At 70.5% G+C, this 56,296-nt stretch carries 54 protein-coding genes and 1 pseudogene (1 of these 55 cut by a window edge); 29 read left to right on the top strand and 26 right to left on the bottom strand.

The annotated features are described in order from the left end of the window. The 4 genes from ACFRU2_RS39435 to ACFRU2_RS39420 form a co-directional block, all read left to right on the top strand. Positions 1 to 495, top strand: partial view of a hypothetical protein gene (locus ACFRU2_RS39435; protein WP_382981131.1) — the 3' portion only. 195 nt of this gene lie to the left of the window's left edge; only the last 495 of its 690 coding nucleotides appear in the window; its start codon lies beyond the left edge, outside the window; the stop codon is at positions 493 to 495. A gap of 64 nt (positions 496 to 559) precedes the next feature. Further along, positions 560 to 1,357: a DsbA family protein gene (locus tag ACFRU2_RS39430; protein ID WP_382981129.1), complete on the top strand. Its 798-nt coding sequence runs from the start codon at positions 560 to 562 to the stop codon at positions 1,355 to 1,357. Between the two features lie 111 nt (positions 1,358 to 1,468). Then, entirely contained in the window at positions 1,469 to 3,148 is a 1,680-nt protein-coding gene (locus ACFRU2_RS39425) for an alkaline phosphatase D family protein (RefSeq protein ID WP_382981128.1), read from the top strand. A gap of 223 nt (positions 3,149 to 3,371) precedes the next feature. Further along, the gene (locus tag ACFRU2_RS39420; protein WP_382981148.1) at positions 3,372 to 4,313 is read left to right on the top strand and encodes a zinc metalloprotease; all 942 of its coding nucleotides are present in this window, start codon (positions 3,372 to 3,374) and stop codon (positions 4,311 to 4,313) included. 92 nt (positions 4,314 to 4,405) lie between these two features. Here ACFRU2_RS39420 and ACFRU2_RS39415 read toward each other — a convergent pair whose 3' ends face one another. Further along, positions 4,406 to 4,984, bottom strand: coding sequence for a dienelactone hydrolase family protein (locus ACFRU2_RS39415; protein WP_382981127.1), 579 nt, complete (start codon positions 4,982 to 4,984; stop codon positions 4,406 to 4,408). Between the two features lie 50 nt (positions 4,985 to 5,034). Here ACFRU2_RS39415 and ACFRU2_RS39410 point away from each other — a divergent pair, with 50 nt between their 5' ends. Beyond that, positions 5,035 to 6,084, top strand: a complete 1,050-nt coding sequence (locus ACFRU2_RS39410) for a mechanosensitive ion channel family protein (protein WP_382981126.1) — start codon at positions 5,035 to 5,037, stop codon at positions 6,082 to 6,084. Positions 6,085 to 6,217: 133 nt separating this feature from the next. Here ACFRU2_RS39410 and ACFRU2_RS39405 read toward each other — a convergent pair whose 3' ends face one another. From ACFRU2_RS39405 to ACFRU2_RS39395, 3 genes are all read right to left on the bottom strand, one after another. Further along, the gene (locus ACFRU2_RS39405) at positions 6,218 to 7,624 is read right to left on the bottom strand and encodes a sensor histidine kinase (protein WP_382981125.1); all 1,407 of its coding nucleotides are present in this window, start codon (positions 7,622 to 7,624) and stop codon (positions 6,218 to 6,220) included. Beyond that, positions 7,621 to 8,307: a response regulator transcription factor gene (locus ACFRU2_RS39400; protein ID WP_382981123.1), complete on the bottom strand. Its 687-nt coding sequence runs from the start codon at positions 8,305 to 8,307 to the stop codon at positions 7,621 to 7,623. The genes ACFRU2_RS39405 and ACFRU2_RS39400 overlap by 4 nt, the downstream gene beginning before the upstream one ends. Before the next feature lie 202 nt (positions 8,308 to 8,509). Beyond that, positions 8,510 to 8,737 (bottom strand): hypothetical protein, encoded by a 228-nt coding sequence (locus tag ACFRU2_RS39395; RefSeq protein ID WP_382981122.1) that lies wholly within the window; start codon positions 8,735 to 8,737, stop codon positions 8,510 to 8,512. A gap of 504 nt (positions 8,738 to 9,241) precedes the next feature. On the opposite strand from ACFRU2_RS39395, the gene ACFRU2_RS39390 reads away from it, so the two are divergent. Further along, on the top strand, positions 9,242 to 10,009 hold the full coding sequence (locus tag ACFRU2_RS39390; RefSeq protein ID WP_382981120.1) for a pentapeptide repeat-containing protein: 768 nt from the start codon (positions 9,242 to 9,244) through the stop codon (positions 10,007 to 10,009). Between the two features lie 281 nt (positions 10,010 to 10,290). Here ACFRU2_RS39390 and ACFRU2_RS39385 read toward each other — a convergent pair whose 3' ends face one another. Further along, a complete protein-coding gene (locus ACFRU2_RS39385) occupies positions 10,291 to 11,340 on the bottom strand; it encodes a DUF5677 domain-containing protein (RefSeq protein WP_382981118.1) in 1,050 nt (349 codons plus the stop codon). A gap of 735 nt (positions 11,341 to 12,075) precedes the next feature. Here ACFRU2_RS39385 and ACFRU2_RS39380 point away from each other — a divergent pair. Continuing rightward, complete coding sequence (locus ACFRU2_RS39380; protein ID WP_382981146.1) at positions 12,076 to 12,852, top strand: NUDIX domain-containing protein; 777 nt, start codon at positions 12,076 to 12,078, stop codon at positions 12,850 to 12,852. On the opposite strand, the gene ACFRU2_RS39375 is transcribed toward ACFRU2_RS39380, so the two are convergent. Continuing rightward, positions 12,836 to 13,966, bottom strand: a complete 1,131-nt coding sequence (locus tag ACFRU2_RS39375) for an XRE family transcriptional regulator (RefSeq protein ID WP_382981116.1) — start codon at positions 13,964 to 13,966, stop codon at positions 12,836 to 12,838. The genes ACFRU2_RS39380 and ACFRU2_RS39375 overlap by 17 nt on opposite strands. A 624-nt stretch (positions 13,967 to 14,590) precedes the next feature. Here ACFRU2_RS39375 and ACFRU2_RS39370 point away from each other — a divergent pair. From ACFRU2_RS39370 to ACFRU2_RS39270, 21 genes and pseudogenes are all read left to right on the top strand, one after another. Continuing rightward, positions 14,591 to 14,860, top strand: a complete 270-nt coding sequence (locus ACFRU2_RS39370; protein ID WP_382981115.1) for a DUF6284 family protein — start codon at positions 14,591 to 14,593, stop codon at positions 14,858 to 14,860. Further along, entirely contained in the window at positions 14,857 to 15,129 is a 273-nt protein-coding gene (locus ACFRU2_RS39365; RefSeq protein WP_382981113.1) for a hypothetical protein, read from the top strand. Before ACFRU2_RS39370 ends, ACFRU2_RS39365 begins: the two co-directional genes overlap by 4 nt. Before the next feature lie 56 nt (positions 15,130 to 15,185). Then, complete coding sequence (locus tag ACFRU2_RS39360) at positions 15,186 to 16,190, top strand: hypothetical protein (RefSeq protein ID WP_382981144.1); 1,005 nt, start codon at positions 15,186 to 15,188, stop codon at positions 16,188 to 16,190. Then, positions 16,187 to 16,510 (top strand): annotated as a pseudogene (locus tag ACFRU2_RS39355) (RRQRL motif-containing zinc-binding protein); the annotation flags it as partial. The gene ACFRU2_RS39360 and the pseudogene ACFRU2_RS39355, both read left to right, overlap by 4 nt. Before the next feature lie 82 nt (positions 16,511 to 16,592). Further along, positions 16,593 to 17,213 (top strand): hypothetical protein, encoded by a 621-nt coding sequence (locus ACFRU2_RS39350; protein ID WP_382981112.1) that lies wholly within the window; start codon positions 16,593 to 16,595, stop codon positions 17,211 to 17,213. A gap of 1 nt (position 17,214) precedes the next feature. After that, positions 17,215 to 17,430: a hypothetical protein gene (locus ACFRU2_RS39345; protein ID WP_382981111.1), complete on the top strand. Its 216-nt coding sequence runs from the start codon at positions 17,215 to 17,217 to the stop codon at positions 17,428 to 17,430. 688 nt (positions 17,431 to 18,118) lie between these two features. Continuing rightward, on the top strand, positions 18,119 to 18,589 hold the full coding sequence (locus ACFRU2_RS39340; protein WP_382981110.1) for a hypothetical protein: 471 nt from the start codon (positions 18,119 to 18,121) through the stop codon (positions 18,587 to 18,589). A gap of 8 nt (positions 18,590 to 18,597) precedes the next feature. Then, positions 18,598 to 18,990: a hypothetical protein gene (locus tag ACFRU2_RS39335; protein WP_382981109.1), complete on the top strand. Its 393-nt coding sequence runs from the start codon at positions 18,598 to 18,600 to the stop codon at positions 18,988 to 18,990. A gap of 24 nt (positions 18,991 to 19,014) precedes the next feature. Then, on the top strand, positions 19,015 to 19,236 hold the full coding sequence (locus ACFRU2_RS39330) for a hypothetical protein (RefSeq protein WP_382981108.1): 222 nt from the start codon (positions 19,015 to 19,017) through the stop codon (positions 19,234 to 19,236). 37 nt (positions 19,237 to 19,273) lie between these two features. Beyond that, positions 19,274 to 21,436 carry a hypothetical protein gene (locus tag ACFRU2_RS39325; RefSeq protein WP_382981107.1) on the top strand — a complete coding sequence of 721 codons (2,163 nt, stop codon included), beginning with the start codon at positions 19,274 to 19,276 and terminating at the stop codon, positions 21,434 to 21,436. Further along, positions 21,433 to 21,891 (top strand): hypothetical protein, encoded by a 459-nt coding sequence (locus ACFRU2_RS39320; protein WP_382981106.1) that lies wholly within the window; start codon positions 21,433 to 21,435, stop codon positions 21,889 to 21,891. Before ACFRU2_RS39325 ends, ACFRU2_RS39320 begins: the two co-directional genes overlap by 4 nt. 130 nt (positions 21,892 to 22,021) lie before the next feature. Then, the gene (locus tag ACFRU2_RS39315; RefSeq protein WP_382981105.1) at positions 22,022 to 22,357 is read left to right on the top strand and encodes a hypothetical protein; all 336 of its coding nucleotides are present in this window, start codon (positions 22,022 to 22,024) and stop codon (positions 22,355 to 22,357) included. A 17-nt stretch (positions 22,358 to 22,374) separates the two neighbouring features. Continuing rightward, positions 22,375 to 22,530, top strand: a complete 156-nt coding sequence (locus ACFRU2_RS39310; RefSeq protein WP_382981104.1) for a hypothetical protein — start codon at positions 22,375 to 22,377, stop codon at positions 22,528 to 22,530. Positions 22,531 to 22,578: 48 nt separating this feature from the next. Then, positions 22,579 to 22,734, top strand: a complete 156-nt coding sequence (locus ACFRU2_RS39305; RefSeq protein ID WP_382981103.1) for a hypothetical protein — start codon at positions 22,579 to 22,581, stop codon at positions 22,732 to 22,734. 78 nt (positions 22,735 to 22,812) lie between these two features. Beyond that, positions 22,813 to 23,739 carry a bifunctional DNA primase/polymerase gene (locus tag ACFRU2_RS39300; RefSeq protein WP_382981102.1) on the top strand — a complete coding sequence of 309 codons (927 nt, stop codon included), beginning with the start codon at positions 22,813 to 22,815 and terminating at the stop codon, positions 23,737 to 23,739. Next, the gene (locus tag ACFRU2_RS39295; RefSeq protein WP_382981101.1) at positions 23,736 to 24,092 is read left to right on the top strand and encodes a hypothetical protein; all 357 of its coding nucleotides are present in this window, start codon (positions 23,736 to 23,738) and stop codon (positions 24,090 to 24,092) included. The genes ACFRU2_RS39300 and ACFRU2_RS39295 overlap by 4 nt, the downstream gene beginning before the upstream one ends. Continuing rightward, on the top strand, positions 24,089 to 25,630 hold the full coding sequence (locus ACFRU2_RS39290) for a YfjI family protein (protein ID WP_382981100.1): 1,542 nt from the start codon (positions 24,089 to 24,091) through the stop codon (positions 25,628 to 25,630). Before ACFRU2_RS39295 ends, ACFRU2_RS39290 begins: the two co-directional genes overlap by 4 nt. 341 nt (positions 25,631 to 25,971) lie before the next feature. After that, entirely contained in the window at positions 25,972 to 26,169 is a 198-nt protein-coding gene (locus ACFRU2_RS39285) for an excisionase family DNA-binding protein (protein WP_382981143.1), read from the top strand. Between the two features lie 71 nt (positions 26,170 to 26,240). Further along, the gene (gene xerC, locus ACFRU2_RS39280; protein WP_382981099.1) at positions 26,241 to 27,425 is read left to right on the top strand and encodes a tyrosine recombinase XerC; all 1,185 of its coding nucleotides are present in this window, start codon (positions 26,241 to 26,243) and stop codon (positions 27,423 to 27,425) included. Between the two features lie 146 nt (positions 27,426 to 27,571). After that, on the top strand, positions 27,572 to 28,798 hold the full coding sequence (locus ACFRU2_RS39275) for a glycosyltransferase (protein WP_382981098.1): 1,227 nt from the start codon (positions 27,572 to 27,574) through the stop codon (positions 28,796 to 28,798). Continuing rightward, complete coding sequence (locus ACFRU2_RS39270; RefSeq protein WP_382981097.1) at positions 28,795 to 29,853, top strand: SDR family NAD(P)-dependent oxidoreductase; 1,059 nt, start codon at positions 28,795 to 28,797, stop codon at positions 29,851 to 29,853. Before ACFRU2_RS39275 ends, ACFRU2_RS39270 begins: the two co-directional genes overlap by 4 nt. 16 nt (positions 29,854 to 29,869) lie before the next feature. Here ACFRU2_RS39270 and ACFRU2_RS39265 read toward each other — a convergent pair whose 3' ends face one another. The 6 genes from ACFRU2_RS39265 to ACFRU2_RS39240 form a co-directional block, all read right to left on the bottom strand. Then, positions 29,870 to 30,475 carry a hypothetical protein gene (locus tag ACFRU2_RS39265; RefSeq protein WP_382981096.1) on the bottom strand — a complete coding sequence of 202 codons (606 nt, stop codon included), beginning with the start codon at positions 30,473 to 30,475 and terminating at the stop codon, positions 29,870 to 29,872. A gap of 150 nt (positions 30,476 to 30,625) precedes the next feature. Beyond that, a complete protein-coding gene (locus ACFRU2_RS39260) occupies positions 30,626 to 32,218 on the bottom strand; it encodes a Na+/H+ antiporter (RefSeq protein WP_274552343.1) in 1,593 nt (530 codons plus the stop codon). Between the two features lie 192 nt (positions 32,219 to 32,410). Then, positions 32,411 to 32,896 (bottom strand): GNAT family N-acetyltransferase, encoded by a 486-nt coding sequence (locus ACFRU2_RS39255; RefSeq protein ID WP_382981095.1) that lies wholly within the window; start codon positions 32,894 to 32,896, stop codon positions 32,411 to 32,413. Further along, positions 32,893 to 33,834 (bottom strand): RluA family pseudouridine synthase, encoded by a 942-nt coding sequence (locus ACFRU2_RS39250; RefSeq protein WP_382981094.1) that lies wholly within the window; start codon positions 33,832 to 33,834, stop codon positions 32,893 to 32,895. The genes ACFRU2_RS39255 and ACFRU2_RS39250 overlap by 4 nt, the downstream gene beginning before the upstream one ends. A gap of 51 nt (positions 33,835 to 33,885) precedes the next feature. Then, positions 33,886 to 34,449, bottom strand: a complete 564-nt coding sequence (gene lspA, locus ACFRU2_RS39245; RefSeq protein ID WP_382981093.1) for a signal peptidase II — start codon at positions 34,447 to 34,449, stop codon at positions 33,886 to 33,888. A gap of 230 nt (positions 34,450 to 34,679) precedes the next feature. Beyond that, the gene (locus ACFRU2_RS39240; RefSeq protein WP_382981092.1) at positions 34,680 to 35,444 is read right to left on the bottom strand and encodes a TraR/DksA family transcriptional regulator; all 765 of its coding nucleotides are present in this window, start codon (positions 35,442 to 35,444) and stop codon (positions 34,680 to 34,682) included. 588 nt (positions 35,445 to 36,032) lie between these two features. Between ACFRU2_RS39240 and ileS the strand changes: the two genes are divergently transcribed. Further along, positions 36,033 to 39,179, top strand: coding sequence for an isoleucine--tRNA ligase (gene ileS, locus ACFRU2_RS39235; protein WP_382981091.1), 3,147 nt, complete (start codon positions 36,033 to 36,035; stop codon positions 39,177 to 39,179). 395 nt (positions 39,180 to 39,574) lie between these two features. Here the strand turns inward: ileS and ACFRU2_RS39230 are convergent, their stop codons facing one another. The 14 genes from ACFRU2_RS39230 to ACFRU2_RS39165 form a co-directional block, all read right to left on the bottom strand. Next, positions 39,575 to 40,816: a DivIVA domain-containing protein gene (locus ACFRU2_RS39230; protein WP_382981090.1), complete on the bottom strand. Its 1,242-nt coding sequence runs from the start codon at positions 40,814 to 40,816 to the stop codon at positions 39,575 to 39,577. Between the two features lie 82 nt (positions 40,817 to 40,898). Then, positions 40,899 to 41,195, bottom strand: a complete 297-nt coding sequence (locus tag ACFRU2_RS39225) for a YggT family protein (protein WP_112450285.1) — start codon at positions 41,193 to 41,195, stop codon at positions 40,899 to 40,901. Positions 41,196 to 41,255: 60 nt separating this feature from the next. Continuing rightward, positions 41,256 to 41,867, bottom strand: a complete 612-nt coding sequence (locus ACFRU2_RS39220; protein ID WP_250743758.1) for a cell division protein SepF — start codon at positions 41,865 to 41,867, stop codon at positions 41,256 to 41,258. Positions 41,868 to 42,018: 151 nt separating this feature from the next. Continuing rightward, the gene (locus ACFRU2_RS39215; protein WP_382981089.1) at positions 42,019 to 42,738 is read right to left on the bottom strand and encodes a YggS family pyridoxal phosphate-dependent enzyme; all 720 of its coding nucleotides are present in this window, start codon (positions 42,736 to 42,738) and stop codon (positions 42,019 to 42,021) included. Between the two features lie 3 nt (positions 42,739 to 42,741). Next, positions 42,742 to 43,476 carry a peptidoglycan editing factor PgeF gene (gene pgeF, locus ACFRU2_RS39210; RefSeq protein ID WP_382981088.1) on the bottom strand — a complete coding sequence of 245 codons (735 nt, stop codon included), beginning with the start codon at positions 43,474 to 43,476 and terminating at the stop codon, positions 42,742 to 42,744. Beyond that, positions 43,473 to 44,672 (bottom strand): cell division protein FtsZ, encoded by a 1,200-nt coding sequence (ftsZ, locus tag ACFRU2_RS39205; protein WP_243330151.1) that lies wholly within the window; start codon positions 44,670 to 44,672, stop codon positions 43,473 to 43,475. Before ftsZ ends, pgeF begins: the two co-directional genes overlap by 4 nt. 280 nt (positions 44,673 to 44,952) lie before the next feature. Further along, positions 44,953 to 45,828, bottom strand: coding sequence for a cell division protein FtsQ/DivIB (locus tag ACFRU2_RS39200; RefSeq protein WP_382981087.1), 876 nt, complete (start codon positions 45,826 to 45,828; stop codon positions 44,953 to 44,955). 31 nt (positions 45,829 to 45,859) lie between these two features. Beyond that, on the bottom strand, positions 45,860 to 46,954 hold the full coding sequence (gene murG, locus ACFRU2_RS39195) for an undecaprenyldiphospho-muramoylpentapeptide beta-N-acetylglucosaminyltransferase (protein WP_382981086.1): 1,095 nt from the start codon (positions 46,952 to 46,954) through the stop codon (positions 45,860 to 45,862). A 6-nt stretch (positions 46,955 to 46,960) separates the two neighbouring features. After that, entirely contained in the window at positions 46,961 to 48,394 is a 1,434-nt protein-coding gene (gene ftsW / locus ACFRU2_RS39190) for a putative lipid II flippase FtsW (RefSeq protein WP_382981085.1), read from the bottom strand. Positions 48,395 to 48,471: 77 nt separating this feature from the next. Then, positions 48,472 to 49,899 (bottom strand): UDP-N-acetylmuramoyl-L-alanine--D-glutamate ligase, encoded by a 1,428-nt coding sequence (gene murD / locus ACFRU2_RS39185; protein WP_382981084.1) that lies wholly within the window; start codon positions 49,897 to 49,899, stop codon positions 48,472 to 48,474. Further along, on the bottom strand, positions 49,881 to 50,951 hold the full coding sequence (gene mraY / locus ACFRU2_RS39180) for a phospho-N-acetylmuramoyl-pentapeptide-transferase (protein WP_382981083.1): 1,071 nt from the start codon (positions 50,949 to 50,951) through the stop codon (positions 49,881 to 49,883). The genes murD and mraY overlap by 19 nt, the downstream gene beginning before the upstream one ends. Then, complete coding sequence (gene murF, locus ACFRU2_RS39175; RefSeq protein ID WP_382981082.1) at positions 50,948 to 52,366, bottom strand: UDP-N-acetylmuramoyl-tripeptide--D-alanyl-D-alanine ligase; 1,419 nt, start codon at positions 52,364 to 52,366, stop codon at positions 50,948 to 50,950. Before murF ends, mraY begins: the two co-directional genes overlap by 4 nt. Beyond that, positions 52,363 to 54,081 carry a UDP-N-acetylmuramoyl-L-alanyl-D-glutamate--2,6-diaminopimelate ligase gene (locus ACFRU2_RS39170; RefSeq protein ID WP_382981081.1) on the bottom strand — a complete coding sequence of 573 codons (1,719 nt, stop codon included), beginning with the start codon at positions 54,079 to 54,081 and terminating at the stop codon, positions 52,363 to 52,365. The genes murF and ACFRU2_RS39170 overlap by 4 nt, the downstream gene beginning before the upstream one ends. Positions 54,082 to 54,127: 46 nt before the next feature. After that, positions 54,128 to 56,137 carry a peptidoglycan D,D-transpeptidase FtsI family protein gene (locus ACFRU2_RS39165; RefSeq protein WP_382981080.1) on the bottom strand — a complete coding sequence of 670 codons (2,010 nt, stop codon included), beginning with the start codon at positions 56,135 to 56,137 and terminating at the stop codon, positions 54,128 to 54,130. Positions 56,138 to 56,296: the final 159 nt, after the last annotated feature.

Raw genomic sequence — 56,296 nt, 5'->3', positions numbered from 1 at the left:
GCCGGGCTGCTCGTCCCGCTGGAGCTGGCCGCCGACACCGTCCTGACCTCCGGCCAGCACCTCTGCTACGGCCCCGCGGGCGGTCCCGTCTCGGGTCCGCTGCGCGCCATCGGGCTCGCCGACTTCTGCGGCGGCAGCCCGGTGGGCGGGGCACTGGCCGAGGTGGGCGGACCCGCCGACCCGGCCGCGCTGCTGGCCGCACCCGGACCGTGGGCCCCCTGGCTGCTGCTGGGCGCGCACGTATCGGTCGGACTGCTCGCCTCCCTGTGGCTGCACCGCGGGGAGCGGGCGCTCGGCCGGCTGCTGGGCGCGGCGTCCGCGTTCGCCTTCCGGCCGCTGCGGATGGCCTCGGCCCGCGCGGCGCGGGCCCTCGCTCCGGTGCGCCGCTCCCCGCTCGCGGTGCTGCGGAGCACGGTGGCCCGTACCCGCTTCCCCGTGCACTCCGTGGGACGGCGGGGACCTCCTCGCGCACGCGGCGCGTTCGCTCGCGCCTGACGTACGAGGACAGTCCCCCCTTCCAGCCGGCTCCACCGCGGAGCCACACCCCACGGAGAGAACGATGAGCGCACGCAACAGCCAGGCGAACAAGGCGGCGGCCCGCGAGAAGCTGCGCATCGAGCGCGAGCAGCAGGCCAAGAAGGCCAAGGTCCGCCGGCAGGTGTTCGTGGCGGGCGGCGTCGTGGCCGCCCTCGCCCTGGCCGGGGGCGTCGGTTACGCCGTCGTCCAGTCCAACCAGCCGAGCGCCTGGGAGAAGGCCGCCGACGCGCCCCTGGTCGCGCCGAAGAACACCTCGGGCGAGAACGGCACGACGGTGGTCATCGGAAAGGCCGACGCCAAGAAGACCCTGGAACTGTACGAGGACGCACGCTGCCCGGTCTGCGCCAGCTTCGAGCAGGCGGTCGGCCCGCAGCTCAAGGCGGACCTCGACGCCGGCAAGTACAAGATCCAGTACGTCGGCGCCACCTTCCTGGACAACGGCTTCCCCGGCAGCGGTTCGAAGAACGCCCTGAGCGCGCTGGGCGCGGCCCTCAACGTCAGCCCCGAGGCGTTCCTGGAGTACAAGACGGCCCTCTACTCCGCGGCGAACCACCCGGAGGAGAAGGACGACAAGTTCGCCAAGGACGCCTACCTGCTGACGGTCGCGGACCAGGTTCCGACGCTCAAGGGCAACGCCGAGTTCAAGAAGGCGGTCGAGGACGGCACCTACGACCGGTGGGCGCTGGAGATGTCCAAGACCTTCGACAAGAGCGGCGTGAAGGGCACTCCGACGCTGAAGATGAACGGCAACAAGATCGACCCGCTGCCGCAGACGCCCGAGGCGTTCACCGCGGCGATCGACAAGGCCATCGCCGGCTGACCCTCCCCCTCTCGCAGCACCCCGACGGACGGGCGAACTCCCAGAGTTCGCCCGTCCGTTGCTTTCACGGGTCTGGTCCGGAGCCAATACCCGTCGGTAATATGATCATCCGTGACCAGTCAACTCTCCCCTTCCGCCCCGGAATCGGCGACCGTGCCGACTCCCCGCCGCCGTACGGTCGTCCTGGCCGCGGCGGCCACGGCGGCACTCGTCCCGATCGCCGCGCTGGGCGCCGAAGCAGCCCACGCCGCCACCGGCGAAGACGTCCCCTCCTTCCTGCACGGCGTCGCCTCGGGCGACCCGCTCCCCGACGGGGTCCTGCTGTGGACCCGCGTCACCCCGACCGCCGATGCCCTGCCGGGCTCCGGCGCGGGCCCCGCCGTCGCGGTGGGCTGGGAGGTCGCCGAGGACAAGGCCTTCTCCCGGATCGTCGCGAGCGGCACCGTCACCGCGAGCGCCGCCTCCGACCACACCGTCAAGGCCGATGTACGGGGCCTGCGGCCGCAGACGGCCTACTGGTACCGGTTCACGGCCGGCGCCACCGTCTCCCCGGCCGGGCGCACCCGCACCACCCCGGCCGCCACCACCGCGCCCGCCGGGGTCCGCTTCGGCGTGGTCTCCTGCGCCAACTGGGAGTCCGGCTACTTCTCCGCGTACCGCCACCTGGCCGCGCGGGCCGATCTGGACGCCGTACTGCACCTGGGCGACTACATCTACGAGTACAAGAGCGGCGGCTACCCCGAGGCGAAGTACGTCGTACGGCAGCACGAGCCGCTGCACGAGATCCTCACCCTGGCCGACTACCGCACCCGGCACGGGAAGTACAAGACCGACCCCGACCTGCAGGCCCTGCACCAGGCCCACCCGGTCATCGCGATCTGGGACGACCACGAGATCGCCAACGACACCTGGTCCGGAGGTGCCGAGAACCACGACCCCGCCACCGAGGGCTCCTTCGCGGCCCGCGCGGCCGCCGCCCGGCAGGCGTACTTCGAGTGGATGCCGGTCCGCACCTCCACCGAGGGCACCGTCTACCGCCGGCTGCAGTTCGGCACCCTCGCCGACCTGCACCTGCTGGACCTGCGGACCTTCCGTTCGCAGCAGGCGGGCATCGGCAGCGGGGCAGTGGACGATCCGGCGCGCACCATCACCGGGCGCGGCCAGCTGGACTGGCTGAAGGCCGGACTGGCCGGCTCGCAGGCCACCTGGAAGCTGGTGGGCACCTCGGTGATGATCTCGCCGGTGGCCTTCGGCTCACTGCCGGCGCACCTGCTGGGGCCCCTCACCGAGCTGCTCGGCCTGCCCGCGGGCGGCCTCGCGATCAACGTGGACCAGTGGGACGGGTACACGGACGACCGCCGGGAGCTGCTGGGTCACCTGACGGACCGTTCCGTCCGCAACACCGTCTTCCTGACCGGTGACATCCACATGGCCTGGGCGAACGACGTCCCGGTGACGGCGGCCACCTACCCGTGGTCGCGGTCCGCGGGCGTGGAGTTCGTGGTGACGTCGGTGACCTCCGACAACATCGACGACCTGCTGCACGTGCCGGCCGACACGGTCTCGCTGATCGCGGAAACAGCCATCAAGGCCGCCAACCGACACGTGAAGTGGCTGGACATGGACGCCCACGGCTACGGCGTGCTGGACGTGACGGCCGAGCGTTCCCAGATGGACTACTACGTGGTCTCGGACAAGCGGCGCCAGGACGCCACGGCCGCCTGGGCGCGCTCGTACCGCACGCTGAACGGGACGCAGAAGGTCGAGCGGGCGGACCAGCCGGTGCGCTGACACTCCGCCAGATTTTCCCGTCCGGAGGGGCGCTTGGCGTAGACCAGGCGCCCCTTCGTCATCAGAAGCAACAAATCTTTTACGTAGACCACTTGACCTGTTTATGACATGCGCACGTAAGATTCCCGCCAGCTGAGGAGATCCCTCCCGCTCAACCCCCCACTCGCGAGGAGCACACGTGCGCGCTCTTGCCCGCATATCCCCCCTTCTTCGCCGCCGCCTGATGGGTGCCGCCGTACTCACGGGCACCCTGGCCTTCACCCCGCTCGCCGCCCCCACCACGGTCGCGGCCGCCAAGACCGGCGCCGAGGTGTGCGCCGAGGACGCGTCCGGCGCTGCGGCCAACGCCCGTGTGGCGCGCCCGAAGGACCAGCACGCGGCCGAGCCGAACGAGGTCACCGAGGCGCAGTCCAAGTCCATGGACTCCGACCTCAAGGCGAAGCTGGACAAGATCTCGAAGGAGCCGCGCAGCCTGCGCGTCGCCGAGGCAGTCACGAGCATCCCCGTGTACTTCCACGTCATCCACTCCGGCACCACCGGAAAGCTGACGTCCACCGACATCAGCAAGCAGCTGGCGGTCCTCAACGCGGCCTACGCCGGCCAGGGCACCGGAAACGTCGACACCACCTACCAGTTCACCCTGGCGGGCACCGACTACACGGACAACGCGAGCTGGTACAACCTGGCTTCCGGCTCCACGGCCGAGAAGACCATGAAGAACACCCTGCGCAAGGGGGGTGCGAACGCCCTCAACTTCTACACCGCCAACCTCTCCGGCGGGCTGCTGGGCTGGGCCACCTTCCCCAGCTCCTACGCCTCCCAGCCGAAGATGGACGGCGTGGTCGTCCTCGACACCTCGCTGCCGGGCGGCTCCGCCGCCAACTACAACGAGGGCGACACCGCGACCCACGAGGTCGGCCACTGGATGGGCCTGTACCACACCTTCCAGGGCGGCTGTAACGGCTCGGGCGACTCCGTTTCGGACACCCCGGCCGAGAAGAGCGCGGCCTTCGAGTGCCCGACCGGTCGTGACACCTGCACCAGCAAGGCGGGCGTCGACCCGATCCACAACTTCATGGACTACACGTACGACTCGTGCATGTACCAGTTCACCGCGGGCCAGGTGACCCGCATGAAGAGCATGTGGACGGCGTACCGCGCCTGACGCCTGCCGGCGTCCTGACGCACGCATGACGAAGGGGCCCCGCGAGCGGGGCCCCTTCTTCGCGCTCTACTCGCCCTGCCTGCTCGCCCTACCTACTCGCTCTGCAGACCGTCGAGGAAGGCGAGGGCGACCGCCCAGGCCTGCTCCGCGGCCTCGGCGTCGTAGTCGTCCAGCCCCGGGTCGGTGAACAGGTGCCCGGCCCCCGGATAGCCGTGGACCTCCACGTCCGCCCCGGCCTTGCGCATCCGCAGGTACCAGGCCGTCAGCCAGTCGTGCGGCTCGAAGGGGTCCGGATCGGCGATGTGCAGCTGCACCGGCAGCTCGTCGACGTAGGCACCCTCCTCCAGGTCGGCCGTCCCGTGCAGGAGCAGCAGCCCGCGCGCCTTCTCGTCGGCGAGCGCCAGGTGCTGTGCGATCGAGCCGCCGAAGGAGAAGCCGGCGTAGACCAGGCCCTGGTCGGAGTAGGGAGCCGAGGCCAGTACCGCCCGCTTGAGCAGCTCGTCACGGCCGATCTCGTCCCGGTGGGCCATGCCCTCCTCGACGGTCTCGAAGGTGCGTCCTTCGAAGAGGTCCGGCACCTGGACCTGGTGCCCGGCCGCGCGCAGCCGGTCGGCCGCCTCCCGCACGGCGGGCCGCAGCCCGTAGGTCGAATGGAAAAGCATGATGTTCATGCCCCCATCGTGCCAGTTTCGAGCGACCCCCTCCGGTTACGTTGACCTGCATGGACACGGACTCCCTCCTGCGCCCGATCGCGGCCGTCGCCGGCACCCTGGCCGTCACCCTGCTCGCGGGCTGGCTGCTGGACCGGCTGCTCCGCCGCGCCGACGCCCGGCACAGCGAAACCCCGCTGTGGGGACTGCTGCGCCGCTGCCGCCCGCCCTTCCTGGTGGTCCTGGCCGCCTCCCTGCTGCAGGCGGTGCGCCGGCGCGCGGACGGCCCCGGGCACGTGCTGACCCTGATCCTGATCGCCGCGGCCGCGTGGCTGCTGATCCGCATCACGACGGCGATCGTGGACTCCACGTACGCCCGCTACGCGGCCGACGCCTCCGACCAGGCCAGGGTCCGCCGGGTCCGCACCCAGGTCACGCTGATCCAGCGGGTGGTCACGGCGGTGGTGATCGTGGTGGCCCTCGGCGCGATGCTCCTCACCTTCCCCGAGATGCGGACGGTCGGCACCTCGATGCTGGCCTCGGCGGGCGTACTCGGCATCGTGGCGGGCATCGCGGCGCAGGCCGCCCTCGGCAACCTCTTCGCCGGACTCCAGATCGCCTTCGGCGACACCGTCCGGATCGGCGACACGGTGGTGGTGGACAAGGAGTGGGGCACGGTCGAGGAGATCACCCTCACCTACCTCACCGTCCGCACCTGGGACGAGCGCCGGATCACGATGCCGGTCGCGTACTTCACGAGCAAGCCCTACGAGAACTGGTCGCGCGGTGGCGCGCAGATGACGGGCACCGTGTTCTGGCACCTGGACCACAGCGCCCCGGTGGACCTGATGCGCGAACAGCTCCAGCAGATCCTGAAAACCATCCCGGAATGGGACGGCCGCACCGGCTCCCTGGCCGTCACGGACACCACCCCGCACACCATCCTGGTCCGCGCGGTGGTCACGGCGAAGGACGGCGACGCCGTCTGGACCGTCCGCTGCGCGGTCCGCGAACGCCTGATCACCTGGCTACGCACCCACCACCCGTACGCCCTCCCCCACATCGCCACGACCGAGGCGCCCCTCCCACCGGCACCACGACCCAGCCCGTCCGGCGTTTGAGGACCGGGGTCTGGGGCGGAGCCCCAGGGGGGTCCGGGCGCAGCCCGGGGAACGGTGGAAGGGCGGGTAGGGGACTCCGCCCCGCAGGGCAGCGCCCCGCAGGGCAGCGCCCCGCAGGGCAGCCCCCACCCACTCAGCCCCGGGCTGCGAAGGTCAGCCGGAACAGCGCACCCCCGCCCGGGGCGGCTTCGGCCACCAGCTCCGCCTCGTGCGCCCGCGCAATCTGCCGAGCCATCGCCAGCCCCAGCCCAGACCCCGGCAGGGCCCGCGCCGCCCCCGCCCGGTAGAACCGGTCGAAGACGTACGGCAGATCCCCCTCCGCGATCCCCGGCCCGTGATCCCGTACGGTCACCTCCGCCCCACCGTCACCGTCCCCCCGCACCACCAGGCCGACCTCCACCTCCGCCCCCGCCGGGCTGAACTTCGCCGCGTTGTCCAGCAGGTTCCCCAGCAGCCGGCTGAGCCGCGCCGGCACCCCCGCCACCACCACGGCCTCCTCCGGCGACGGCCCCCGCACCCGGAACGCCACCCCGGGCCAGTGCGCCCGCGCGGCCCCGACGCAGTACTCCACCAGCGGAGCCAGCCGCACCTGTTCCACCAGCAGCTGCGGTTCCTCGTCGCGGGCCAGCTCGATCAGGTCGTTGACCAGCCCGGTCACCTCCCGCAGCTGCCGCCCGAGCGCCAGCGAGGCCCGTTCCCGCTGCTCCGCCGTCAGCCGGTCCCCGCGCGCGAGCAGCTCCGCGTTGGTCCGCAGCGCCGTCAGCGGGGTCCGCAGCTCGTGCGAGGCGTCCGCGACGAGCCTGCGCTGGGCGGTGACGGACTGTTCCAGCTCTCCCAGCATGGTGTTGAAGCTCCCCGCCAGCCGGGTGACCTCGTCCTCGCGGCCGCGCCCCGGGGGCGGCAGTTCGATCCGGTGCCTCGGGTCCCTGGTGGCGGCGATCCGTTCGGCGGTGGCGGTGAGCCGGGTGACGGGCGCCAGCCCGGTCCGCGCCACCCAGTAGCCGAGCAGCGCGGCCGTCAGCACGCCCACCGCCGCGGTCAGCGCCAGCCACCACGCGGCCTGCGCGATGCCGTCCTGCACGGTGTCCGCCCGCAGCGCGACCTGAAGGGCCCGGCCCTTGCCGTAGTCGGTGGTCAGCATCCGCGCCGGATGCCCGGCGTGCACGATGGCGGTGTAGTACGGGGCCCGCGTGCCGGCGGCCACCTCCCGCGCGGCCGGGTCCACCGGCAGCAGGTACGGCGCACGGGGGTCGCGCCCCGGATCCGCCGGCACCACCTCGGCGCAGGCGGGCGCCGCCCGGAACCGGCACTCCCCGGACAGGGTCCCGGGCCCGGAGTCCGGGTTGCGCTGGGCGGCGAGGCGGGCGGACTGGGTCAGGCTGAGGTCGAGCTGCCGGTACAGCGCCCCGCGCACGACGAGGAAGGCCGCCGCGCACACGCCGAGCGCGACGAGGGCCACCGCCGCCGTGACGGCGAGCGCCAGCCGGGTCCGCAGCGGCCGCCTGCGCCTCCACCGTGCTCCGAGCCGCCGCCCGCTCACGCGGCGTCCAGCCGGTAGCCGACCCCGTGCACGGTGTGCACGAGCCGGGGCTCGCCGCCGGCCTCCAGCTTGCGGCGCAGGTAGCCGACGTAGACGGCCAGGGAGTTGGAGTCCGGCCCGAAGTCCCGGCCCCACACCAGTTCCAGGACGAGCTCGCGCGGCAGCACCTGCCCGGGGTGGCGCAGGAGCAGTTCGAGCAGCGCCGACTCGGTGCGGCTGAACTCCAGCGGCCGCTCCCCGCGCCGCCCGGTGCGGGTGGCGGGGTCGAGCACGAGGTCCCCGTACCCGAGGAGCGCCCGTCCCCCGGCCGGATCGTCGGGGGCGGCCCGCCGCAGGAGGGCCCGTACCCGGGCCACTAGCTCGTCGAGCGCGAACGGTTTGACCAGGTAGTCGTCGGCGCCCGCCTCCAGCCCGTCGACGCGGTCGCTCACCGCGTCCAGGGCCGTGAGGACGAGCACGGGCGTACGGTCGCCCACCGCGCGCAGTTGCCGGCACACGGCGAGCCCGTCCATCACCGGCATCATCACGTCGAGGACCACCGCGTCCGGCTGCCAGAGGGCCACCTCGGACAGCGCGGCCAGCCCGTCGGCCGCACCGCGCACCTCGTACCCCTCGACGGCGAGCCCGTCCTCGACGGCGGCCCGCACCTCGGGCTCGTCGTCCACCACCAGAATCCGCTGCATACGGCAAAGCCTCCCAAATGCTCCGGGAGTACCTCTTAGAACCTTCTTAAGTCGGAGACAAGAGCCGCCTCAGGAACCGGCGCCGCGCACCCCGCGCATCCCAAGGGTTCTGGCTCCCCACCGTCCATGACAGTCCAGGCAGATCCGGGTTGTGCTGCCTGGGGTGGCTCCCTGATTGGCTCCCCAGGGCCGCCCCTTGCCCTCAGGCGTCGGGGCGCTTCCAGACTTCGGGGCCGCCGCCCTGCCAGGTGATCGGCCCGTCCTCGCTCAGGTCCACGTCCTCTAGGCCGGCGCGGCGCAGAAACTCGGCAACGTCCTTCGGCGTCTGCGCACGACCGAGGTCCACGTCCACGCCGAGCGCATGAACGGTGACCTTCCGGCCCCCCTTCGGGGACACCGGATGCACGATGATTTCCGTCTGGTCCGACACGCCCCTAGCGTGCCGTGTCAGCGCCAGTGCGGCACGCCGAGCGCACGGTCCGGCCGACGGCGCGTCCGGGGATCCACACCCAGAGGCGGCCGGTGCGGGCGACTGTGGCCGCTGGTGGAGCAGGCAATCCACCCACGGCTCCGGAGGCCCCGTGCATCTCTTACTTTTTCGCAGGCCAAGTACCAAAAGCCGACTTGCCGTGTCCCACAGTCCACAGATGGGCCGTGAGCGCTGCAGCCTGGCCTGCAGGTGGTGACATCTACTCCGTAGGCTCCGGCAGCATCCTCTGCCGACAGTCACAACGTCGTCGCAGGTTCGCTGGTCGCTGTTCTCCGGTCTTGCCCATTTCGTTGCCGCCCAGCGGCGTAATGTCAGCAGTCGCCTTTTGCCTTCCTCCGAGAAGCGCACAGACCGTTGAAGGGCCACCCGCCTGCGGGTCGCAACTACCCCCATTCAGCCCAATTAGATTGGACCAGACGCAAGGTTTCGTGCGTCCCTGGGGGCATGGAGAATGCCGGAAGCCAGAGAGATAATGATGGGCGGTCGGTTTGGGAAATCATCGGCCCCATCATCGGCGGGATTGCCGCATCTGGGATCGGTCTATTTTCGGCAGTGATCCCACTTCAGCATGACATCGAAGAATTGAGCGAGACCCGCAGCAAGAACATTGCCGACAGAATGAATGACGCGGTGGACCACCTTGGCTCTGACGCCCAGGATGTGCGCCTCGGGGGCATCCATGCGTTGCGGCAAATCGCAGAGGAGGCACCGGAAGAACAGCCGGACATTGTGAACCTTCTCGTCGCTTTCATTCGAGTGCACGCGCCGATCCCAAAGACTCCTCGCAACCCGCTAAATCCGCCCGATCCCGATGTTTCTGGCGCACTCTCGGTTATTGCCGGTCGCAATGTCGCCGCAGACGATGGAAAAGTAGTGGAGATTGAACTATCTCAGACGGATCTCATGAATTTGACCCTATTCAAGGGAACCGACTTGAGAAAGGCGAAGTTTGATAATTCGAACCTTTCTCACATGTATCTCTGGGCAAACCTGTCGGGTGTTCGCTTCAGAGGTGCGAATCTACATTACGCCGACATGAAGAAAAGCGAGAATCTCACTGTGGAGCAGATCGTCGAGGCGTGTCCGACCAGCCAGACCCTCCTCCCGCCGAACCTGGCCGAGAGTGAAGAGATTCAGGAACGAGTTCGAGCTGTGAAAGAAAATAGAATTACTGAATGCGCTAAATGGCAAGCCTCTCGACCCGTCAGCTAGGCGTGGGGTCTTCCTCCAGCCCGCCATTCACTGCTGCACCTAGAACGCACCCGCGGCAACGGCACCCACGGCGCCGGCCGCATCGTCTGACGATGTCCTTCTGTAACGTAGCTCTAGCCAGACCGGTCAGCGACGGTCATACCGGCCGCTTCAAGGCCTCGCCGAGTCGTTGACGATCAGGTGTGGTTGCTGTGGTTGCGGTACGCCGCTGCTGTACTGCACGAGGGGGCACGAGCCACCAGGGGCGCCCCACCCGGCTAGGAGCCCCTACTGAACTCCCTCTATTTCTCGCGAATCTTGAATTCTGCGTCAGCGAATTCCTCGGACACCTTACGTCGCAGAGTGTCAAGTGATTTCACCGTAACGAGATCAACGAGGTCCGAATCACCAAATCCCTGAATGACCAACGAAGCAGTTACCTGATATAGAGAATTGATCGCCATAGAAGCCGGCTCGGCGAAACCCGCGTCGGTTTTCCCAATACGCAGGATGCGCACACCTCTAAATTCATGCACATTCAGGTCAATACCCCTGGCCCCCGAATGCACCTCGTTGCTCGCCCACTGATAATAACCCCTCATGTGGGCCATTCCCGCCCTATCCTCAAGGGCGCGGAAATTATCATTAGGGCAATACTTCTTAGCCCACCCATAATCGCGACTGAAGTCGGCACCATGCTTGATGAGCATCTCGCGATAACGCTGCTCAAGGCGATCCAGAAGGCCGTCCTCTAGGGGGATTACCTTGAGGGCGACATAGTCTTCTTGGTACTGCTTGGCATTTCGCAGCTGGGCGACGATCCCGTGATCCAAGAACCTCAGGCCCAAATCTCCATGGATAGGGTCGCCCGCACACGAGCCGATCACGCTAGCGGTCACAGCAAACTCGTGAAGCGTCCGACAGCGCGCCAAGGCTCCTTCAGGGAAGCCGCTGGCGAGTAGAGCGAGCACCTCGCCTGTCACGCGGCAAGCCTTGGCGTGAATCTCGACCAAGGCCTGAAGGCTGGCTCGCCGATTCTCATCCAAAGCACCTGTCGGCTTCTTCAGGACCTTCTCGCCCGCTTCTTTGCAACACGCCTGCGTCATGATAAATAGACTGAACGCCTTACCCCAATGACGCTTCAGCTTTCTATCGAAACCTGCACTCATCCTACGGTTGACACTGAACGCCCGCCTGTTACGGATAACCCGCTCCGCGACCTTCACTCCGAAGGTGTCGGCGAATGACTCAACGGCACCTTTGGCGAATTCGGCAACCCGCTCCTCACTGACGTCGGGATTGCCCTCCGTCTCTAGCGCGTTGATTACATACTCGGAGAAAAGATTCTCCATGCTCGAACTTCTCCGGAATGAACGAAGCAGCATCCAACCCTCCAGGACTTGCACCCATCCCAAGGTACGCGAGGCTGAAGATTCTCGGCCACCAAATAATCGAAACTGATGCCACGCGAGCGAATTCTTCCTCAGGCCGTTGCTAGAGCCACCAGCAAGTCACCCCCCAACCTCAACCCTCCACGGGCCGGCACCCGCCCATGGCGCCCCCGCATCCCGGAGCCGGAGGCCCCCGCCGGAGGCATGTCGGTGAGTAATGGCACCGCGGGCCCGTATGGGGACTGCCTCATGCCTTTGGGCCTATCCCGTCTTGCAGGGGCGGGCGTCGGCTCAGCGGGGGCGGAGCGGGCCGAAGGCAGGAGCGTCGCCCCGAGCGGAGCCGGGAAGCCCGCCCGGCGGAGCGGAGCGCAGCCGGGTGCTTGATGCAGCGGGGAAACTCTTAATCAACGCCAACCGCGAAGGCCTTCAAGACTGATCGCTTGGCGAAACTCACCTCCTCCCTCACCTGGGGCCTTTGGCTCCGTCGCCTACCCTCGGGGCTCCTGCTGGCCAGAGGTTGGCCACGACCACGATCATTTCGCATGTCCGTCACCCGCCCTGGGCACTCTCGGAGGTGCCGACCTTGCGATGCCCTCACGTCAGATCAGGAGAGAGATGAGCATGGCTGAGCCCTCCGCGATTCCCCCCGACTACGCTGGTCGTCACCAGCCGACGAATGGGGAGAGTGCTCTGAGGATGGGACCGAAGTCGACGAGGGTCTACCAGACGATCCGGTCTTGGATCGAGTCGGGCAAGTACAGCCCCGGCGAGAAACTTCCCTCCGAGCGGACCATGAGCGCTGAGCTAGAGATCGGCCGTACCGCCCTCCGCCAGGTACTCGCGCGACTGGCGAGCGAGCGGCTCATCAGGGCGTACGACCGCAGTTCGTACCGAGTCGTGGGTGGTGAAACCGTCACCACGCCGGCAGAGCTGGAGCCATGGACGATCCATGGCAGCAGGACGGTCTACGAGAACCAGTGGGTGAACCTCGACCTCGTCGACGTCGAGCCGCCCGGGGTCGAGCGGTTCGAGCACCACGTGGTGCGCCTCCACCATGTGGCGATCACGGCTGTGATCGACGAGCAGCAGCGCGTACTGATGCTGTGGCGCTATCGCTTCGTCCCGCAGCAGTGGGGCTGGGAACTTCCCGGCGGGATCGTGGACGACGGCGAAGACGCGGCGGCCACAGCGGCTCGGGAGACCGAGGAAGAGACCGGCTGGCGCCCGACGAACGTCGAGCACGTCGTGACGTACCAACCAATGATCGGCATGGTCGACTCACCGCACGAGATCTTCGTGGCACGGGGTGCGGTGAAGGTGGGCGAACCCACAGACATCGAGGAGGCCGGGACGATCGCCTGGGTACCCCTGGCGGACATCCCCACCCTCATGGCCGAAGGGAAGCTCATGGGGTCAGGAACCCTTGTCGCCCTCCTTCACGTCCTCGCGTCGCGGGCTACAGCCGCCCCGTAAGCAGCTCCACACGCCGGCGATGCCGCACGGACCCCGTGCGGTTCGCCAGCAGGCGCGCCTGCTGAAGGTTCGAGCGGGCCTCGTCGAACTCGCCGCGGGCAAGGTGCGCCTGCGTCAGGTCGCTGTGCAGACCTGCCTTGGCACGGACGAACGTAGGGTCCGTTGTCTGGAGCGATACGTAGAGGTCGTCCATGGCCGAGCTGTCGCCCAAGAGTGCCAGTACGTTTCCCCGCCAGCGCGCCAGGTGGTCAGCGTTCAGGAAGATGCTCAGCATGTCCGGGTCGCGGGCATCCGCACCTTCCGGCAGTGAGGCCGCCGCCCGGTCGAGCGCGTCCCTGGAACCGTCGTGCATGCCGGCAGCGGCGCACAGTTCAGCTTCAGCCGCGCTCAGCCATGCCCGAAGGCGTGGTGACTGCCGCTCCGCATGCGTACGCTGCGCGTCGCGAATCAGCTCCACCGCCATCTCGGGTCGGCCAGCATCACCCAGGACGTATGCCTGCTCGCCCATGGCGTGAGCCAAGTACTGGGGCGCGTCCGCATCCTGCGCGGCCCGTTTCGCCAGTTCGTAGTGCCGCCAGGCGCGCTCCACGGAACCGGCGTCCAGCGCCTGCCAAGCCGCCAATGTCGCTGCCCCGGCCAATGCCGTCGCGATGGGGCGACGCGTTCCCGGCAGGACGGCGAAGGTGAGCGCCTCCTCCATCCTCGCCAGATGTCCGCCCATCTGGTCCACCAGGCCGGATGCACCCATCTGCCGGTCCATGGTCCGCAGTAGCTCGGTCTGGTCCATGAAGGTGCTCACCATGGAGTCGCTGACGCTCCGCGCCGAGTCGATCCGACTCAACAGGTCCTCGTAGCCGTCAGCTTGCTGGGGGGCCGCGTGTGCACGCTCCCCGCCCAACTCGGCGTCCGTGACCCCGAGCAGCGGCCGGAGGATCACGGCGTATCGCTCCGTGATGGCCCGCCGGCCGTTCTCCCACTCCGACACGTAGGTCTTCAGACTCGCACTGGAGGCGACGTTCACCATGTGCTGCCGCGCGTAGCGCTCGATCTCGAAGATCAGCCGCTCCTGCGACCATCCCCGCGCCGTACGAACGTCTCGTAATCCCTTGCCCACGTGCATCGCCTCCGATGGCCGTGCCACCTGCGAGGGCTTAAGCGAATCACCGCAGATGGGAGCGGGTTAACACCCTTGAGGTTAACCCCTGTTGGCTACCGAGACCCCCCGCCTAGGCCGTTTCCTGAAGTCACACCGGAACAACACGGCAAGCCCCGAACGAACCAAGGGCTTGCATCTGGTGCGCACCAGATGCCATTCTTTTGGTGCGCACCAGATGACCCGCAAGGGTTCCAGTGCGCACCTGCCTGGACCGCCTTACACGGCGCTCAGGCGCATGTATGGCCAGGGGCCCCGCGTTGGACGGGGGGAGGGATGCCGGACAGTCGTCCGCCGAGAGGCGGCCGATCCCTTGTCAGTCCGGACGGCAGGTCTCTGCCTACCACGGGGATTGCGAGCTGTTCCTAACCGGCAGTCCGCCCCCGAAAGAGACATCGAACGATCTACCGCCGCGGCCTTGCGCTGCGGCCGGTTGCCTCCTCCGCCCGTCTACCGCTCCGGCGTTGAACGGACGGGGTCGCAGGGAGCCGACTACGTCCGCTCCACCCGCAACGCAGTGCAGCCCCCGGCGTGTCCGCGCCGGGGGCTGCTGAGTCCCGTTCCTCTGTAGAAGGAGCAAGACCCATGAAGTCCATCGCTGCACTTCAGAACCGCGTTACCCCGTGGTCGGACGGCCTGGAGCCGACCGACGCGGAACTGACGGCCGTCGAGGCTGAGATGCCCGTGATCCTGGCCGAGGTCGAGTTGCTGGATGCGCTGATCGTCCTGCTGTACCGGCCGGCGTCGGAGTTCGACGGCCGCCGGATCCGCCGGGCCCACAACCGGGTGCTGACCGCCCGTCGGGACGCGGCCAACCGCGCCGCCGGTACGCAGGTCTCGGGGGACGCGGCATGAACGAGCGCACCGAATCGACCCACGTCGACCTGCTGGACGCGATCGTGGATGCACTGGACCTGCCGCTGCCCTCGATCGCGCAGGCGGACGAGCGGCTCTACTACAGGCTGCTGGAGCGCCGGGCGCTCGCCGTGCGGATCACCCTCAGGGCGAATCGGACCGTCAGCCGGGACCCGCAGCTGGCCGCGGACGCGATCCGCATCCGGACCGCCGAAGAACCCGTCACCTACGCCCTGTACAAGGACGTGAAGGACGGGGGAGACCGGTGACCGGCCGCCCGCTGACGGGAGCCCAGAAGTTCGTCCTCGCCATCGCGTTCGCCCCGATGCTCGCCACGGGCGCGGCCGGCGGCTACGGCACCTACTCCAACATCAAGGGCGCCTACAACTCCGGCACCGCCCTCGGCGCGGTCGCCGCGGGCGAAGGTGCGACCGCTGTCCTGGCGCTCGTGTTGCTGGGGCTGACGATGCTGGGGCAGTCCTCCCCCGCGGTGGTCCGCGCCGGGCTGTGGGCGCTGCCGGCCGCCGCGTCGGTCATGTCCGCCGTCGCCGCCCCGGACGGGCCCCGCACGATCATCTACGCGATCACCCCGCTGGGCATGTCGGTCTCGGCGGAGGGGATGGCCTTCCTGGCCCGCCGGATCGTGGTTCACGTCGACGGCCGTGACGCTGAGGCGGAAGCCCGGGCGGCGACCGTGGTCCAGGCCCTGGCCTACCACCGCGCCCGCGCCGCCAACCACCCCGACGCGAAGATCCGGGAGCGGTCGGACCGGACGTCGTGGCGCCTGGCCCGAAAGGTCGGCACCACAGACGTCACGCTCGGAGCGCGGCTGCTGGACGTCCAGCGGGAGCGGATCGCCACCGGCGCGGACGTCGCCCTCGGCGACATGTTCGCGATCACCGTCACGCCCCCCGCCGGATCCGTCACGGGTGGCCGTGACGCCGTTACGGCGGCCGTGACTCCCGCCCTCCCCCCGGCACCCGAACCCGGCCTCGGGGAGGTGGCCGTCACGGGTGGGCGTGACGGGGAAGACACGCAGGTCAACGCCCCACTGACCGGTCTGGGCGGGGAGGGCGTCACGCCTGCCGTCACGCCCGTGACGCTCGACGAGGTCGCCGCCATCGCCGGAGTCTCCACCCCGCTGATCGGGGAGGCCCTGACCGACGAGCAGATCGTGGTCGTCCTGCGGTTCCTGCGCTACTCCGCCGACCCGCCGCTGTCCTACCGGCAGACCGTCACCGCGTTCCGCGAGTCCGGATTCACCGGCGGCGAAGCACGCATCCGCGGCGCCTGGGCCACCCTCATGGCCCAGGAAGAGAGCCCCCGATGACCGCCCTCCCCGTCTACACCTGGCGCCTGGCCCCCGACGGCCTGGCCACGCGAAGGCAGTTGCGGGCCGCGGGCCTTCGCCCGGGCGGACAGGACGTCGTTGCCCAGGTGGAGCGGCCCCGCTACCGGCGCGGGCCGCTCGTTGCCTTCCTCTACCGGATAGAGCTGGCCCGCCCGGTCCGGCCGATGACGCCGGCCAAGGCCGCGGCTCTGGCGAAGGCGAACGCGGCCCGCCGGACCTGCCCCACCTGCCGGGCCGATGCCGGGTACGTCATCCCGGCCTCGCTCGGCATGTGCGTCCCCTGCGCCTACTCCGATGACACGCCGCCTGAACCGCCCCCGGCTTACCGGGGACGGGCTTCACCGACCGCACCCACACAGCACTGGAAGGAGGAACCCCGCCATGCCCGGAATCGACTGGGACGAGGAGTTCACCCGCATGAACCCCGAGACCGCTGAGAAGCCCAGCACGTCGTCCAAGTTCTCCGTCAAGCTCGGCGGGGTCCGCCGCAACACCGCCGCTCTCGCCGTGTGCGGCACGATCGCCGTCCTCGCCGTGTGCGGAACGGTCGTGGCCGTCACCAGCATGCAGAGCGACCAGGCCGCCCAGGACCGTGCGCGGGCCCAGGAGAACGCCGCGAACGCCCTGGTCGAGGTCGAGGCCGACAAGCAGCGGGCCCAGACCGAAGAAGCCGCGGCCAAGACCCTCTACGAGCGGGAGATGGCCGTCTACCTGGAGTGCATGAAGGTCCGGGCGGCGGCCGTGGCCAAGGCCTCCTCCTACGACGTCTCCAGGATCGCCTCCTGCACGGCCCCGACCCTCGGCGGTGCGGCCCCCAAGAAGCAGGAGACCACCACCGAGGCCGGCGACTCCATCACCGCCAGCCCCTGGCTGTGGGTGGCGCTCGTCGGCGGCGGCGGCCTCTTCGCCTACAAGAAGCTCTCCACGCCCGCCAGTTCCTCCGGTTCCAGCGCTGCCGTCTCCGCGAACAACAAGGGATTCACCTTCGAGAAGGGTGCATGAAATGACGCTCCAGTTCTTCGCTCTCGCGCTGTTCTGCTGGGCTCTGTTCTTCACCTTCAAGAAGACCAAGGGAAAGCAGATGGCGATCTGCATCATGCTGATCGTCTCCGGGATCTTCCTGCCCTACACGCCATTCAGCGACGAGATCCGAGGCACCCTCGAATCGGTCTTCAACACGGCCAACACCACCGTCAGCAACGTCGGCACGTCACGCTAGGCGACCAGCCGCACGGTTACCGGTTACCGGTTACAGGCCCCAGACACCGCCCTCGCCCCCACCCAGGGGCCCCGAAGCGGCGTCCGCAGGGGCTGTAACCGGTAACCGGTAACCGCTCACAACTACACAGTGTCACTGAGGGAGGCTCATGGAACTCCTCATACTCCTCGCCATCACCTACCTCGTGGGCGTCGACAACACGCACGACAAATACGAGAAGGCGGGAATCAAGAAACCCTCGCCGAAGTCGAAATCCAAATGGGAGCCGACCAAGGCGCCGGACACCTTCCGAAACGCCTCCTATAACGCAGCCGCGAAAACACATTACGGACTCCTCGCGGGCGCCCACTGGGCAGGTGGCCTGCGCGACGGGTGGCGCTCCGCCTACCTGAATAAACCGAAACCTGCGCCCTCCGGTTCTTCTTCAGGCCCGGCGCCTTCGGGATCCCCCGAACCCCTGTCGGGGGCCACGATTCCGCCGAAGCCCACCACGCCCCCGACGGCTTCAGCGCCGCCGCCGAAGCCGACCTCGGCCACCGCGCCACCGCCGGAGGCGACCGCACCCCCGGCACCGCCGCCGCCGGCCACTCCTCCCACGTCCGCGCCGGGGCCGACGACCCCGCCGCCCGGCACCGTCCCCCCGCCTCCGACCGTCACGCTCCCCGACCACATCCGGAAGGACCCCGCGATGCAGCCCAACCCGCCTGTCCCGCACACCGCGACCGTCGACGACAAGGGCGTCCACGTCACCACGGCCGCCGGGAAGTCCCGCACTTACAGCAGCGGCGAGGTCATCAACCTCACCCAGGTCATCGACCTCGCCGAAGGCGCGGCCACCCTGTGCCAGTCCAGCGCGGAGGCCGCCCTGGAGCTCGTGGACGAGTCCACGGAGCTCGCGGCGGACTGCGACGTGCTGATCGCCGAGATCACGGAGAAGGGCGTCGGCGCCAACCTCATCGGCAAGTGCGAGCACCTCAAGGACCAGCTCGACCTGCAGGCCGCCGCTGCCAAGAAGTTCCACGACCAGATCCAGGGCGGCGAGGAGGCGTGCCGGACCGCGTCGCAGAACGCCGAGGTCCGCCACGGCGGCATCTTCCGCGCGGTGGCTGACTCCCCGCTGACCCAGCCCGCCGAGCGCGACTTCTACAACGCCCGATAGGAGACCGCATGTCTGTCACCGAATCCCTCAAGGATGCCGCGAACTACGCGGTGCTGCGTACCAAGCTCGCCTGGCTCACCCACCAGGTCCACGTCCACGGCGAGACCGTCACCAAGCTCGCCGCCGATGTCGACGAGACCGCGGAACAGATGCAGGACGCCTCCGAAACGATGAAGGCGCTCGCCGTCGACGATGCGACCACCGCCGAGTTCGCGGAGGCCGCCCTGACCATGACCGGCGCCAAGGAAGCGGCGGGCGAGTACAACTCCGCGGCGGACAGCGCGGCCGCGGCTGCCGACGACGCGAAGACCACCGTCGAGTCCGACCACGGAGGCATCGCCGACGCCGTGGACACCTCCTCCGTCGAGATGGCCGAAGCCGCCTTCTACGCCCAGCAGTAACTACCTGTCCGAGGAGTGTTCGAGATGACGTACTTCGAGACGACCTACACCGGTCAGATCGTCCAGGACGGTCGGGCGGCCACCTGCCCGCGTTGCCGCCACACCACGGGGCTGACGATCTGTGGCCGGGCCGGAGGCGTGGGATCGCTGCGCTGCCGGTGCGGTCGCACCTTCGCCTTCCCGGCCGGGTTCGACGCCCGCCAGCGCCTGGCCCAGGCCATCGGCGACTCCCGCCGCACCCACTGACCACCAGTCACCGGCACGCACCAAGGAGGAAGGGACCATGGGGCCGACCCGCACGCAGTTCGTCCAGTACGCGCCCGCCGCTCTCGCGGTGGCGTCCGCCACGGCCGGCCCCTGGTCCGCGCTCGCCGCCGCAGCGGCCGGGGCGGGGGCGTGGGCGGTCAGCGCCTCCGCTCCTGCTCTGCGTTCCCTGATCGCCTGCGGGTTCACCGCCACGGGCTGCGGCATCGCCGCCCACGAGATCCTGGCGTCCGGCATGAACCCGCTGTTCGCCCTTGGGTTCGCCGTCCCGGCCGGGGCGGCCGCGCTGGCCCACCACCGCAACACCGCCGGCCAGCTCCCCGTGCTCCCCGCCACGACGACCGCGACGGGGCCAAGCTCGCAGGCGCAGATCATCACCGCCTACTGGAAGGAGTTCATCTCCGGCCCCACCCAGACCGAGGGCCGCAAACTCATCCAGCCCGGCGCCGAGCTCGCGCACCTCAGCCTCGATGTCGGCGACGACCACGTCGCCTTCACCGGGATCATCACACTGCCCCAGGGCCAGCAGGTCCGGGTGAAGGCCGCCGACATCGCCTCCGTCTACCAGATCCCCGCCTCCCAGGTGGAGATGGGCGACCCCAAGCACTACGCACCCAACGCGCTGCCCGTCACCGTCCACCTCAAGAAGGCGGCCTCCGCACCGGAGATCGTGGCCGGCGTCCCGACGACTCCCGAGCAGCTGTGGGCCGCGCACGTGGCAATCCCGGAGGGGGCGATGCCCGGCACCACGCTGACCCTCACCCGGTACGACGGGCCGCTGGACTGGGAGGGGATCGCCACCCGCGACCGGCGGGCGATCGGGATGGTCAACATCCAGGACCTCGCCGGGAACCTCGATCTGGAGACGATCCAGGTCGCTCTGGCTCCGACCGACAAGCCTTCGCAGATGGGGGTGCGCGTGATGAAAGAGCACGCGCTGATGCACGGCACGATGCTCTCCTCGGTCGTGGACGAGCTGGCCATGGACTCGCGCGGATACGTTCGCCTGGGCACCTACATCGACGCCAACGCCGCCCTCGTCCCGCTCGCGCAGCCCGGATCCGGCGCCCGCCACCTCTACCTCGTCGGCGGCTCCCGCTCCGGAAAGTCCGGACTCCTGGAACAGACCCTGCTCTCCGCCCACAAGTCCCGCATCGCGGTGATCCTGGCCTCCCCGCAGGCAGGGACCATCGCCGGAGCCTCGCTGGCCGCGTACTGCGGCGACGGCCTGGACGAAGCGATGGGCGCCCTGCGGCTGGCCTACGCGATAATGCTCGACCGCGAAGCCCGCTACCGCTCCCCCGCGTTCCCCTTCACCGACCCGCTGATCCTGTTCGTCGTCGACGAAGCGCACATGCTGCTGTCGGTCTCCTCGCCGTACCACGCGGAGGCCAAAGCGATCGTCGAGCAGCTCACCCGCCGCTCCCTCAAGCGGGGCATCGGCGTAGTCCTGGCCACCCAGACCCCGCTCGCAGAAGACCTCGGCAACTCCACCGTCATCCGCTCCCAGCTCCTCATCGGCGGCGGCGCCGTGTTCCTCCGCTGCGCGAAGGGCCAGGGCTCCCTGGTCGGCGCGAACGCGGTCGAGGGCGCCGAGGGCATCGACCTGTCGAGGATCCCCTCCTCATGGCCCGGCCAGTACCAGAAGGTCGCCGACCGGGACATGACCGGACTTGCCACCGCGGCCGCCGCCGGCCCCGAGGACGGCACGTTCGGCCTCGGCTACCTCCTCACCCCCGGATCCCAGGCCGTCCAGTTCCGCTCCCTGCACCTGGACGTGGCACCCGTATCCCTCTCCGGAGACCCGACCCCTGTCGCCGTCGAGAACTGCGAAGCCTGGCGTCGCCGGGACGCGATCGCGCAGACCCCGATGGTCGACCAGCGCGGCAAGAACCTCTTCGGCAGCCTCGCCGACCTCCTCGGCGGAGCACCGCAGGGACCGCCCGCACCACAGCAGCAGGCCATCGCCGCGGGCCCCGCCGGCCCCGCGGCCTCCTCCGACGGACAGGAGCTGATCAAGCCGCGCATCCTCGAACTCCTGCGAGAGCAGTCCATCCCCATGACCGCCGAGACCATCGCCCGAAAGCTGGGCACCTCCGCGAAGCACGTCAAGCCCCGGCTGTCCGAGCTGAAGAAGCGGGACGAGATCACTAACGAGAACGGATTGTGGAGGGCAGCATGAACACGCGCACCGAGACCGCCTTCACCCACATCGACGCCGACCTGTACGCGAAGGCGTTCCAACTCCTCGACCCCGCGCCGGAACCCGCCGACCCGGCGGCCCCCGCCGTACCGGCCCCGGTCTCCCTCATCCTGGCCGCCCCGCCGGTACGCGTGACCGGCGCCGTCGAGCAGACCCTCACCGACGCCCTGGCCTTCCTCGACGACCACGGCTGGGCCAAGGGCAGGCTCATCCACCCCGAGGGCGCCCGCTGCTCCATCGGAGCCCTGCGAGCAGCGGCCGGCGCCCGCAACGACGCCTACCGGGATGCGGGGAACCTCCTCCTGGACGAAGCCCGCCAGCAGCACGGCAAGGGGTGGGAGTCGATCCCGGTCTGGAACGACTCCCACAGCGGAGCGCAGGTGCGCGGCGTGTGGGAGGCCGCCATCCAGCGCGCCCACCACATGAACATCTGAACCGGCGGCGCGCAGCAGGCCCGCCGCCACGCATCTCAGCTCAGCCCCGCGCCCCGCTCGGAACCCCTTCCGGGCGGGGCGCCGCACGTCCTGCCCCGCCTCAACTCCAACCACTGGGAGACCAACCGCCTTGCGCCGCTACCGGTACCGCTGCTCCGTCTGCCTGACCACGTCCCCGACGGCCTTCCACCTCGACGACCTCACCGCCGAGGCCGAGGGCCACCGCCAGGCCCTGCACGGCGGTCACTTCCCCGACGGGGAGCACGCCGGCGAGATAGACCGCCTCGGCCGCTGGTACACCGCCCTGGGCCCGCTCGCCACCCTGCACGCCCGCCTCAGCGACACCCTCGCCGACCTCCGCCACCCCACGGACATGGGCCGCCCCCTGTGGGCCTCCGCCACCGCTGCCCTGGTCATCGGCGGCGCCGCCGCCCTGGTCGTCACCGTCATCTCCGCGGCTCTCTGACCCGACAGGAACATCCCGTGTCGTTCTCCTTCACCAACCCCAGACCGGACCGCGAGCCCTCCTTCTCATTCACCGGCCGGGAGGAGATCGAGGAGCAGCTCCAGGCCATCACCGACCTGGCTCACGAAATCCTCCGCCTCGTCGCCGAGGTCCGCGCGCAGCTCAGCTCCTAGACACCCCACCCATCAGACCCGACCACGCCCGCCACTGAGGAGTACCCCATGACGGCCTGGAGTCCCAGCAACCCTGACTGCAACCCCGACTACGACTGCGAGCTGTGCACGCCCCTCGACGGCGGCGACCCGTACCCCTACGCGCACTGCTGCGACTGCGGAGCCGACATCAGCAGCGAACGCCCCGACTGCAACTGCCAGTAGACGCACCGAAGGCGGCCCGCTCTCGCCAAAGTCCGGGCCGCCCTCTTCCAGAACCCATCAGAACTGGAGACCCCAAGCATGACCCAACCTGCCCCCATCCGGCGAGACGGCCGGGTACAGCTGCTGGCCGAAGCCCTTAGCCTCGCCGCCCGTGGCTGGCCCGTCTTCCCGCTCCGCCCCGGATCGAAGATCCCCGCTCTCCACAAGCAGGACCTCTGCCCCCGCACCGACGCCTGCTCTGACGGACACCTGAAGTGGGAGCAGCGCGCGACCACTGACGGGGCCACGATCGTCCGCTGCTGGACGCACAAGCCGTACAACATCGGCCTGGCCACCGGCCCCGCCGGACTCATCGTCATCGACCTCGACACGCCCAAGACCAAGACCAAGAGCAGTCAGGACGCACCTGGCGGCGCGGAGACCTTCACGGCGCTCTGCGAGCGCGCCGGGCAAGCCGTCCCCACCACCTACCGCACCCGGACCCCCTCCGGCGGGGCCCACCTGTACTTCACCGCCCCGGCCGGGATCCGGCTGGGGAACACCGCGGGCAAGCTGGCTCCGTTCATCGACACCCGCGCCCACGGCGGATACGTCGTGGCCCCCGGCAGCACCACCGCGGCCGGAACCTACGAGGCCACCGACCCGTCTCCGGTCGCTGAACTACCTGCCTGGCTCCTTTCGCTGCTACAGCCTCCGGCACCGCGCCCGGCGCCTCTGCGGATGCCGGGAGCGGTTCGTGGCGGCAGTGCGGCACGCGCGGCGCTGCATGCCGAGTGCGAGGCCGTCCGTCAGGCGCCCGCGCAGCAGGCGAACAACACGCTCAACCGCAGCGCCTTCAAGGTGGGGCGCTTCGTCGCGTGGGGCGACATCCCCCGCGAGGAGGTCGAGGAGGCCTTCCAAGCGGCGGGGGAGGAGCGCGGACTGACCGTGGCCGAGTGCCGCTCCACGATCCGCTCCGCCCTCGACAGCTCCGCCCGCACGGTCCGCACCCGGCAGACGGCATGAGCGACCAACTCCCGCTCCCCTTGGAAGGCCTGCCCCCGGCCCCGACCGGGACCAGCCCCGCCAAACCGGCCCCGGCCCGGGACGGCCGTAGCGCGCTGAAGGTCGTCGCCGAAGGCGTCCCTTCATCTGTTCGCCCTGACCCGCACGCCGACGACGTACGCCGGCCGGTGGCCTGGCTCCACATCGTCGCCCCGCCCTCCTACGGCGCCAGCCCCAGCGTCCGCTCATGGTGTGAGTGCGGCCGGGACATCTTCACCGCAGGCCGCGCACGCGCCCTCGCGCTCATCGCCGATCACGAACAGCACCGCACCACCTGCCCCCGTCTCACCCAGCGAAGGGACGCCGCCGCATGACCACGCACGACCCCGAGCTGTGGCCCGAGTTCGACGAGATGACCCCGGAGGACATCGCCGGACCCGGATGGGACGAACCCGTACCCCTCAACCCACGCGGCCCGCTCCCCGCCTTCCCCGTGGACGCTCTGCCCGACTGGCTCGCGGCCATGACGGCCGGCGTCGCCGAGGAGACGCAGACGCCGGTTGACCTCGCCGGGTGCCTCGCGCTGGCAGTCATCGGCACCGCCGCCGGCGGACGCGTCACCGTGACCGTGCGCGGCCAGTGGAGCGAACCCGTCAACCTCTACACCGCCGTCGCCCTGCCGCCCGGCAACCGCAAGAGCGCCGTATTCGGCCTCATGACCAAACCCCTCCTCGCCGCCGAGCAGGCCCTCATCGACCTCACCGCACCCCAGCGGGCTGAAGCTGCAGCATCCGCCCGGATCGCGAAGGCCGCGGCCGAGAGGGCCGAGAAAATGGCCGCCAACGCCGATCCGGAGAAGCTGGCCGGCCTCACCGCCCAGGCCATCTCGCTGGCCGAGGCCGCCGAGCGGGCCGTCGTCCCGGTCGAGCCCCAGCTCGTCGCCGACGACATCACCGCCGAAAGCCTGACCAGCCTCCTCGCCCAGCAGAGCGGACGGATCTCCATCCTGTCCCCCGAAGGCGAGATCTTCGAGATCATCGCCGGACGCTACTCCGGTGTCCCCAACATGGGGATCTTCCTCAAGGGCCACGCCGGCGACATGGCCCGCGTCAACCGCCAGGCCCGGGACCCCCAGTACATCGAGAACCCCGCCATCACCATGGGCCTAGCCGTTCAGCCCGATGTCCTGGACTCCATCGGACAGATCAAGGGCGCCGACGGCCGCGGCCTGCTCGCCCGCTTCCTCTACTCCAAGCCCGAATCCCTCGTCGGCTACCGCAACCTCACCCCCGCACTCCTGAGCCCCGACACCGCCGGCACCTACGCCACAACCCTCGGGGGTCTGGCACTGACCCTCGCGGCCTGGACGGAAACCGCCACGCTCACCCTCACCCCGGAGGCCGACGCCGTCCTCCTGGCCTACCAGCGCGTTACCGAAGCCCGTCTCCGCAAGGACGGGCCCCTGGCTCCGATCGTGAACTGGGCCAGCAAGCGCGACGGCGCCGTCGCCCGCATCGCCGGCCTCCTCCACCTCGCCACCCACCCCGCAGACGCCTGGACGCGGCCCATCGCCGTCGAGACCATGGCCGCCGCCACCCGCCTCGGGGACTACTTCACCGCCCACGCCCTCGACGTCTTCAACGCCATGAAGGCCGACCCCGCCCAGGAGGCCGCCCACACCGTCCTGACCCACCTGACCGAGACCCGAACCGGGGCCTTCACCAAACGCGACCTCTTCCGCGCAATGCCCCGCAGTGACTTCCCCGCCATGGGCGACCTCGATCCCGCCCTCGACCTCCTGGAGGAACACGGCTGGATCCGCCAGCAGCCCCCGCCACCCCGCACCACACGCGGCGGCCGGCCCCCTTCCCCCCGCTACGAGACCCACCCCCGCACCACCACCACCGCCTGAAAACCCCTGAAACCTCTGACAGAACTGACAGAACCTCCCGACCATCCCCCTGACCTGCGGAAACGAGCACTTTCGGAGCTCTGACAAAACCTCCGAGAACTCTGACAGAACTCCAAAAACCTCGCCGCAAGCGAGCCGTCCGGTCTGACAGAACCTAGGTTTTCGAGGTTCTGTCAGAGTTTTCGGAGGTTTTGTCACGCGGGGAAAACCTGCCAAATCCGCAGGTCAGGGGCCATACGGCGAGGTTCTGTCAGTTCTGTCAGCGATCCAGCCCTCCGGCAGGGCTGGATTCGCCCGACTGACAACTCATGGACCGGAAGGAACGTCATCACGTGGCACTGATGGTCGTACCCGAGAGGCGGCTGCACAGCGTGGAAGAAGCCGCAGAACTCCTCAACTTCGGCCGCTCCACAGCGTTCGAGGAGATCAGACTCGGTCGCCTGCGGACGGTCCGAGTCGGCAGGCGACGGCTCGTACCCACCGAGTACGTCGACGAGTACGTCGAACTCCTCAAGCACGAGGCGCAGGCCGCCGCGTAGCAGCAACCAAGCCCATCACGGGGCCGCATCGATGCCGGTGCGGCCCCGTTCTCATGCTTGAAAGGTGCCTGATGGACAACGAGAGCACGCCGGGCCGGAAGGCGGCCAACGGCGAGGACTCGATCTACTGGGACAAGTCCAAGGGGCGCTTCATCGGGGCTGTTTCCCTGGGCTACACCCCTGCGGGGAAGCGCCACCGGCCCAAGGTGTCCGGCAAGACGAAGACCGAGGTACGGCGGAAGCTACGGGATCTCCGCAAAGAGCTGGAGCAGGGAGCCAAAGCACCCGCCCACCACACCGTGAAGCAGGCCGTGGAGACCTGGCTGGCCCAAGGGCTCAAGGGCAGGGCTCCCAAGAGCCTGGAGACCTACCGCTACCTGGCCGCGACGCACATCTACCCGTCCCTCGGCGCGGCCAAGGTGCGCTTGCTCGAGGCGGACATGCTGGACGAATGGCTTGACGAGAAGGCTGAGGTACTGGCCACCAGTTCATTGCGGCTGCTGCTTTCAGTCCTGCGGCGGTCCATTGCGCATGCGCAGAGGCGTGGCCGGGCAACGCGCAACGTGGCCGCGCTGGTCGCGGTGCCGGAGGGGCGGCCCGGTCGGCCCAGCAAGTCCCTGAACCTGGAGCAGGCAACCGCGTTGCTCAACGCCCAGGAAGGGAAGTGGATCCACGTGTACGTGGTCTTGTCGCTCCTGGTGGGGACGCGGCCGGAGGAGACGCGTCCCTTAACCTGGTCCCACGTCCACACCGCGCCGGACGACGGCAGCAAGCCGCACATCGACGTGTGGCGGTCCGTGAGAAGGACCGGGGACACGAAGACGCGGAAGAGCCGGCGGTCCCTGGCCATGCCGAAGCAGGCGGTGGAGGTGCTGGAGGGGCATCGGGATCGGCAGCAGGCCAAGTTGAAGGCCGCCGGCAAGACCTGGACTGAGCAGGACCTCGTCTTTCCGTCGAGGGTGGGCCGTGTGATGGACGCCAGCAGCGTGCGCTTCAATTTGCGTTCACTGCTGAAGGAAGCTGGATTCAGCAATCCGGGAGAATGGACGACCCGGGAGCTGAGGACGAGCTTCGTCTCCCTGCTCTCAGACCACGGGGTGCCCATCGAAGCGATCTCCCGGCTGGTTGGGCACAACGGGAGCAACACGACGGAACGCGTGTACCGCAAGCAGATCCGGCCCGTTATCACCGAAGGCGCCGAGGCGATGGACGAGATCTTCTCCCGCGGCCACGATGGCGACGCTGAAGCGCCTTAAGACCGTCCAAATATGGCTCGTGGCTCCCGGATTGGCTCCCTCGGAGCGGCACGGATGCTGTCGGGAGGCCCTGAGCTGCGGCTATCCGCTGGGGGCGCCGGATCTGCTCTTAGAACCTTCTTAGGGCGCACCGGAAGTCTGCGTCCATGACCTCCTCACCCCCTCACTCCTCCTCACGCCGGTCCTCGCTCGCGCCGCTCTCCGTCGTGATCGGCGCGGGCGGCACCGGCGGCCACATCTATCCCGGCCTCGCCCTGGCGGAGGCGCTGCGCGCCGCCGTCCCGGACGCCGTGGTCTCGTTCATCGGCACCGAACGCGGTCTGGAGACCGAGCTGATCCCGGCCGCCGGCTACCGCCTGCACACCGTGGACATGATCCCCTTCGACCCGGCGCTGGGAGCCAAGCGCTACCTCCTGCCCGCGGCGCTGCTGCGCTCGGCCGGGCAGGCGCGGGCCGTGATCCGGGCGCAGGGTGCGCACGTGGCGGTCGGCATGGGCGGCTATCCGAGCGCGCCCGCCGTGCTCGGGGCCCGGCTGGCGGGACTGCCGGCGGTCATCCACGAGTCCAACGCGGTACCGGGCCGGGCCAACCAGTTCGCGGCCCGCCTCACCCCGCACATCGCGGTGGCCTTCGACCGCAGCCGGGAGCACCTCGCGGGCGGGGCGCGGGCGCTGACCACCGGAATGCCCGTCTCCGCCGCGCTGTCGGGCCTCGCCGAACTGTCCCGCCCCGAGCGGGCGGCCCTGCGCGCGCAGGCCCGGCGGGAGCTCGGGGTGCCGGACGGGCGGCGGCTGGTGGTGTTCAACGGCGGCAGCCTGGGCGCCGTACGCCTGACCTCGGCCGCGGCCGGGCTGGCGGCCGCCTGGCAGGCGCGGGAGGACGTACAGCTGCTGATCAAGACGGGGCCGGCGGCGCTCGCGGACACGGTGGCCGGGCTGTCCGCCTCGGGCGGGCGGCGGATCGCACGGGCCGTGCCGTACCTGGACCGGATGGACCTGGTCTACGCGGCCGCCGACCTGGTGGTGTGCCGGGCGGGCTCGGCGACGGTGGCGGAGCTCGCCGCGACCGGGGTCCCCGCGGTGCTGGTCCCCTACCCGCACGCCCCGGGCGACCACCAGACCCACAACGCCCGGGTGCTGTCCGACGCGGGCGCCGGCCTGCTGCTGGCGGACGCCGAGGCCACGGCCGACCGCCTCGCGGAACTGCTCGCCCCGCTGCTGGCCGACCCGGCGCGGCTGGCGGCGATGGCCGGCGCGGCCGACCCGGGCCCGCACGCGCGGGCCGCCGAACTGCTGGCCTCGCACGTCCTGCGGGTCGCCGGCTTCCCCTCCCACTCCCCCTCTCCCTCTCCCTCTCCCCTGGAGCTCGTATGACCACGCCCACGCCCACCTCCGCGCCCACCCCCACGCTCGCCCTCACCCCGGCGCGCACCCCGGCCGACTGGAGCGGCCGCACGGTCCTGGTCACGGGCGCCGAGGGGTTCATCGGCTCCACGCTCGTCGACCTGCTGGTCGCGCGGGGCGCGAAGGTGCGCGCCTTCGTGCACTACAAGCCGTACGCGGAGAAGGGCCACCTGGCCCGGTACCTGGCCGACCCGGGCGGCCCGGTGGAGATGTGGGCCGGGGACGTCCGCGACGCGGGCCGGGTCAGCGACGCGGTGGCCGGCTGCGACACGGTCTTCCACCTGGCGGCGCTGATCGGAATCCCGTACAGCTACGCCTCGCCGGGCGCGTACGTCCAGACCAACGTCACCGGTACCGAGAACATGGCCGAGGCCTGCCGCCGCCACGGCGTGCGCCGCCTCGTCCACACCTCCACCAGCGAGGTCTACGGGACGGCCCTGACGGCCCCGATCTCCGAGAGCCACCCGCTCCAGCCGCAGTCCCCGTACTCCGCTTCGAAGATCGGCGCCGACATGATGGCGCTCTCCTTCCACCACGCGTTCGAACTGCCGGTGACGGTGGTCCGGCCGTTCAACACCTACGGCCCCCGTCAGTCGGCCCGCGCGGTCATCCCCACCATCCTCGCCCAGCTCCACTCGGGCGCCCGGGAGGTCCGCCTGGGGTCCCTGACCCCCACCCGGGACTTCACCTACGTGACCGACACCGCGGCCGGCTTCCTCGCCGTCGCGGAATGCGACCGGGCCCTGGGCGAGGTGGTCAACCTCGGCAGCGGGGAGGAGATCTCCATCGGCGACCTGGCCCGGGCCCTGATCACGGCCTCGGGCCGGGACGCGGAGGTGGTCGTCGACCCGGCCCGGCTGCGTCCCGCGGGCAGCGAGGTCCAGCGCCTGCTGTCGGACAACACCCGGGCCCGCGACTGGGCCGGCTGGAAGCCCGAGGTCTCCCTCCAGGAGGGCCTGACCCGCACCTCGGAGTGGATCGCCGCCCACCTCCACCTCTTCGCCCCGGACCGCTACCAGGTGTAGTCCGCACCGCTCCGGGTCAGGCCCGGTCCGGAAGACCGTTCCGGACCCGGTCCGCGGCCCGGGCCCGGTCCCGGAACCAGACGACCGCTCCCACCAGCACCGCGATCCCCACCCCGTACAGGGGCAGCCACAGGGTCGTCGTGGCCGCCAGGCACTCGGCGACCGCCGTACGGGCGTGGGTCTCCTGCGCGAACGCCAGGGCGGCACCGTCGCTGCCCGCAAGGGTCCCGAGCGCCGCCTCCGTCTGGAGGGCCTCGTACCTGCCCAGCAGTGCGCACTCGCTGCGGGTCCCCGGCATCGGGAACAGCCAGGCCCGGCGCTGGAGCAGGGGGGCGAGCGCGATCGCCACGCACAGGCCGACGATCAGCGCGTAGGCGACCAGGCCGCGCAGGTACGGTGAGCGGAGGTCCGGGCTCCACTGCGCCCGCCGCTGGAAGGCGAGCAGCACGGCGAGCAGCGTCACCCCGATGAAGGTGGCGAACCACTGCCACGACCCCTGGGCGAGCGCGAAGGTCAGCACGGCGGCGAGTCCGATGCCGATGACCCCGGGAGCCGGAAGGTCACCGCCCGCGGCCGCCGACTCGGGCCTGCTCGGGGTCGCTCGGGGGCCGGGATCACTCACGGGATTCACGGGATTCACGGGACTCACCGGACTCTCCTGTGGGTTGAGCCCTCAGCATCCGCCCGGGCCCTCCGCCGCCACGGGCACCATGCCGTACGGCCCCCGCGTCCCGCCCGGATGGCCCGCGCCCCGCCCCGCCCCGAGCGGCCCCTACGGGCTGCGCAGACTGCGCACGTCCAAGTGCCGCAGCACCCGGTCGACGATCTCCGGATCGGCGCCGGGTTCGCTGCGCGCGGCCAGCACCTCGTGCCGGGCGGCGGACATCATCTCCCGCTGGATGCGCTGCACGTCGCGGATCCGCTCCACCCGCTTCGCGTACGCCTCCCGCCGCTCCTCGTCCACCATGTCCGGGCTGATCCTGGCGCCCACGTCGTACGCCCGGCGGTAGAGCACCTCCACCAGGTCCTCGGGCAGGTCCTCCACCTCCTCGATCTCCTTCAGCCGCCGCTTCGCGGCCTTCGCGGCGCGGATCGCCAGCGCGCGGGCGAACTCCGCCTCCGCGTCCGAGTCGGCCTCCACGCCGAGCCGGCGGACCAGCCAGGGCAGGGTCAGCCCCTGCACCACCAGAGTGGTCATGATCACGGCGAAGGCGATGAAGACGATCTCCTGCCGGGCCGGGAAGGGATCCCCGCCGTCCGTCTCGAACGGAATGGCCAGCGCGAGCGCCACCGAGGCCACGCCCCGCATGCCCGCCCACCACATCACCACGGACTCCCGCCAGCTCAGCGGGATCTCCTCCTCGTAGTCGCGCCGCGAGTGGAGCCGTTTCGCGAGCCAGCCGGCCGGCAGCAGCCACACCAGCCGTACGCCGACCACCACGGCGACCACCACCGCCGCCCACCCGACCATCTCCCCGACCCGGCCGCTGGCCGCCCCGAACACGTTGTGCAGCTCCAGCCCGATGAGCCCGAAGGCGACACCGGTGACCAGCATGTCGACGACCTCCCAGAACGTGTGCCCGGCGAGCCGCCCCAGCACGTCGTCGGCGTCGGTCGCGTACTCGGCGAGGAACAGCGCGGTCGTCAGCACGGCCAGCACGCCGGAGCCGTAGAACTCCTCGGCCAGCACGTACGCCACGAACGGCACGAGCAGGGTCAGCCCGATCTGGAGCGTGGCATCGCCGAGCCGCCCCATGAGCCGGTTCGCGGCCCAGCCGAGCCCGAGCCCCACCGCGACGGCCACGACGGCCGACAGCACGAACTCCCCGAGCGCCCCGGGCCACGAGAAGGTGCCGCTGACGGCTGCGGCGATGGCCACGTGGTAGAGCACGATGGCGGTGACGTCGTTGAAGAGCCCCTCGCCCTCCAGGATCGACACCATGCGCCGGGGCAGCCCGAGCGACCCCGCCACGGCGGTGGCGGCGACGGGGTCGGGCGGGGCGACGAGCGCGCCGAGCGCGACGGCCGCGGCGATCGAGAGCCCCGGCACGAGGGCGTGCGCGGTGTAGGCGACGGCCACGGTGGTCACGAAGACGAGGGCGACGGCCAGCAGCAGGATGGGCCGTACGTTGGCGGCGAACTGCCGCCAGGAGGTCCGCTGCACGGATGCGTACAGCAGCGGGGGCAGCACGAGCGGCAGGATGTACTCGGGCGGGATGTCGACGTTGGGCACCACGGGCACCAGCGCGAGCACCACCCCGCCGAGCGTCATCAGCACCGGCGAGGGCAACCCCAACCGGTCCCCGAGCGGCACCGTCACCACGGCCCCGAGCAACAGCACGAACAACAGCAGGAGCTGATCCACTCCCACACCCTGCCAGCCCACCGCGCCCGCCGAGGCGGACCGAACTGCGTGTCGGGCGCAGCCAATCCAGCCGTCCGGCGTTTGAGGACCGGGGTCCGGGGCGGAGCCCCAGGGGGTCCGGGCGCAGCCCGGGGAACGGTGGAAGGGCGGGTAGGGGACGGCCCCGCAGGGCTGCATGCACCCCCGGCCGGGCTACGGCAGAGCGCGCCGCATCGCCCGGTGGGGAATCCCCGCGTCCTGGAACTCCGGCCCGTAGGCCTCGTACCCGAGCCGCTCGTAGAACCCCATCGCATGGGTCTGCGCACCGAGGTCGACGGCCGAAAGGCCCAGCCGAACCGCCTCCGCCTCGATCGCCCGCACCAGCGCAACCCCCACCCCGAGCCCGCGCGCGGACCGGGTGACGGCCAGCCGTCCGAGCGAGCCGACCTCCGCGGAGCCCGTCTTGCCCAGGGCCCGCGGCCCGTACAGCAGCCGGCCGGTGCCCAGCGGCACCCCGTCCGGCCCCTCGGCCAGCACGTGCACCGCGATCTCGTCGTACGCGTCGTACTCGATCGACTCGGGCACCGACTGCTCGACCACGAAGACCTCGGTCCGCACGGCGAAGCAGGCCTTCAGGTCCTCGTCCGTGACGACGACCCTTACGGCTACGGTGTCGGCGCCGGCCCCACCCGCGGTCACTCGCTCTCCTTGCGGATCACGTCCAGCGCGTTCTGCAGGTCCGCCGGGTAGGTGCTCGAGAACTCGACCCACTGCCCGTCCGACGGGTGCTCGAACCCGAGCCGCACCGCGTGCAGCCACTGCCGGGTGAGCCCGAGGCGCTTCGCGACGGTCGGGTCGGCGCCGTAGGTCAGGTCGCCGACGCAGGGGTGCTTGTGCGCGGCCATGTGCACGCGGATCTGGTGCGTCCGCCCGGTCTCCAGCTTGATGTCCAGCAGCGAGGCGGCGCGGAAGGCCTCGATCAGGTCGTAGTGCGTGACGGAGGGCTTGCCCTCCTGGGTCACGGCCCACTTGTAGTCGGCGCTGGGGTGCCGCCCGATCGGCGCGTCGATCGTGCCGCTCATCGGGTCGGGGTGGCCCTGCACCAGCGCGTGGTAGCGCTTGTCGACGATCCGCTCGCGGAACTGGTTCTTCAGCGAGGTGTACGCCCGCTCCGACTTCGCGACGGCCATCAGGCCGGAGGTGCCGACGTCGAGCCGGTGCACGATGCCCTGACGCTCGGAGGCACCGGAGGTGGAGATGCGGTAGCCGGCGGCGGCGAGGCCGCCGATGACGGTGGTGCCGGTCCAGCCGGGGCTGGGGTGGGCGGCGACGCCGACCGGCTTCATGATGACGACGATGTCGTCGTCGTCATGGACGATCTCCATGCCGGGGACCGGCTCGGCGACGAGCTCGACCTTCCGCGGCGGTTCGGGCATCTCGACTTCGAGCCAGGCGCCACCGTGCACACGCTCGGACTTCCCGACGACACTGCCGTCGACCAGCACCTTTCCCGCGGCCGCAAGTTCGGCCGCCTTCGTCCGGGAAAAACCGAACATACGGGCGATGGCGGCATCGACGCGCTCGCCCTCGAGGCCATCGGGAACGGGCAGGGTGCGGATCTCGGGAATCGTACTCACCTGTCGAGTATGCAGGACTCGACAGAAGACCATTCCCGCGTCAGTCCTTCGTCAGTCCTTGTGGACGGTGCCGTCCGGATCCAGACCCTTGAACGACAGCAGGACGATCAGGATCCCGCCGCACACGATCGCCGAGTCCGCGAGGTTGAAGACCGCGAAGTGGGCGGGCGCGATGAAGTCGACGACCGCTCCGCGGAAGACGCCCGGCGAGCGGAAGATCCGGTCGGTCAGATTGCCCAGCGCCCCGCCCAGCAGCAGGCCCAGCGCGATGGCCCAGGGCAGGCTGTAGAGCTTCCGCGCCAGCCGCACGATCACCACGATGACGGTGGCGGCGATGCAGGTGAAGATGATCGTGAAGGCCTCGCCGAAGCCGAAGGCGGCGCCGGGGTTGCGGATCGCGTCGAACTTCAGCAGGTCGCCGATGACCTGGATCGACGGCTGGTGCTCCAGCTTCGCGACCACCAGCATCTTGCTGCCCAGGTCGACGAGGTAGGCGAGAAGCGCCACGACGAGCAGCGCGACGATCCGCCGCCGCCCCTTGGGCGCCGCGGATTCGGCCTGGGTGCCGTCGTCCCCGACCTCCGGCGTACCGATGATGCGCTCCGCCTCTGCCACGTGAGTCCCTCGAACTAGCTCGAACCAGGTTGTCGAACGGTACTGCGCCGACCGACCCGCCGGGTACCCGGACCCTGACGAGACACGAGGGTACGTCAGGGCACCCTTCGGCCGCCGCCCCGGCCGGAGCGCTGCCGGAGCCGGGCCGCCGCCCGCCCGGGGCCCTCCGGGCCCGCCAGGGGCTGTACGGGGCCACCCGGGGCCCGTCCCGGCCCGCGCTCAGCCTCCGCTCAGTGCCGCCGCTCCTGCTTCTGCTTGCAGTCCACGCACAGCGTGGCCCGCGGGAAGGCCTGCATGCGCGCCTTGCCGATGGGCTGTCCGCAGTTCTCGCAGAGGCCGTACGTGCCCGCCTCCAGCCGCTCCAGTGCGCGCTCGGTCTGCTCCAGCATCGAGTTGGCGTTCGCGGCCAGGGCGAGCTCGGACTCCCGGGTGATGTTCTTGGTCCCGGTGTCGGCCTGGTCGTCGCCCGCGCCGTCGCCGGAGTCCCTCATCAGCCCGGAAATGGCCGCGTCGGAGGCCTGGAGCTCGGCCCGCAGCCGCAGCACCTCGCTCTCCAGCTCGGCCCGCGCCTCGGCGACCTCCTCGGGGGTCCAGGGGTCCTCGCCGGGCCGTACGGCGAGCTCGCCGGGCGCCAGGCCCGCCGCGCCCCGCGCCTTGGGCAGCCCGCTGGTCGCGGCTGCGGCCGTCTTCCTGGCCGTGCCGGTGCTCTTCTTGGCAACCACTTTCCGGGCTCCCGTCTCGTGCGCGGCCTGCGCCGCCCCCTCGGCCCCGGCCGTCTTGGCCGTGACCTTCTTCGCGGCCGTCTTCTTGACGGCGGCCGTCTTCTTGACGGCCGTCTTCTTCGCGGCCGCCTTCTTCCCGGCGGCAGCCCCTTCCACCGGTCCGGCCTCCGGATCGTGGGCCGCCACCTCCGTCACCGGCTCCTTCGCCGGCTTCTCCGCAGCCTTCCCGACAGCCTTCTTGGCAGTACTCCCGGCGGTCTTCTTCGCCACCATGGCCGCGGCCCCTTCACATACTGTGATCATTGCTCGCGAATCGTGCCGGAACGATAAATCGACTCCGGCCCCGCGGCAACGGGGCACGCGTCCATCGAGGTCAACCTGCATCCGTTGTGCCCAGCAGGGAGCCCGGTAATCCGCCCCACCCGCCCCCTCCGCACCCCGGAGCGGCCCGTCAGCCCATTCGGGTCATCCCGGACCCCGTCCACGCCCCGCCGGGGGCCCCGCGCCACGCCCCGTAAACCGGTCTGCCGAGCGGCCCCCCGGCCCGTACACTGGGCCCAGCGAGAGGCATGGATGGGGACGAGTAGCGTCGGACGCAGCCAGGAGCGACCCGGGGACGGTGAGAGCCCGGGGGCGAGCGCGATGCGAAGGATCACCCCGGAGCCGCCGGAAGAAAGCCCACCGGGATTCCCGTAGGGCGAGTAGAACCGGCTTCGCACCCCAATGAGGGGGCCGACGGACCACAGGTCCGCAGGCCAAGGAGGGTGGTACCGCGGGAGCAGCTTGTCCCTTGTTCAGGGGAGGGCGGCCCTCGTCCCTCCGGACGGAAGTGACACCCCGCCGGAGGAAGAGTTCAGCCTCATGACCACATCGCCGCAGTACCGCCCGGTACCCGCCCAGGTCGACCTGCCTGCCCTCGAGCACGCGGTCCTCGATTTCTGGCGCGAGAGCAAGACCTTCGCCAAGACCCTGGAGCAGTCCGAGGGACGCCCCGAGTGGGTCTTCTACGAGGGCCCGCCCACCGCGAACGGCATGCCCGGCGCGCACCACATCGAGGCCCGCGTCTTCAAGGACGTCTTCCCCCGCTTCCGCACCATGCGCGGCTACCACGTGGCCCGCAAGGCCGGCTGGGACTGCCACGGCCTGCCCGTCGAGCTCGCCGTCGAGAAGGAACTGGGCTTCAACGGCAAGAAGGACATCGAGGCGTACGGCATCGCCGAGTTCAACGCCAAGTGCCGCGAGTCGGTGACCCGCCACACCGACGCGTTCACCGAGCTCACGAACCGGATGGGCTACTGGGTCGACCTGGACGACGCCTACCGCACCATGGACCCCGAGTACGTCGAGTCCGTGTGGTGGTCGCTCAAGGAGATCTTCAACAAGGGCCTGCTCACCCAGGACCACCGCGTCGCCCCCTGGTGCCCCCGCTGCGGCACCGGCCTCTCGGACCACGAGCTGGCCCAGGGCTACGAGACGGTCGTCGACCCCTCGGTCTACGTCCGCTTCCCGCTGACCTCCGGCCCGCTCGCGGGCGAGGCGGCGCTGCTGGTCTGGACGACCACCCCCTGGACCCTGGTGTCCAACACCGCCGTGGCCGCGCACCCCGACGTCACGTACGTCGTCGCGACCAATGGGGAAGAGAAGCTGGTCGTCGCCCAGCCCCTCCTCGAAAAGTCCCTCGGCGAGGGCTGGGAGGCCACCGGCGAGTCCTTCACGGGCAAGGAGATGGAGCGCTGGACCTACCAGCGCCCCTTCGACCTGGTGGAGTTCCCGGCCGAGGCCCACTACGTCGTGAACGCCGAGTACGTCACGACCGAGGACGGCACCGGTCTGGTCCACCAGTCCCCCGCCTTCGGCGCCGACGACCTCGCGGTCTGCCGCGCGTACGGCCTGCCCGTCGTGAACCCGGTCCGCCCCGACGGCACCTTCGAGGAAGAGGTCCCGCTGGTCGGCGGGGTCTTCTTCAAGAAGGCCGACGAGAAGCTGACCGCCGACCTCGACGCGCGCGGCCTGCTCTTCAAGCACATCGCCTACGAGCACAGCTACCCGCACTGCTGGCGCTGCCACACCGCCCTGCTCTACTACGCACAGCCGTCCTGGTACGTCCGCACCACCGCCGTCAAGGACGCGATGCTGCGGGAGAACGAGAAGACCAACTGGTTCCCGGACTCCGTCAAGCAGGGCCGCTTCGGCGACTGGCTGAACAACAACATCGACTGGGCGCTGTCCCGCAACCGCTACTGGGGCACCCCGCTGCCCATCTGGCGCTGCGAGGAGAACCACCTGACCTGCGTGGGATCGCTCGCGGAGCTGAGCGACCTGACGGGCACGGACCAGTCGAACCTGGACCCGCACCGCCCGTACATCGACGAGGTCACCTTCCCCTGCACGGCGGAGGGCTGCACGCTCACCTCGGTCCGCGTGCCGGAGGTCATCGACGCCTGGTACGACTCGGGCTCGATGCCGTTCGCGCAGTGGGGCTACCCGCACAAGAACAAGGAGATCTTCGAGAAGCGCTACCCGGCGCAGTTCATCTCGGAGGCCATCGACCAGACGCGCGGGTGGTTCTACACGCTGATGGCGGTCGGCACCCTCGTCTTCGACAAGTCCTCCTACGAGAACGTGGTCTGCCTGGGCCACATCCTCGCCGAGGACGGCCGCAAGATGTCCAAGCACCTGGGCAACACCCTCGAGCCGATCCAGCTGATGGACACGCACGGCGCGGACGCCGTCCGCTGGTTCATGGCGGCCGGCGGCTCCCCGTGGGCGGCGCGCCGCGTCGGCCACGGAACGATCCAGGAGGTCGTCCGCAAGACGCTCCTCACGTACTGGAACACGGTCGCCTTCCAGGCCCTGTACGCCCGCACGTCGAACTGGGCCCCGTCGGCCTCCGACCCGGCGCCCGCGGACCGCACGGTCCTGGACCGCTGGCTGCTCTCGGAGCTCCACACCCTCACGACCGAGGTCACCGAGGCGATGGAGGCGTACGACACCCAGCGCGCCGGCAAGCTCCTCTCCTCCTTCGTGGACGACCTCTCGAACTGGTACGTCCGCCGCTCCCGCCGCCGCTTCTGGCAGGGCGACGCGGCCGCGCTGCGCACCCTGCACGAGGTCGTGGAGACGGTCACCCGCCTCCTGGCCCCCCTCACCCCCTTCATCACGGAGCGGGTCTGGCAGGACATGGTCGTCCCGGTCACCCCGGACGCCCCGGAGTCGGTGCACCTGACCACCTGGCCGGTCCCGGACGCCTCGGCGATCGACCCGGAGCTGTCCCGGCAGATGCTGCTGGTACGCCGCCTCGTGGAGCTGGGCCGCGCCACGCGGGCCGAGTCGGGCGTGAAGACCCGCCAGCCGCTCTCCCGCGCGCTGGTCGCCGTATCGGGCTTCGAGACCCTCTCCCCCGAGCTGCACTCGCAGATCACGGAGGAGCTGAACGTCTCCTCGCTGGCCTCCCTCTCGGAGGTCGGCGGCTCCCTGGTCGACACCACGGCCAAGGCGAACTTCCGCGCGCTGGGCAAGCGCTTCGGCAAGGGCGTGCAGGACGTGGCGAAGGCGGTGGCCGCGGCCGACGCGGCGGCGCTGTCCCTGGCCCTGCGCTCCGGCGAAGCCTCGGTGGAGGTGAACGGCGAGACCGTCGCCCTCACCCCCGAGGAGGTCATCATCACGGAGACCCCGCGCGAGGGCTGGTCGGTGGCGTCCGACTCCGGCGCGACGGTGGCCCTGGACCTGGAGATCACTCCGGAGCTGCGGCTCGCGGGCCTGGCGCGTGATGCGATCCGCCTGATCCAGGAGGCCCGGAAGAACTCCGGCCTGGACGTCGCGGACCGGATCGCCCTGCGCTGGTCCTCGTCGGACCCGGAGCTGGTGGCGGCGCTCACGGACCACGCGTCCCTCATCGCCGACGAGGTCCTGGCGACGGACTACGCGTCCGGCGACGCGGACGCCACGTACGGCGACCCCTTCACGGACGAGCCCCTCGGCCTGACCTTCCGCCTCCGCAAGGCGTAGCCCCCTCCGGCCCGTGGCCCGGCCCCCCTCCTGGGGGGGGTGCCGGGCCACAGCTGTTTCTTCTCGCCGCCCCGCCCTTTCACCGTTTCCCGGGCTCTGCCCGGACCCCGTACGTGCGCTCCGCGCCCGTGCCCTCAAACGCCGGGCGGGCTGGATTGCCCGCAGGGCAATTCCAGCCTCGCCGGCGTTTGAGGCGCGGGGTCCGGGGCGGAGCCCCAGGGGGGTCCGGGCGCAGCCCGGGGAACGGGCGAAGGGCGGGTAGGGGACCTTGCCCGCGCAGCGGCGCCTGCCCCGGCCCGCGGGCCGACGTACCGCCCGGGGACGGAAACGGGCCGGGCCCGGTGCCCCCGAAGGGGAACCGGGCCCGGCCCGAACCGTCTGCCGACGGCTACCGCTTAGTTGTCGTCCTCGTCGATCAGGAAGCCCCGCATGGGAGACGGCGCCTGCTGCATCGGCTGCGGACCAGCCGGCCGCACCGGAGCCATCGGCTGCGTCATCGCCGGGGACATCTGCTGCTGGCCACCACCGTAGGAGGGGGACATCGGCGACGGACCGCCCATCGGCGACGGGCCACCCATCGACGGACCACCCATGGAGTGCATCGCACCGGCCGGAGCCATCGACGGGGTCGGCGACGGCGGCAGCGCGGGACCGGCGGGGTTCCGCGGCGGAGCCAGCGAGTCGTCGGCCTGCGTCTCCAGCTGGCGCAGCTGCGATTCCAGGTAGGACTTCAGACGGGTGCGGTACTCACGCTCGAAGCCCCGCAGGTCCTCGACCTTGCGCTCCAGCGTGGCGCGGGCGGACTCCAGGGAGCCCATCGCGACGCGGTGCTTCTCCTGCGCGTCCCGCTCCAGCGCGTCGGCCTTGGCGCGGGCGTCCCGCTCCAGGCCCTCGGCGCGCGACCGGGCCTCGCCGACGATCTTGTTGGCCTCGGAGCGGGCCTCCGCGATCGCCTGGTCGGCGGTCTGCTGCGCGAGCGACAGGACGCGGGCGGCGCTGTCGCCACCGGGACCCTGCTGCGGAAGCTGCTGGGGCTGCTGCTGCTGGTGCATCTGCTGACCCATGGGCTGCATCTGCTGGCCCATCGGCTGCATCTGCTGACCCATCGGCTGCATCTGCTGGCCGAGCTGGTTCTGGCCGCCCATGGACTGCTGCTGCTGCATGGGGTTGCCCATCGGGCCGGGACCCTGGCCCATGCCCTGCTGCATGCCCTGCTGACCCATCTGCTGCTGCCCACCCATGGTGTGCTGCTGCATGGGGCCGCCCATCGGGCCGGGGCCCTGCGGACCGTGCCCACCGGGGCCGGCCGGAAGCTGGGGCGGGCCGCCCTGGAGCTGCGGCGGACCCATCGGGGGCTGCTGCTGCGGGGGGCCGGATATGGCCGCGGGCACGGGGGCGCCGGGGCCACGCTGGTCCTGGGGCTCGGGCTTGCGCATGCCCTGCTGCTGCTGGTTCTGCGCAGCGGCACGCGTGGCGGCCGCCAGCTTGGCCCGCAGGTCCTCGTTCTCGCGCAGCAGGCGCGTCAGTTCGGACTCGACCTCGTCGAGGAAGGCGTCGACCTCGTCCTCGTCATAGCCTTCTCGCAGGCGGACGGTCGTGAACTGCTTGTTCCGCACGTCCTCGGGAGTCAGCGGCATGTCTTCTTCACCTCTACGTAGTCGTCGGCAGTCGGCAGGACCGTATCGGGACTGTCCCCGCGCCTGCGGGGAAGCTCATCGTTCACACGCTTCTCGCAGCGGTGCTCACGAAACTGATGAGGATGTAAACGATGATCATCAGAACGAAGAAGGACAGGTCGAGTGCCACGCCCCCGAGACGCAACGGCGGGATGAGCCGCCGAAGGAGCTTGAGCGGTGGATCGGTGACAGTGTAGGTGGCCTCCAGAACGACCACCATCGCCTTGCCGGGTGTCCATGAACGTGCGAACTGGAACACGTAGTCCATGACCAGTCGGAAGATCAGCACGATGAGGAAGCACATCAGCGCGATGTAAACCACTTGCAGTGCTACGCCCATCCCGCGCTTCCCTCTCCCCTGCTTCCGCCCTGTACCCGGTCCCGTATCTGACGGATCGGTCTAGCTTTGGTTGAAGAACCCGCCCTCCGCGATGCGGGCCTTGTCCTCCGCCGTGACATCGACGTTAGCAGGAGACAGCAGGAACACCTTCTGTGTCACGCGTTCAATGCTGCCGTGCAGACCGAAGACGAGACCGGCGGCGAAGTCGACCAGACGCTTCGCGTCCGTGTCGTCCATCTCCGTGAGATTCATGATCACCGGAGTGCCCTCACGGAAGTGTTCCCCGATGGTACGGGCCTCGTTGTAGGTCCGGGGGTGCAGCGTCGTGATGCGGTACGGCTCCCGCTCGGAGACGACCTTGGGCATGATCACGGGGGCGTTCTTCTCCAGATTCGAGCGTTCGGGTGTGATGGACGCCACGGGGGCGATTCGCGCAGGACGTCCGTTTTCAACCGGCATTGGGAGGGGTTCTCTTGGTGCCGGGGGCTGGGCAACTCGTACCGGTTCGTCCGATACGGGCGTTTGATGCGAAACGGGTTGCTGTCGACGACGCTCCCGTTCCGGCTCCGGCTCGGGTTCGAACTCGTCGTCGGGGTCGTACCCCGGGTTGTCGTACCGGTCGTCCTCCACGAGGCCGAGGTAGACCGCCATCTTGCGCATCGCGCCGGCCATTCTCTGAGTCCTCCGCTCTGTGGTGGATCGCCCTGTCGCAGGTGTCTCGCCGTGTCACGAATGTCACCAACTGCCCGCGATCCACGTGGCCTGTCCGCTCATCAGCGGAAATGACCATATTTTCTGCTGTGGTCCGACTTTCTTCGCGACGTTACCCGAGCCGGGGTCTCGCGCCGAGTACCGCAGTGCCGACGCGTACATGTGTCGCACCGGCCGCAACGGCCTGTTCCAGGTCTGCGCTCATCCCGGCCGACACCATCGTGGCAGCCGGATGGTCCGCGCGCAGGCGGGATGACAATTCCACCAGCCGCTCGAAGGCCGCCTGTTCGCGTCCCGCGTAGCGCCCGGCCAGCGGAGCGACCGTCATGAGACCGCCGATGCGCAGTCCGGGAGCCGCGGCCACGAGGTCCGCCAACTCGGCGAGCTGCTCGGGCGCCGCGCCGCCGCGGGCCCCCCGTTCGCCCGACTCGGCGTCGAGGGCGATCTGCACCAGGCAGCCCAGTTCCCGTCCGGCGCCTTCCGCGGCCGCCGAGAGGGCCGTGATGAGCTTGGGGCGGTCGACGGACTGCACGAGGTGCGCGTATCCCGCCACCGAACGGACTTTGTTCGTCTGCAACTGACCGACGAAGTGCCAGGTGAGGGGCAGATCCGCACAGGCCTCGGCCTTGGGGGCCGCGTCCTGGTCCCGGTTTTCCGCCACGTGACGGACCCCCAGGTCCGCCAGCAGTCGTACGTCGCTCGCCGGGTAGGTCTTGGTGACCACGATGAGGGTCACCTCTTCCCGCTTGCGCCCGGCGGCCGCGCAGGCGGCCCCGATCCGCTCCTCCACCTGCGCGAGGTTCGCGGCGAGCTCGGACTTACGATCCGTCATTCTTCAGTCCAACCAGACATATCCGGCAAGCCGCCCGGTCATCCGGTCGCGGCGGTACGAGAAGTGGTCCCGCGACTCCAGTGTGCAGACCGGGGACCGGCCGATGTCGGCCACCCCCGCCTCCGCGAGCTGGGCGTGCACTCCGGCCACCACGTCGACGGCCGGTGTTCCCCAGCTCGTCTCGGCGTACGCGGCCGGCACCACCTCGGCGACCGCCGCCCGCATCTCGGCGGGAACCTCGTAACACCGTCCGCACACCGCCGGTCCGGTACGGGCCACCATGCGTGCGGGGTCCGCTCCGAGCGAGACCATCGCCTCGACGGCGGCGCCCACGACTCCGGCGACCAGCCCGGGCCGCCCGGCGTGGGCGGCTCCCGCGACACCGGCCACGGGGTCGGCGAGCAGGACGGGCGTGCAGTCGGCGGTGAGGACCGCGAGGGCGAGCCCCCGACGGGCGGTCACCACCGCGTCCACCGCCGGGATCTCCTCCCGGTCCGGGCCCCAGGGGCCGTCGACCACCGCCACGTCCCGGCCGTGCACCTGGTTCATCCAGACCACCCGGTCCGGCGCGATGCCCAGCGCCTTCGCCGCGGCGGTCCGGTTCGCACGAACGGCGGCCGGGTCGTCTCCGACCGCGCCGCCGAGATTGAGCTCCTCGTACGGAACGGCGCTCACCCCGCCCCACCGGTCGGTGAAGGCGAAGTGGGCGCCGCTCTCGCTGTACTGCTCCAGGGTCACTTCAAGAAGTCCGGAACGTCCAGTTCCTCGGCCGGGCTGTCCTGGTACGGCCGGGCCGTCGGGACCTGCGGGGCCGGAGCCTCGGCGACCGGGACCGGCTCGCTGCGGACCGGCTCCTCGCGCGGGGTGACCGAGCCGAGTCCGCCGAAGGCCGGGCGGGCCGGCTCGGCGGCACGGACCGGAGCCGGGGCCGGCTCCTCGCGCTTGGTGGAGGCCGCGCCGATGACGTTGTCGCGGCGGGCCGGGGGCTGTCCGCCGTCGAACCCGGCCGCGATGACGGTGACCCGTACCTCGTCGCCGAGCGCGTCGTCGATGACGGCTCCGAAGATGATGTTCGCCTCGGGGTGCGCGGCCTCGCTCACCAGCTGCGCGGCCTCGTTGATCTCGAAGAGACCGAGGTCCGAGCCGCCGGAGATGGAGAGCAGCACGCCACGGGCACCGTCGATGGACGCTTCCAGCAGCGGCGAGGAGATCGCCATCTCGGCCGCGGCCACCGCGCGGTCGTCGCCGCGGGCCGAGCCGATGCCCATCAGGGCCGAGCCCGCCTCGGACATCACGGACTTGACGTCCGCGAAGTCGAGGTTGATCAGACCCGGAGTGGTGATGAGGTCGGTGATGCCCTGGACGCCGGACAGCAGGACCTGGTCCGCCGACTTGAAGGCGTCGAGGACGCTGACCTGGCGGTCCGAGATGGACAGCAGGCGGTCGTTGGGGATGACGATGAGGGTGTCGACCTGCTCGCGGAGCTGGGCGATGCCGTCCTCGGCCTGGTTCGCGCGGCGCCGGCCCTCGAAGGTGAACGGCCGGGTGACCACACCGATCGTCAGGGCGCCCAGCGAGCGCGCGATGTTGGCGACGACGGGTGCGCCGCCCGTTCCGGTGCCGCCGCCTTCGCCGGCGGTGACGAAGACCATGTCGGCCCCCTTGAGGACCTCCTCGATCTCCTCGCGGTGGTCCTCTGCCGCCTTGCGGCCGACATCGGGGTTGGCGCCGGCGCCGAGACCCCGGGTGAGTTCCCGGCCGACGTCGAGCTTGACGTCGGCGTCGCTCATCAACAGCGCCTGGGCGTCTGTGTTGATGGCGATGAACTCGACGCCCTTGAGACCGACCTCGATCATTCGGTTGATGGCATTGACACCACCGCCGCCGACACCGATGACCTTGATGACTGCGAGGTAGTTCTGCGGTGCTGCCACGTCGAAGGCCTCTCGCCTCGAGTTACGTGTCGTTCGCCTCGCGGGCCTGCGGTGCGACGACTGATGCCGAAATTGGGACGGTCCGTACACGCCGACCCGAACCCTAACCCTGAAGTTTAGGGTTATGAGTGTGTCTGTTCCTTGGACTCTTCCGAACAGGACACTAAGTCGACAAGTAGCGCGTGTTCAACGAACACGCCGAACCTCCCGTTTTTCTTTTCACCCTATGTGATCACCCGTATCGGTGGCCAACCAGGGTGCGACGCTGTTCGACCGGACGTCAACTACCGGACACCGCGGGGGCGGTGGGGACGCTCACGTCGAATCGGTCAGCCTTGGGCGAGGCCTTCAGGAGCGCTGTCAGTGCGCGGCCCTTCGCCTCGCCCTGTTCACCGCTCCCCCAGACCACCGACCGGCCGCCGGTCAACTCCAGTACCACCGAGTCGTAGGACCGGACCTTGACCTGCACGGTCTCCTTGCGGACGGATTCCGGGAGGACGCCGGCGATCTCGACGGCCTCGCGCAGCAGCCGTTCCTCGTCGAAACGGCGGCCGCTCGGAGACTGCTGGGAGCTCAGCTCGAGGAGCGGAACGCCCGCCGGTGCTTGTCCGACCGTGTCGAATCGCACACCGGAAGCGTCCACTTCCACGAACTGCGCTTCCTTCTTGATGAGCAGAACGGGCTTGCGTTCCGTCACCTTCAACCCGATTCCGTGCGGCCAGGCCCGCACCACATCGACCGAATCGATACGGGGCAGGCGACCGCGGAGCCGGGCTTCGATCTCGTCGGTGTCCACGGACACCAGGGGCGCCCCGACCGGAACGCCCGCCGCCGCCAGCACCTGGTCCCGGGTCAGGACCTCGGTGCCGGTGGCGGTGACCTTCTCGACCCGGAGCCAGGAGGACCCGTAGAGCACCCAGGTGCAGCCGGCGGCCAGGAGCAGCGCGAGGACCACGCCGGCGACCACGAGGGGCCCCCGCCGCAGCCCTCCCGGGAGCCGCCCGCCGGGGCGCGGCCCGCGGGGTCCCCCGGGGCCGGATCCCTTGGGCGGCTTCGGCGATTTGGGGGCCTTCGGGGTCCCCAGCCGCTTGAGGGGGCCGGAGCCCTTCCCGGCGGCTCCCGGACCGCCACGCTGCGCGGTGCTCGCTCCGGCCACTCCTGTGCCTCCTGCGTCGGTGCTTCCCGCGTCAGCGGGCTCTGTTGGCTGCGATCGCCTCGTACACCATGCCGACGAGCAGCTCGTCCGCGTCCCGGCGGCCGAACTCGGCGGCGGCGCGGGACATCTCGTACAGCCGGTGCGGGTCGGCGAGCACCGGGAGGACCTGGCTCTGCACCCACTGGGGCGTCAGTTCCGCGTCGTCCACGAGCAGGCCGCCGCCGGCCTTGACCACCGGCTGGGCGTTGAGCCGCTGTTCGCCGTTGCCGATGGGCAGCGGGACGTAGGCGGCGGGCAGCCCGACGGCGGACAGTTCGGCGACGGTCATCGCGCCCGCGCGGCACAGCATCATGTCGGCGGCGGCGTACGCGAGATCCATCCGGTCCACGTACGGTACCGGCACATACGGCGGCATCCCGGGCATGTTGTCGACACGCGGCAGTTCGTTCTTCGGGCCGACCGCGTGCAGGATCTGGACCCCGGAGCGCTGGAGGGTCGGCGCGACCTGCTCGATCACCTCGTTGAGGCGGCGGGCGCCCTGCGAGCCGCCGGAGACCAGCAGCGTCGGCAGGTTGGGGTCCAGGCCGAAGGCGGCGCGCGCCTCCGGGCGGACCAGTGCCCGGTCGAGGGTGGAGATGGAGCGGCGCAGCGGGATGCCCACGTAGCGGGCGCCGCGTAGTTTGCTGTCGGGGGTGGAGACCGCGACGGCGAACGCGTACCGGGAGCCGATCTTGTTGGCCAGTCCCGGCCGGGCATTGGCCTCGTGGACGATGATCGGCACTCCGAGGCGCTTGGCCGCGAGGTAGCCGGGCAGCGCCACGTAGCCGCCGAATCCGACGACGCAGTCGGCCTTGGTGCGGATCAGGATCTCCTCCGCGGCCTTGATGGTGCCGCGCAGCCGTCCTGGGACGGTGATCAGCTCGGGCGTGGGCCTACGGGGCAACGGGACGGCCGGGATCAGTCCCAGCTCGTAGCCGCGCTCGGGCACCAGGCGGGTTTCGAGTCCGCGTTCGGTGCCGAGGGCGGTGATGCCCACGGAAGGGTCCTGCCTGCGCAGGGCGTCCGCGAGGGCCAGCGCCGGCTCGATGTGGCCGGCGGTCCCCCCACCGGCGAGTACGACATGCACCGAAATTCACCGCTCTCCGGACGGACGCTTCTTGACGCGCCGTCTCATCGACTTCCATCTCTGCCCGGTCCGCGGCCGGCCGTTCTTGGGCCTCCGCATCGCGAGCGCCGCCCGTGCCGCCGGCTCCTCCCGCGCGAAGGCGATGAGAAGTCCGACCGCGAACATGGTCGGCAGCAGGGCCGACCCGCCGTAGGAGAACAGCGGGAGCGGGACCCCGGCGATCGGCAGCAGACCGAGTACCGCACCGATGTTGATCACGGCTTGCGCCGTGATCCAGGTGGTCACGCCTCCCGCGGCAAACCGTACGAAGGGGTCCTCCGTGCGTCCGGCCACGCGGATACCCGCATAGCCTAGGGCCGCGAACAGGGCGAGCACCGACAGCGTCCCCGCCAGACCCAGTTCCTCACCGGTGATGGCGAAGATGAAGTCGGTGTGGGCCTCTGGCAGTTGCCCCCATTTTTCCACACTGGCACCCAGTCCGGAACCGAACCATCCGCCCGATGCGAGGGCGTAGATTCCGTGGACGGCCTGCCAGCACAGGCCGTTCTCGGGCAGTTCGGTCACCCCGATGCACTGGAGCCGGTCCATGCGGTGCGGGCTGGTCTTGATGAGCAGCGCGACGAGCACGCCCCCGCAGGCCAGGACCGCCGCGAACATCCGCGTCGGGGCTCCGGCCAGCCACAACAGGCCGAACAGGATGGCGCCGAGGATCATCGCGGTGCCCATGTCCCCGCCCAGCATGATGAGCCCGAGCAGCAGGAAGGTGACCGGGACCAGCGGCACCAGCAGGTGTTTCCACTGGCTCAGCAGGTCCTTGTCGCCCTTGCGCGCCAACAGGTCGGCGCCCCAGAGGATGAGGGCCAGTTTGCCGAACTCACTGGGCTGGAGCATGAACGGACCACCAAGGGAGATCCAATTCTGGTTGCCGTTGATCGACACCCCTATCCCGGGCACCTGGACCAGGACCATCAGGAAGAGCGTGCCGGTGAGCACCGGATAGGACAGGGCCCGGTGGAGCTTGACGGGCATCCGGGAGGCGATCAGCAGCAGTCCGGTGCCGATCGCGGCCGCCAGGAACTGCTTCTTGAAGAAGTACGCGTCGCCCAGGCCGAGCTGGAGCGCCTTGATCATGGAGGCCGAGTAGACCATCACCAGGCCGAGCACGGTGATGAGCAACGAGCTGCCGAAGATCAGGTAATACGCCGTGAGGGGCCGGTCCCAGGCCCGGCGCAGCTGCCGTTGCGTGCGCCGCAGCCGGGTCAGCGGCCCGCCCCCGGCGGGCCGCCCGGGACGCGCCGCGGGGCGTCCGCGGCCCAGCACTCCCCTGCCGGCCCTGGGAGCGCCGGGTTTGGCACCCTTGCCCTCTTTGGCGGACTGGGCAGCCTTGGCGGTCTTGTCGGCGGACGGCCGCCGCCCCGGCAGCACTTGCTTGGCCGGCATCTGTGATCTTCCCCTCCAACTCGTACGAGGCGAGCAGCCGGTCGGCCGGAGGGAACCTGCCCTGGATCGAGCCGGACCTAGGCCTGCTCGGCGGCCAGTTCGCGCACCGCGTCGGCGAACGCGTCCCCACGCTTGCTGTAGTTCGCGAACATGTCCATCGAGGCACAGGCAGGTGCCAGCAGAACCGTGTCCCCGGGCTCCGCGAGCCGGGCCGCTTCCCGGACCGCCGCGAGCATCGCCCCAGTGTCGGTCCGTGCGAGGTCCACGACCGGGACCTCCGGGGCGTGTCGCGCCAGTGCCTCGGCGATCAGGGCCCGGTCGGCGCCGATGAGCACGACGCCCCGCAGCCGCTTCGCGGCCTTCTGGACGAGCTCGTCGAAGGTCGCGCCCTTGGCGAGGCCGCCGGCGATCCAGACCACCGACTCGAAGGCCGCCAGGGAGGCTTCCGCGGCGTGGGTGTTGGTGGCCTTGGAGTCGTCCACGTACGTGACTCCGCCCACCTCGTCCACGTGGCTGACCCGGTGGGCGTCCGGGCGGAAGTCGCGCAGTCCGTCGCGGACGGCGCGCGGCTCCACGCCGAAGGCGCGGGCCAGGGCCGCGGCGGCGAGGGCGTTGGCGATGTTGTGCGGGGCCGGCGGGTTGACGTCCGCGACCTCGGCGAGTTCCTGGGCGTTCTTCTGCCGGTTCTCCACGAAGGCCCGGTCGACGAGGATGCCGTCGACGACGCCGAACATGGAGGGGCCAGGGGCGCCGAGGGTGAAGCCGATGGCCCGGCAGCCCTCTTCCACGTCCGCCTCGACGACCAGGTCCTCGGTGGCCTTGTCCGCCGCGTTGTAGACGCAGGCCACGGTGTTGCCCTCGTAGATCCGGCCCTTGTCGGCGGCGTACGCCTCCATCGAGCCGTGCCAGTCGAGGTGGTCCGGGGCCAGGTTCAGGACGGCCGCGGAGTGCGGGCGCACCGAGGGCGCCCAGTGCAGCTGGTAGCTGGAGAGCTCGACGGCGAGTACGTCGTACTGCTCCTCGCCGAGCACCACGTCGATGATCGGGGTGCCGATGTTGCCGACGGCCGCCGTACGGAGCCCGGCCGCCCGGAGGATCGAGGCGAGCATCTGGGTGGTGGTGGTCTTGCCGTTGGTTCCGGTGATCGCCAGCCAGGGGGCGGCGTCCGGACCGCGCAGCAGCCACGCGATCTCCACGTCGCCCACGACGTCCACGCCCGCCGCGGCCGCGGCCGCGAACAGGGGGCTGTCGGGCTTCCAGCCCGGCGAGGTGACGACCAGTTCGGTGCCCTCGGGCAGGGTCTGCGCGTCGCCCAGGCGTACGGAGATGCCCGCCGCCTCCAGCTCCGCGGCCCGTGCGCGGTGGCCCTCGCTGTCGCCGCCGTCCACGACGGTGACGACCGCGCCGAGGCCGGCCAGGGCGCGGGCGGCACTGATGCCGCTCACGCCGAGGCCGGCGACGGTGATGTTCTTGCCGTGCCAGGCGGTCACTTGTCGGCTGCCCATCCCGCGTAGAAGACGCCGAGGCCCACGATCACGCACATGCCCTGGATGATCCAGAACCGCACGACGACCAGGACTTCGGACCATCCCTTGAGTTCGAAGTGGTGCTGCAGCGGTGCCATCCGGAAGACGCGCTTGCCGGTCAGCTTGAAGGAGCCGACCTGGATGACGACCGACATGGTGATCAGGACGAACAGGCCGCCGAGGAGCGCCATCAGGAACTCCGTGCGGGAGCAGATCGCGAGGCCGGCGAGCGCGCCGCCGAGGGCCAGCGATCCGGTGTCGCCCATGAAGATCTTGGCGGGCGAGGTGTTCCACCACAGGAAGCCGAAGCAGGCGCCCATCAGGGCGGCGGCGACGACCGCGAGGTCCAGTGGGTCGCGCACCTCGAAGCAGGCGGCCGGGTTGGTCAGGGTCTGCGCGTTGGCGCACGACTCCTGGTACTGCCAGACGCCGATGAAGGTGTAGGCGCCGAAGACCATCACGGCGGCGCCGGTGGCCAGGCCGTCGAGACCGTCGGTCAGGTTCACGCCGTTGGACATCGCCAGGATCATGAACAGCGCCCAGACCACGAACAGCACCGGGCCGATCGACCAGCCGAAGTCCGTGACGAACGACAGCTTGGTGGAGGCGGGGGCGAGTCCGCGCGCGTCCTTGAACTGCAGTGCGAGCACCGCGAAGGCGATGCCGACGATCAGCTGGCCGGCCATCTTGGCCTTGGCCCGCAGACCGAGCGAACGCTGCTTGACGATCTTGATGTAGTCGTCGAGGAAGCCGACCACGCCCATGCCCGCCATCAGGAAGAGGACGAGGAGGCCGGAGAAGGTCGGCTGGCTGCCGGTGATCACCTTGGTGAGGGCGTACGCGATCAGCGTGGCCAGGATGAAGGAGATACCACCCATGGTGGGCGTGCCCTTCTTCCCGGCGTGACCGCGCGGCCCGTCGTCCCGGATGAACTGGCCGTAGCCCTTGCGGGCCAGACCCTTGATCAGCAGCGGGGTGCCGATGAGCGTGAGGAAGAGTCCGATGACTCCGGAGAACAGGATCTGCCTCATCGGCCGGCGACCTCGCCGTCGAGCAGGGCCTGGGCCACCCGCTCCAGGCCGGCTGACCTGGAAGCCTTCACCAGCACGACGTCTCCCGGGCGCAGTTCACTGCGCAACAGGTCGACCGCCGCCTGCGCGTCGGACACGAGCACCGACTCCTCACCCCACGAACCCTCGTTATATGCGCCCAGTTGCAGCCAGGAGGCTTCCCTGCCCCCGACCGCGACCAGCTTGCTCACGTTGAGCCGGACGACAAGCCGTCCGACCGCGTCGTGCTCGGCGAGCGCGTCGTCCCCGAGCTCGGCCATCGGGCCGAGCACCGCCCACGTGCGCCCCCCGTTCGCCTTGCCGGCACCGCCCATCGCGGCGAGTGCGCGCAGTGCGGCCCGCATGGACTCGGGGTTTGCGTTGTAGGCGTCGTTGACGATCGTCACGCCGTCCGCCCGCTCGGTGACCTCCATCCGCCACCGGGACAGGCTGCCCGCCCCGGAGAGCGCGGTGGCGATCTCCTCGACGGACATGCCCAGTACGTGGGCGACGGCGGCCGCGGCGAGCGCGTTCGACACGTGGTGCTCACCGTACAGCCGCAAGGTCACGTCGCTGCACCCGGTCGGTGTTCGCAATGTGAAGGAAGGCTGTCCTCTGTCCGTCATCCGGACTTCGGTGGCCCTGATGTCGGCGTCCTCGGCCTCGCCGAAGAACACCGTACGGGCCTTCGTGCGCCCGGCCATGGCACGTACCAGCAGGTCATCGGCGTTGAGGACGGCGATGCCGCCTTCCGCCTCGGACGGCAGGGCCTCGACGAGCTCGCCCTTGGCCTGCGCGATCTGCTCCCGGCCGCCGAACTCCCCGATGTGCGCGGTGCCGACGTTGAGGACCAGGCCGATGCGCGGGGGCGTCAGTCCGGTGAGGTAGGCGATGTGGCCGATGCCGCGGGCACCCATCTCCAGGACCAGGTGCTGCGTGTCCTCGGTGACCCGCAGCGTCGTGATCGGCAGGCCGATCTCGTTGTTGAGGTTCCCCGGGGTCCACACGGTCGGCGCGTGGTGCTGCAGGACCTGGGCGATCAGGTCCTTGGTGGAGGTCTTGCCTGCGGAGCCGGTGAGGGCCACGACGTCGGTGCCCAGCCGTTCGACGACGGAACGGGCGAGCGCGCCGAGGGCGGCCACCACGTCGGGGACGACGATGGCCGGGACGCCGACGGGCCGGGTCGCGAGGACGGCCACCGCGCCGGAGGCCAGGGCGCGTTCGGCGTAGTCGTGGCCGTCCACCCGCTCCCCGACGAAGGCGGCGAACAGGCTGCCTGCCTGGACCTCGCGGGAGTCGTAGACCACGGGACCGGTGACCGTGACGGACGGATCCGGTATGTCGTGGGGTTGCCCGCCGGTGATGTCGGCGATCTCGGCGAGGGAAAGGGCGATCACTGGTTCACCTCGGCCTGTCGGGAACGCTGGCGTGCTTGGGTCTCGATGGCCGCGCGCAGGACCGCCCGGTCGTCGAAGGGGCGTACGACGCCCGCGGTGTCCTGGCCCTGCTCGTGGCCCTTGCCGGCCACCAGCACGGTGTCTCCCGCCTCGGCGCGCGCGACGGCGGTGGCGATGGCCGCCGCCCGGTCGGCGTCGACGAGGACGGCGCCCCGCTCGGCGGGCGGTACGGACACGGCGCCCCGGAACATCGCGGCGAGGATCGCGAGGGGGTCCTCGGAGCGCGGGTTGTCGGAGGTCAGTACGGCGGTGTCGGCGAACCGGGCGGCCGCGGCGCCCATCGGGGCCCGCTTGGTGGTGTCGCGGTCGCCGCCGCAGCCGATGACCACGTGCAGCTTGCCGGTGGTGACCTCGCGCAGGGCCCGCAGGACCGATTCGACGGCGTCCGTCTTGTGCGCGTAGTCCACGACGGCCAGGTACGGCTGTCCCGCGTCGACCCGCTCCAGCCGGCCGGGCACCCCGGGGACCGCGGCGACGCCGTCGGCGGCGGTCTGCGGGTCGAGGCCGGCGGCGGCGAGCGTGACGATGGCGGCGACGGTGTTGGCCACGTTGAACGGGCCGGGCAGCGGGGCGGTGGCCGTGACCCGCTCGCCCGCGGGACCCACCAGGGTCAGGGTCGAGTCCATGTGGCGCGAGACCACGTCCTCGGCGCGCCAGTCGGCCGCCGGGTCGCCCGCGGCGGAGAACGTGACGACCGGGATCGGCGCCTCCTTGGCCAGGCGGCGGCCGTACTCGTCGTCGATGTTGACCACACCGAGGCGGGCGCGGCGCTCGGTGAAGAGCTGCGCCTTGGCCTGGAAGTAGTCCTCCATGTCGGAGTGGAACTCCATGTGCTCCGGGCTCAGGTTGTTGAAGACGGCCACGTCGAAGACGCAGCCGTCGACCCGGCCGAGCACCAGGGCGTGGCTGGAGACCTCCATGGCGACGGCCTCGACGCCGCGTTCGCGCATGACCGCGAACAGCGCCTGCAGGTCGGTGGCCTCGGGGGTGGTGCGCTCGGACTTGATGCGCTCGTCGCCGACGCGCATCTCGACGGTGCCGATGAGCCCCGTCGTGCGTCCGCCGCCGCGCAGGCCGCCCTCGACGAGGTACGCCGTGGTGGTCTTGCCGGAGGTGCCGGTGATGCCGATCTGGAGCAGGGCCTCGCCCGGCCGTCCGTAGACCGCGGCGGCCAGTTCTCCCATCCGGCCGCGCGGGTCGGCGACGGCGAGGACCGGGAGGCCGGTGGCCGCGGCGCGCTCCGCGCCGGCCGGGTCGGTCAGCACGGCGGCGGCGCCGAGGGCGGCCGCCTGGGCGGCGAAGTCCGCGCCGTGCAGCTTGGCGCCCGGCAGGGCCGCGTACAGGTCTCCGGGGCGCACGGCACGCGAATCGTGCGTGATGCCGGTGATCCGCGTCAGCGCGCCTGGGGCGCCCGGGGCGCCGGGGGCTTCGACTCCCAGCAGCTCCGCCAGCTCGCCGAGGGGGGTCGGGCGGACGGACAGGGGGCGTGGCGCTCCCGGCGGCGCTGCCGGTGCGTCATTCTGGGTGGTTCTGGGCTGATCAGCGTGGGGCACGGCGGTGAGCGTACCGGGCCCGGCGGGCCGCTCGCGAAGCGAGGGCCCGGCCTCGGGGGCGGCGGACGCGTGGTTCCCGGATTCGGGGGTGATCGTTGTCACTGATGGTGCCTCACGCTTTTCTGGGGCGGGCCGGCCGGGGCGGCGGTCACTGACCGGGCTGCGGGCTCGGCTGGGGGCCGGGCTGCGCGCCGGGTTCGTAGGTGACCGGGAGTCCGGCGGGGGCGGTTCCGGTGGGAGCGATCTGGAGGGTTTTGAGGGCGAACTCCATGACCTTCTTGTAGATGGGCCCGCAGATCTGGCCACCGAAGTAACTGCCCTTGGTGGGGTTCTGGATGGCGCAGTAGACGGTGATGCGGGGGTTGTCCGCGGGTGCGAAGCCCGCGAAGGAAGCGGTGTAGCCCTTGTAGCGGCCGGTGGCCGGATCCACCCGGTTGGAGGTGCCCGTCTTGCCGCCGACCCGGTAGCCGGGGATCCGCGCCTTGGTGCCGGTGCCCTCCTGGTCGTCGACCACCGACTCCAGCATGGCCGCGAGGGTCTTGGCGGTCTCCTTGCTGACCACCTGGTTCTTCGCGGGCGCCGGGGCCGGGGTGAAGCGGCCGTCGGGGCCCTTGGTGCCGCGGACCAGGGTCGGGGCGATGCGGACCCCGCCGTTGGCGATGGTCGAGTACACGGAGGCCGCCTGCATGGCGTTGAGGGACAGGCCCTGGCCGAAGGGGATCGTGTACTGCTGTGAAGTGGACCAGTCCCCGGGCTTGGCGAGGATGCCCCGGGACTCGCCGGGGTAGTTCAGGCCGGTGGGCCGGCCGATGCCGAACTTGTCCAGGTACGAGTGCAGGACCTTGTTGGACTCGGGCTGCGTCGGGCCGAGCTGGCCGGTGGCCAGGATGGTGCCGATGTTGGAGGACTTGGCCAGGACCCCGTTGAGGGTCAGGTACCAGGTCGGGTGGTCGATGTCGTCCTTGAAGAGCCGGTCGCCGCGGTGCAGCCGGTTGGGGACCTCGACGTGGGTGTCGGGGCCGGCCTTCTTCTCCTCCAGGACGGCCGCCATCGACATCACCTTGGCGGTGGAGCCGGGCTCGTACACGTCCTGCAGTGCGGCGTTGCCCATGGCGGCGGAGCTGGCCTTGGAGAGGTCGTTGGGGTCGAAGCCCGGGGCGTTGGCCATGGCGAGGACCTCACCGGTGGTCGTGTCCTGGACGATGACGTACCCGCGGTCGGCCTCCGACTTGGCGACCTGCTCGGTGATGGCGCTCTGCGCGGCCCACTGGATGTCGCGGTCGATGGTCAGCTCGATGTCCTCGCCGGGCACGGCGGGCTTCTCGCTGGACCCGGCGGTCGGCACGCGGCGGCCGCCCGACTGGGCGTACGTGAGCTCGCCGTCCTTGCCGGACAGCTTCTTGTCGAGGGAGGACTCCAGGCCGCCGCCGCCCTTGCCCTCGGCGTTGACGTAACCCAGTATCCCGGCGGCGAGGTCGCCGTTCGGGTACACGCGCTTGCTGCTGTTCTCGTTGAACACGCCGGCCAGGACGTTGGCACCGGGGCCGTTGTTCTTCTTGTCGGCGGTCGCCTTCTCGGCGAAGACCTTCTTGAGGTCCTTGATCTGGTTCCAGACCTGGGGGGTCTGGCGGCGGGCGAGGACGACGTAGCGGGTGTTCTTCGTCTTCAGGCGCGCGGTGAGCTCCTTGGCGTCCTTGCCGAGGATCGGCGCGAGGAGCGCGGCCGCCTGCTCGGGGGCGTCGGGGGCCTTGCTCTCCTGCACGGTGAACATGTGCGGGTCCGCGGTGATGTCGTACGCGTCCACGCTGGTGGCGAGCGCGACGCCCTTGCGGTCGGTGATCTCTCCGCGCTCGGCGGCCAGGGTGTAGCTGGCGAAGCGGTTCTCGGAGGCCTTGGCGGAGTACGCGGACGCGTCGACGGCCTGCACCTGGAGCAGCCGTACGACGAACACCAGCATCACCATCGTCAACCCGACGCTGACCAGCCGCAGCCGGGGCTTGGGGGCGCCGAGCCGGATCGTGTGCGGTTTCCTCGCGGGGGCGGGGCGGCGGGTGGCGGGCCTGGCGGCCGGCCGGGCCCCGGCCCGCGCCCGGTCCCCGGCGGACCGGGGCCGCCCGGGCCCGGGCACCCGCCGGCGCGGCGGCTCCTGCGGGCTCACGCGGCGACCCCCTGAACGTGTGCGGAACCCGGCTGCGCCTGGACCCCCGGGGCTCCGCCCCGGACCCCGAGCACGGTGCCACACGTGGACAGGGTCTGGGCGGAGCCTGGGGAACGGTGGACGGGAGGGTAGGGGGTAGGCCCCGCAGGGGTACGATTC

Origin of the sequence: Streptomyces sp. NPDC056883 (genome assembly GCF_042788835.1) — a bacterium.
Classification (GTDB): domain Bacteria; phylum Actinomycetota; class Actinomycetes; order Streptomycetales; family Streptomycetaceae; genus Streptomyces; species Streptomyces stoeckheimensis.
Note: the sequence above shows the minus strand (reverse complement) of the source record. Positions and strands in the feature narration are given on the sequence as shown.

Bases quoted from the DNA above. Each gene is read 5' to 3' on its own strand.
- ACFRU2_RS39420 (WP_382981148.1), top strand. From the start codon at position 3,372: ATGGGTGCCGCCGTACTCACGGGCACCCTGGCCTTCACCCCGCTCGCC.
- ACFRU2_RS39410 (WP_382981126.1), top strand. From the start codon at position 5,035: ATGGACACGGACTCCCTCCTGCGCCCGATCGCGGCCGTCGCCGGCACC.
- ACFRU2_RS39365 (WP_382981113.1), top strand. From the start codon at position 14,857: ATGAACGAGCGCACCGAATCGACCCACGTCGACCTGCTGGACGCGATC.
- ACFRU2_RS39290 (WP_382981100.1), top strand. From the start codon at position 24,089: ATGACCACGCACGACCCCGAGCTGTGGCCCGAGTTCGACGAGATGACC.
- ACFRU2_RS39360 (WP_382981144.1), top strand. From the start codon at position 15,186: ATGCTCGCCACGGGCGCGGCCGGCGGCTACGGCACCTACTCCAACATC.
- ftsW (WP_382981085.1), bottom strand. From the start codon at position 48,394: ATGCCGGCCAAGCAAGTGCTGCCGGGGCGGCGGCCGTCCGCCGACAAG.
- mraY (WP_382981083.1), bottom strand. From the start codon at position 50,951: ATGAGGCAGATCCTGTTCTCCGGAGTCATCGGACTCTTCCTCACGCTC.
- ACFRU2_RS39390 (WP_382981120.1), top strand. From the start codon at position 9,242: ATGGAGAATGCCGGAAGCCAGAGAGATAATGATGGGCGGTCGGTTTGG.
- ACFRU2_RS39325 (WP_382981107.1), top strand. From the start codon at position 19,274: ATGGGGCCGACCCGCACGCAGTTCGTCCAGTACGCGCCCGCCGCTCTC.
- murD (WP_382981084.1), bottom strand. From the start codon at position 49,899: ATGGGCAGCCGACAAGTGACCGCCTGGCACGGCAAGAACATCACCGTC.
- ACFRU2_RS39215 (WP_382981089.1), bottom strand. From the start codon at position 42,738: ATGACGGATCGTAAGTCCGAGCTCGCCGCGAACCTCGCGCAGGTGGAG.
- xerC (WP_382981099.1), top strand. From the start codon at position 26,241: ATGGACAACGAGAGCACGCCGGGCCGGAAGGCGGCCAACGGCGAGGAC.
- ACFRU2_RS39340 (WP_382981110.1), top strand. From the start codon at position 18,119: ATGCAGCCCAACCCGCCTGTCCCGCACACCGCGACCGTCGACGACAAG.
- ACFRU2_RS39400 (WP_382981123.1), bottom strand. From the start codon at position 8,307: ATGCAGCGGATTCTGGTGGTGGACGACGAGCCCGAGGTGCGGGCCGCC.
- ACFRU2_RS39300 (WP_382981102.1), top strand. From the start codon at position 22,813: ATGACCCAACCTGCCCCCATCCGGCGAGACGGCCGGGTACAGCTGCTG.
- ACFRU2_RS39320 (WP_382981106.1), top strand. From the start codon at position 21,433: ATGAACACGCGCACCGAGACCGCCTTCACCCACATCGACGCCGACCTG.
- ACFRU2_RS39330 (WP_382981108.1), top strand. From the start codon at position 19,015: ATGACGTACTTCGAGACGACCTACACCGGTCAGATCGTCCAGGACGGT.
- ACFRU2_RS39385 (WP_382981118.1), bottom strand. From the start codon at position 11,340: ATGGAGAATCTTTTCTCCGAGTATGTAATCAACGCGCTAGAGACGGAG.
- ACFRU2_RS39430 (WP_382981129.1), top strand. From the start codon at position 560: ATGAGCGCACGCAACAGCCAGGCGAACAAGGCGGCGGCCCGCGAGAAG.
- ACFRU2_RS39295 (WP_382981101.1), top strand. From the start codon at position 23,736: ATGAGCGACCAACTCCCGCTCCCCTTGGAAGGCCTGCCCCCGGCCCCG.
- ACFRU2_RS39370 (WP_382981115.1), top strand. From the start codon at position 14,591: ATGAAGTCCATCGCTGCACTTCAGAACCGCGTTACCCCGTGGTCGGAC.
- ACFRU2_RS39270 (WP_382981097.1), top strand. From the start codon at position 28,795: ATGACCACGCCCACGCCCACCTCCGCGCCCACCCCCACGCTCGCCCTC.
- ACFRU2_RS39380 (WP_382981146.1), top strand. From the start codon at position 12,076: ATGGGACCGAAGTCGACGAGGGTCTACCAGACGATCCGGTCTTGGATC.
- ACFRU2_RS39240 (WP_382981092.1), bottom strand. From the start codon at position 35,444: ATGGTGGCGAAGAAGACCGCCGGGAGTACTGCCAAGAAGGCTGTCGGG.
- ACFRU2_RS39225 (WP_112450285.1), bottom strand. From the start codon at position 41,195: ATGGGCGTAGCACTGCAAGTGGTTTACATCGCGCTGATGTGCTTCCTC.
- ACFRU2_RS39335 (WP_382981109.1), top strand. From the start codon at position 18,598: ATGTCTGTCACCGAATCCCTCAAGGATGCCGCGAACTACGCGGTGCTG.
- ACFRU2_RS39305 (WP_382981103.1), top strand. From the start codon at position 22,579: ATGACGGCCTGGAGTCCCAGCAACCCTGACTGCAACCCCGACTACGAC.
- ACFRU2_RS39285 (WP_382981143.1), top strand. From the start codon at position 25,972: ATGGTCGTACCCGAGAGGCGGCTGCACAGCGTGGAAGAAGCCGCAGAA.
- ACFRU2_RS39345 (WP_382981111.1), top strand. From the start codon at position 17,215: ATGACGCTCCAGTTCTTCGCTCTCGCGCTGTTCTGCTGGGCTCTGTTC.
- ACFRU2_RS39220 (WP_250743758.1), bottom strand. From the start codon at position 41,867: ATGGCCGGCGCGATGCGCAAGATGGCGGTCTACCTCGGCCTCGTGGAG.
- ACFRU2_RS39415 (WP_382981127.1), bottom strand. From the start codon at position 4,984: ATGAACATCATGCTTTTCCATTCGACCTACGGGCTGCGGCCCGCCGTG.
- ileS (WP_382981091.1), top strand. From the start codon at position 36,033: ATGACCACATCGCCGCAGTACCGCCCGGTACCCGCCCAGGTCGACCTG.
- ACFRU2_RS39275 (WP_382981098.1), top strand. From the start codon at position 27,572: ATGACCTCCTCACCCCCTCACTCCTCCTCACGCCGGTCCTCGCTCGCG.
- ACFRU2_RS39350 (WP_382981112.1), top strand. From the start codon at position 16,593: ATGCCCGGAATCGACTGGGACGAGGAGTTCACCCGCATGAACCCCGAG.
- ACFRU2_RS39230 (WP_382981090.1), bottom strand. From the start codon at position 40,816: ATGCCGCTGACTCCCGAGGACGTGCGGAACAAGCAGTTCACGACCGTC.